This is a genomic window from Oceaniglobus ichthyenteri (assembly GCF_003057885.1).
In the GTDB taxonomy this organism is placed as follows: Bacteria; Pseudomonadota; Alphaproteobacteria; order Rhodobacterales; family Rhodobacteraceae; genus Oceaniglobus; species Oceaniglobus ichthyenteri.
In genome coordinates this window covers 1-55807 of the sequence record NZ_QAGK01000009.1, presented here as the reverse complement: position 1 = coordinate 55807, position 55807 = coordinate 1, and the positions used below count along the sequence as shown (strand labels likewise).

62 protein-coding genes, 2 tRNA genes and 1 CRISPR repeat array (1 of these 65 cut by a window edge) are annotated in these 55807 nt (G+C 58.4%); of the genes, 26 read left to right on the top strand and 38 right to left on the bottom strand.

Features of this window, described 5'->3' with window-relative positions:
- The 4 genes in view from nuoN to C8265_RS13785 are tightly spaced (at most 11 nt apart) and all read left to right on the top strand, a layout consistent with a single transcriptional unit that may run on beyond the window.
- On the top strand, nt 1–1158 hold the 3' portion of the coding sequence (gene nuoN / locus C8265_RS13800; protein WP_108484606.1) for an NADH-quinone oxidoreductase subunit NuoN. Its footprint begins 279 nt before the window's first position; the window shows 1158 of its 1437 coding nt (coding positions 280–1437); its start codon lies off the left edge, out of view; the stop codon is at nt 1156–1158.
- Nucleotides 1148–1897 (top strand): biotin--[acetyl-CoA-carboxylase] ligase, encoded by a 750-nt coding sequence (locus tag C8265_RS13795; RefSeq protein WP_108484605.1) that lies wholly within the window; start codon nt 1148–1150, stop codon nt 1895–1897. The genes nuoN and C8265_RS13795 overlap by 11 nt, the downstream gene beginning before the upstream one ends.
- Nucleotides 1898–1908: 11 nt before the next feature.
- Nucleotides 1909–2688: a type III pantothenate kinase gene (locus tag C8265_RS13790; protein WP_108484604.1), complete on the top strand. Its 780-nt coding sequence runs from the start codon at nt 1909–1911 to the stop codon at nt 2686–2688.
- Nucleotides 2685–4352, top strand: a complete 1668-nt coding sequence (locus tag C8265_RS13785) for a ribonuclease J (RefSeq protein ID WP_108484603.1) — start codon at nt 2685–2687, stop codon at nt 4350–4352. The genes C8265_RS13790 and C8265_RS13785 overlap by 4 nt, the downstream gene beginning before the upstream one ends.
- Before the next feature lie 71 nt (nt 4353–4423).
- Here the strand turns inward: C8265_RS13785 and C8265_RS13780 are convergent, their stop codons facing one another.
- The 3 genes from C8265_RS13780 to C8265_RS13770 all read right to left on the bottom strand — a co-directional run bounded on the left by C8265_RS13780 (nt 4424) and on the right by C8265_RS13770 (nt 8838).
- A complete protein-coding gene (locus C8265_RS13780) occupies nt 4424–5902 on the bottom strand; it encodes a DEAD/DEAH box helicase (protein ID WP_108484602.1) in 1479 nt (492 codons plus the stop codon).
- A 184-nt stretch (nt 5903–6086) separates the two neighbouring features.
- Nucleotides 6087–7694, bottom strand: a complete 1608-nt coding sequence (locus C8265_RS13775; protein WP_108484601.1) for a peptide chain release factor 3 — start codon at nt 7692–7694, stop codon at nt 6087–6089.
- Between the two features lie 136 nt (nt 7695–7830).
- A complete protein-coding gene (locus tag C8265_RS13770; RefSeq protein ID WP_108484691.1) occupies nt 7831–8838 on the bottom strand; it encodes a Hint domain-containing protein in 1008 nt (335 codons plus the stop codon).
- 259 nt (nt 8839–9097) lie between these two features.
- On the opposite strand from C8265_RS13770, the gene C8265_RS13765 reads away from it, so the two are divergent.
- The 6 genes from C8265_RS13765 (at nt 9098) to C8265_RS13740 (ending at nt 13749) form a co-directional block, all read left to right on the top strand.
- On the top strand, nt 9098–9877 hold the full coding sequence (locus C8265_RS13765; protein WP_108484600.1) for an SDR family oxidoreductase: 780 nt from the start codon (nt 9098–9100) through the stop codon (nt 9875–9877).
- Between the two features lie 95 nt (nt 9878–9972).
- On the top strand, nt 9973–11049 hold the full coding sequence (locus C8265_RS13760; RefSeq protein WP_108484690.1) for an ABC transporter ATP-binding protein: 1077 nt from the start codon (nt 9973–9975) through the stop codon (nt 11047–11049).
- Between the two features lie 259 nt (nt 11050–11308).
- Nucleotides 11309–11521, top strand: a complete 213-nt coding sequence (locus C8265_RS13755) for a twin-arginine translocase TatA/TatE family subunit (RefSeq protein ID WP_108484599.1) — start codon at nt 11309–11311, stop codon at nt 11519–11521.
- 34 nt (nt 11522–11555) lie between these two features.
- Entirely contained in the window at nt 11556–11999 is a 444-nt protein-coding gene (tatB, locus tag C8265_RS13750) for a Sec-independent protein translocase protein TatB (RefSeq protein WP_108484598.1), read from the top strand.
- Nucleotides 11996–12916 (top strand): twin-arginine translocase subunit TatC, encoded by a 921-nt coding sequence (tatC, locus tag C8265_RS13745; RefSeq protein WP_108484597.1) that lies wholly within the window; start codon nt 11996–11998, stop codon nt 12914–12916. The genes tatB and tatC overlap by 4 nt, the downstream gene beginning before the upstream one ends.
- Complete coding sequence (locus tag C8265_RS13740; protein ID WP_108484596.1) at nt 12913–13749, top strand: ATP-binding protein; 837 nt, start codon at nt 12913–12915, stop codon at nt 13747–13749. Before tatC ends, C8265_RS13740 begins: the two co-directional genes overlap by 4 nt.
- Nucleotides 13750–13795: 46 nt before the next feature.
- Here C8265_RS13740 and C8265_RS13735 read toward each other — a convergent pair whose 3' ends face one another.
- From C8265_RS13735 to C8265_RS13700, 9 genes are all read right to left on the bottom strand, one after another.
- Nucleotides 13796–14221, bottom strand: a complete 426-nt coding sequence (locus tag C8265_RS13735) for a cupin domain-containing protein (protein ID WP_108484595.1) — start codon at nt 14219–14221, stop codon at nt 13796–13798.
- Nucleotides 14218–14742 (bottom strand): glutathione peroxidase, encoded by a 525-nt coding sequence (locus C8265_RS13730; RefSeq protein WP_240611087.1) that lies wholly within the window; start codon nt 14740–14742, stop codon nt 14218–14220. The genes C8265_RS13735 and C8265_RS13730 overlap by 4 nt, the downstream gene beginning before the upstream one ends.
- Before the next feature lie 67 nt (nt 14743–14809).
- Nucleotides 14810–14971, bottom strand: a complete 162-nt coding sequence (locus C8265_RS19530; protein ID WP_164512336.1) for a hypothetical protein — start codon at nt 14969–14971, stop codon at nt 14810–14812.
- Nucleotides 14971–15114: an entericidin gene (locus tag C8265_RS13725; protein ID WP_108484689.1), complete on the bottom strand. Its 144-nt coding sequence runs from the start codon at nt 15112–15114 to the stop codon at nt 14971–14973. Before C8265_RS13725 ends, C8265_RS19530 begins: the two co-directional genes overlap by 1 nt.
- 113 nt (nt 15115–15227) lie before the next feature.
- Nucleotides 15228–16502 carry a phosphopyruvate hydratase gene (eno, locus tag C8265_RS13720; protein ID WP_108484593.1) on the bottom strand — a complete coding sequence of 425 codons (1275 nt, stop codon included), beginning with the start codon at nt 16500–16502 and terminating at the stop codon, nt 15228–15230.
- A gap of 72 nt (nt 16503–16574) precedes the next feature.
- The gene (locus C8265_RS13715) at nt 16575–17429 is read right to left on the bottom strand and encodes a DMT family transporter (protein ID WP_164512335.1); all 855 of its coding nucleotides are present in this window, start codon (nt 17427–17429) and stop codon (nt 16575–16577) included.
- Between the two features lie 62 nt (nt 17430–17491).
- Nucleotides 17492–18349, bottom strand: coding sequence for a PhzF family phenazine biosynthesis protein (locus C8265_RS13710; RefSeq protein WP_108484591.1), 858 nt, complete (start codon nt 18347–18349; stop codon nt 17492–17494).
- A gap of 45 nt (nt 18350–18394) precedes the next feature.
- On the bottom strand, nt 18395–19087 hold the full coding sequence (locus C8265_RS13705; RefSeq protein WP_108484590.1) for a DUF533 domain-containing protein: 693 nt from the start codon (nt 19085–19087) through the stop codon (nt 18395–18397).
- Nucleotides 19088–19229: 142 nt separating this feature from the next.
- A tRNA-Gly gene (locus C8265_RS13700) sits at nt 19230–19303 on the bottom strand.
- Nucleotides 19304–19451: 148 nt separating this feature from the next.
- Between C8265_RS13700 and C8265_RS13695 the strand changes: the two genes are divergently transcribed.
- A complete protein-coding gene (locus tag C8265_RS13695; protein WP_108484589.1) occupies nt 19452–20147 on the top strand; it encodes an SDR family oxidoreductase in 696 nt (231 codons plus the stop codon).
- Here the strand turns inward: C8265_RS13695 and C8265_RS13690 are convergent.
- From C8265_RS13690 to C8265_RS13675, 4 genes are all read right to left on the bottom strand, one after another.
- The gene (locus C8265_RS13690) at nt 20144–20887 is read right to left on the bottom strand and encodes an SDR family NAD(P)-dependent oxidoreductase (protein WP_108484688.1); all 744 of its coding nucleotides are present in this window, start codon (nt 20885–20887) and stop codon (nt 20144–20146) included. The genes C8265_RS13695 and C8265_RS13690 overlap by 4 nt on opposite strands.
- 115 nt (nt 20888–21002) lie before the next feature.
- On the bottom strand, nt 21003–22148 hold the full coding sequence (locus C8265_RS13685; protein WP_108484687.1) for a lytic murein transglycosylase: 1146 nt from the start codon (nt 22146–22148) through the stop codon (nt 21003–21005).
- A 181-nt stretch (nt 22149–22329) separates the two neighbouring features.
- Complete coding sequence (locus C8265_RS13680) at nt 22330–22815, bottom strand: copper chaperone PCu(A)C (RefSeq protein WP_108484588.1); 486 nt, start codon at nt 22813–22815, stop codon at nt 22330–22332.
- A 39-nt stretch (nt 22816–22854) separates the two neighbouring features.
- Nucleotides 22855–23217 carry a hypothetical protein gene (locus C8265_RS13675; protein ID WP_126623177.1) on the bottom strand — a complete coding sequence of 121 codons (363 nt, stop codon included), beginning with the start codon at nt 23215–23217 and terminating at the stop codon, nt 22855–22857.
- Between the two features lie 107 nt (nt 23218–23324).
- On the opposite strand from C8265_RS13675, the gene trmB reads away from it, so the two are divergent.
- From trmB to trpB, 10 genes are all read left to right on the top strand, one after another.
- Complete coding sequence (trmB, locus tag C8265_RS13670; RefSeq protein ID WP_108484586.1) at nt 23325–24044, top strand: tRNA (guanosine(46)-N7)-methyltransferase TrmB; 720 nt, start codon at nt 23325–23327, stop codon at nt 24042–24044.
- Nucleotides 24045–24280: 236 nt separating this feature from the next.
- Entirely contained in the window at nt 24281–25633 is a 1353-nt protein-coding gene (aroA, locus tag C8265_RS13665) for a 3-phosphoshikimate 1-carboxyvinyltransferase (RefSeq protein ID WP_108484686.1), read from the top strand.
- Nucleotides 25630–26013, top strand: a complete 384-nt coding sequence (locus C8265_RS13660) for a GFA family protein (protein WP_108484585.1) — start codon at nt 25630–25632, stop codon at nt 26011–26013. The genes aroA and C8265_RS13660 overlap by 4 nt, the downstream gene beginning before the upstream one ends.
- A 72-nt stretch (nt 26014–26085) precedes the next feature.
- Nucleotides 26086–26727 (top strand): (d)CMP kinase, encoded by a 642-nt coding sequence (locus C8265_RS13655; protein WP_108484584.1) that lies wholly within the window; start codon nt 26086–26088, stop codon nt 26725–26727.
- 206 nt (nt 26728–26933) lie between these two features.
- Nucleotides 26934–28610: a 30S ribosomal protein S1 gene (gene rpsA / locus C8265_RS13650; RefSeq protein ID WP_108484583.1), complete on the top strand. Its 1677-nt coding sequence runs from the start codon at nt 26934–26936 to the stop codon at nt 28608–28610.
- A gap of 332 nt (nt 28611–28942) precedes the next feature.
- Nucleotides 28943–29224 carry an integration host factor subunit beta gene (gene ihfB, locus C8265_RS13645; RefSeq protein ID WP_108484582.1) on the top strand — a complete coding sequence of 94 codons (282 nt, stop codon included), beginning with the start codon at nt 28943–28945 and terminating at the stop codon, nt 29222–29224.
- A 5-nt stretch (nt 29225–29229) separates the two neighbouring features.
- The gene (locus tag C8265_RS13640) at nt 29230–29589 is read left to right on the top strand and encodes a LapA family protein (RefSeq protein ID WP_108484581.1); all 360 of its coding nucleotides are present in this window, start codon (nt 29230–29232) and stop codon (nt 29587–29589) included.
- A 3-nt stretch (nt 29590–29592) separates the two neighbouring features.
- Nucleotides 29593–30225 (top strand): phosphoribosylanthranilate isomerase, encoded by a 633-nt coding sequence (locus C8265_RS13635; RefSeq protein ID WP_108484580.1) that lies wholly within the window; start codon nt 29593–29595, stop codon nt 30223–30225.
- Complete coding sequence (locus tag C8265_RS13630; protein WP_108484579.1) at nt 30222–30671, top strand: GNAT family N-acetyltransferase; 450 nt, start codon at nt 30222–30224, stop codon at nt 30669–30671. The genes C8265_RS13635 and C8265_RS13630 overlap by 4 nt, the downstream gene beginning before the upstream one ends.
- A gap of 15 nt (nt 30672–30686) precedes the next feature.
- On the top strand, nt 30687–31916 hold the full coding sequence (gene trpB / locus C8265_RS13625; RefSeq protein WP_108484578.1) for a tryptophan synthase subunit beta: 1230 nt from the start codon (nt 30687–30689) through the stop codon (nt 31914–31916).
- 5 nt (nt 31917–31921) lie between these two features.
- Here the strand turns inward: trpB and C8265_RS13620 are convergent, their stop codons facing one another.
- From C8265_RS13620 to C8265_RS13600, 5 genes are read right to left on the bottom strand one after another with little or no spacing between them, the layout of a single operon-like run.
- Complete coding sequence (locus tag C8265_RS13620) at nt 31922–32245, bottom strand: hypothetical protein (protein ID WP_108484577.1); 324 nt, start codon at nt 32243–32245, stop codon at nt 31922–31924.
- A 43-nt stretch (nt 32246–32288) separates the two neighbouring features.
- Nucleotides 32289–32672 (bottom strand): DUF2237 family protein, encoded by a 384-nt coding sequence (locus C8265_RS13615; RefSeq protein WP_108484576.1) that lies wholly within the window; start codon nt 32670–32672, stop codon nt 32289–32291.
- Nucleotides 32673–32686: 14 nt separating this feature from the next.
- Entirely contained in the window at nt 32687–33358 is a 672-nt protein-coding gene (gene pth / locus C8265_RS13610; protein ID WP_108484575.1) for an aminoacyl-tRNA hydrolase, read from the bottom strand.
- Nucleotides 33359–33392: 34 nt separating this feature from the next.
- Nucleotides 33393–34040 (bottom strand): phosphoglycolate phosphatase, encoded by a 648-nt coding sequence (gene gph / locus C8265_RS13605; RefSeq protein WP_240611086.1) that lies wholly within the window; start codon nt 34038–34040, stop codon nt 33393–33395.
- A complete protein-coding gene (locus tag C8265_RS13600; protein WP_108484573.1) occupies nt 34031–34594 on the bottom strand; it encodes a thioredoxin family protein in 564 nt (187 codons plus the stop codon). The genes gph and C8265_RS13600 overlap by 10 nt, the downstream gene beginning before the upstream one ends.
- A gap of 236 nt (nt 34595–34830) precedes the next feature.
- On the opposite strand from C8265_RS13600, the gene C8265_RS13595 reads away from it, so the two are divergent.
- Complete coding sequence (locus C8265_RS13595) at nt 34831–35835, top strand: Hint domain-containing protein (protein ID WP_164512334.1); 1005 nt, start codon at nt 34831–34833, stop codon at nt 35833–35835.
- Here C8265_RS13595 and C8265_RS13590 read toward each other — a convergent pair.
- From C8265_RS13590 to C8265_RS13560, 7 genes are all read right to left on the bottom strand, one after another.
- On the bottom strand, nt 35832–36761 hold the full coding sequence (locus tag C8265_RS13590; RefSeq protein WP_108484571.1) for an AEC family transporter: 930 nt from the start codon (nt 36759–36761) through the stop codon (nt 35832–35834). The two genes, C8265_RS13595 and C8265_RS13590, sit on opposite strands and share 4 nt — an antisense overlap.
- Nucleotides 36762–36824: 63 nt before the next feature.
- Nucleotides 36825–37619 (bottom strand): MBL fold metallo-hydrolase, encoded by a 795-nt coding sequence (locus tag C8265_RS13585; protein ID WP_108484570.1) that lies wholly within the window; start codon nt 37617–37619, stop codon nt 36825–36827.
- On the bottom strand, nt 37616–38416 hold the full coding sequence (locus C8265_RS13580; protein WP_108484569.1) for a TatD family hydrolase: 801 nt from the start codon (nt 38414–38416) through the stop codon (nt 37616–37618). The genes C8265_RS13585 and C8265_RS13580 overlap by 4 nt, the downstream gene beginning before the upstream one ends.
- 7 nt (nt 38417–38423) lie before the next feature.
- The gene (locus C8265_RS13575; RefSeq protein WP_108484568.1) at nt 38424–39545 is read right to left on the bottom strand and encodes a DNA polymerase III subunit delta'; all 1122 of its coding nucleotides are present in this window, start codon (nt 39543–39545) and stop codon (nt 38424–38426) included.
- Complete coding sequence (tmk, locus tag C8265_RS13570; RefSeq protein WP_240611096.1) at nt 39538–40101, bottom strand: dTMP kinase; 564 nt, start codon at nt 40099–40101, stop codon at nt 39538–39540. The genes C8265_RS13575 and tmk overlap by 8 nt, the downstream gene beginning before the upstream one ends.
- 62 nt (nt 40102–40163) lie before the next feature.
- The gene (locus tag C8265_RS13565) at nt 40164–41324 is read right to left on the bottom strand and encodes a D-alanyl-D-alanine carboxypeptidase family protein (RefSeq protein WP_108484567.1); all 1161 of its coding nucleotides are present in this window, start codon (nt 41322–41324) and stop codon (nt 40164–40166) included.
- A 31-nt stretch (nt 41325–41355) separates the two neighbouring features.
- The gene (locus C8265_RS13560; RefSeq protein WP_108484566.1) at nt 41356–42207 is read right to left on the bottom strand and encodes an SPOR domain-containing protein; all 852 of its coding nucleotides are present in this window, start codon (nt 42205–42207) and stop codon (nt 41356–41358) included.
- A 215-nt stretch (nt 42208–42422) separates the two neighbouring features.
- On the opposite strand from C8265_RS13560, the gene C8265_RS13555 reads away from it, so the two are divergent.
- Nucleotides 42423–42512 (top strand) — tRNA-Ser (locus C8265_RS13555).
- A gap of 739 nt (nt 42513–43251) precedes the next feature.
- Here the strand turns inward: C8265_RS13555 and C8265_RS13550 are convergent.
- From C8265_RS13550 to C8265_RS13535, 4 genes are read right to left on the bottom strand one after another with little or no spacing between them, the layout of a single operon-like run.
- Complete coding sequence (locus C8265_RS13550) at nt 43252–44745, bottom strand: YfjI family protein (protein ID WP_108484565.1); 1494 nt, start codon at nt 44743–44745, stop codon at nt 43252–43254.
- Complete coding sequence (locus C8265_RS13545) at nt 44742–45620, bottom strand: DUF7146 domain-containing protein (RefSeq protein WP_108484564.1); 879 nt, start codon at nt 45618–45620, stop codon at nt 44742–44744. Before C8265_RS13545 ends, C8265_RS13550 begins: the two co-directional genes overlap by 4 nt.
- Nucleotides 45617–46021 (bottom strand): winged helix domain-containing protein, encoded by a 405-nt coding sequence (locus C8265_RS19315; protein ID WP_126623176.1) that lies wholly within the window; start codon nt 46019–46021, stop codon nt 45617–45619. Before C8265_RS19315 ends, C8265_RS13545 begins: the two co-directional genes overlap by 4 nt.
- 3 nt (nt 46022–46024) lie before the next feature.
- Nucleotides 46025–46222, bottom strand: coding sequence for a helix-turn-helix transcriptional regulator (locus C8265_RS13535; protein WP_108484562.1), 198 nt, complete (start codon nt 46220–46222; stop codon nt 46025–46027).
- A gap of 469 nt (nt 46223–46691) precedes the next feature.
- On the opposite strand from C8265_RS13535, the gene cas9 reads away from it, so the two are divergent.
- From cas9 to cas2, 3 genes are all read left to right on the top strand, one after another.
- Nucleotides 46692–49922, top strand: a complete 3231-nt coding sequence (gene cas9, locus C8265_RS13530) for a type II CRISPR RNA-guided endonuclease Cas9 (protein WP_108484561.1) — start codon at nt 46692–46694, stop codon at nt 49920–49922.
- Nucleotides 49923–49991: 69 nt separating this feature from the next.
- On the top strand, nt 49992–50903 hold the full coding sequence (gene cas1, locus C8265_RS13525) for a type II CRISPR-associated endonuclease Cas1 (protein WP_108484560.1): 912 nt from the start codon (nt 49992–49994) through the stop codon (nt 50901–50903).
- The gene (gene cas2 / locus C8265_RS13520) at nt 50900–51244 is read left to right on the top strand and encodes a CRISPR-associated endonuclease Cas2 (protein ID WP_240611085.1); all 345 of its coding nucleotides are present in this window, start codon (nt 50900–50902) and stop codon (nt 51242–51244) included. The genes cas1 and cas2 overlap by 4 nt, the downstream gene beginning before the upstream one ends.
- 73 nt (nt 51245–51317) lie before the next feature.
- Nucleotides 51318–52210: a CRISPR direct-repeat array (repeat unit 36 nt; unit sequence ATTGTAGCTGTTCAAAATCCGCGGTCCAGCCGCAAC).
- Nucleotides 52211–52476: 266 nt separating this feature from the next.
- Here the strand turns inward: cas2 and C8265_RS13515 are convergent.
- The 6 genes from C8265_RS13515 to C8265_RS13500 all read right to left on the bottom strand — a co-directional run bounded on the left by C8265_RS13515 (nt 52477) and on the right by C8265_RS13500 (nt 55217).
- Complete coding sequence (locus C8265_RS13515; protein WP_108484558.1) at nt 52477–52668, bottom strand: hypothetical protein; 192 nt, start codon at nt 52666–52668, stop codon at nt 52477–52479.
- Between the two features lie 332 nt (nt 52669–53000).
- Nucleotides 53001–53192 (bottom strand): hypothetical protein, encoded by a 192-nt coding sequence (locus tag C8265_RS13510; RefSeq protein ID WP_108484557.1) that lies wholly within the window; start codon nt 53190–53192, stop codon nt 53001–53003.
- Nucleotides 53193–53195: 3 nt separating this feature from the next.
- On the bottom strand, nt 53196–53369 hold the full coding sequence (locus C8265_RS19525; protein WP_164512333.1) for a hypothetical protein: 174 nt from the start codon (nt 53367–53369) through the stop codon (nt 53196–53198).
- Nucleotides 53366–53497: a hypothetical protein gene (locus tag C8265_RS19995; RefSeq protein ID WP_164512332.1), complete on the bottom strand. Its 132-nt coding sequence runs from the start codon at nt 53495–53497 to the stop codon at nt 53366–53368. The genes C8265_RS19525 and C8265_RS19995 overlap by 4 nt, the downstream gene beginning before the upstream one ends.
- Nucleotides 53498–53640: 143 nt before the next feature.
- A complete protein-coding gene (locus C8265_RS19990; protein ID WP_108484556.1) occupies nt 53641–53925 on the bottom strand; it encodes a DUF3987 domain-containing protein in 285 nt (94 codons plus the stop codon).
- 20 nt (nt 53926–53945) lie between these two features.
- Nucleotides 53946–55217: a tyrosine-type recombinase/integrase gene (locus C8265_RS13500; protein WP_240611084.1), complete on the bottom strand. Its 1272-nt coding sequence runs from the start codon at nt 55215–55217 to the stop codon at nt 53946–53948.
- Nucleotides 55218–55807 lie beyond the last annotated feature (590 nt).

Below are 55807 nucleotides of genomic sequence, written 5' to 3'. Positions count from 1 at the left end.
TACATGACCCGCCGCAATCTGTTGCGGTTCGAATACCCGATCCTGATTGTTCTGTCGGCGATTGGCATGATGACCATGGTCAGCGCGGCCGATCTGATCACGCTTTATATGGGCTTGGAGCTACAATCGCTGGCGCTCTATGTTGTGGCATCACTGCGCAGGGACAGCGTGAAATCGACCGAGGCCGGGCTGAAATATTTTGTGCTGGGCGCTCTGTCTTCGGGCCTGTTGCTTTATGGGTGTTCGTTGACCTACGGGTTTGCCGGTACCACGCAATTTGCCGGGATCATTACGGCGGTTGGCGAAGGATATGCGCCCCTTGGCCTGTTGTTCGGGCTGGTGTTCATTATCTCGGGCCTTGCTTTCAAAGTTTCGGCCGCACCGTTCCACATGTGGACACCCGACGTTTACGAAGGCTCGCCCACACCGGTCACCGCGTTCTTTGGTGCGGCGCCAAAGGTTGCTGCAATCGCGCTTTTGGGTCGGGTTTTGCATGATGCATTTGGTGGCGTGGTCGGTGATTGGCAGCAGGTCATCGTTTTGCTGGCTGTGGCCTCGATGTTTCTGGGGGCAATTGCCGCGATCGGCCAAAACAATATCAAACGCCTGATGGCCTATTCCTCGATTTCGCATATGGGATATGCGTTGATCGGTCTGGCGGCAGGCACGGCCTTTGGCATTCAGGCGATGCTGATTTACATGGCGATCTATGTCACCATGAACATCGGCACATTCGCGTTTATCCTGTCGATGGAAAAAGACGGTCAGGCAGTGACGAATATTTCGGCGCTGAACATGTATGCCAAACGCGAACCTGCCCGTGCCTTGGCGCTCTTGGTGCTGATGTTCAGTCTTGCAGGTGTGCCGCCGATGTTGGGCTTTTTCGGCAAACTCGGCGTGTGGCAGGCCGGAATCGACGCTGACTTGTATTGGTTGGTTGGGTTGTCTGCCGTGGCCTCGGCGATTGGCGCGTACTATTACCTGCGCATCGTGTTCCTGATGTATTTCGGCAAGGATGACGAGGGCCTCGATACCGGTGGATCGCCGATCTTGTGGGGCTTTTTGATGGTCTCTGCGGCAGCAATGGTGATCGGCGTGGTCAACCTGTTTGGGATTGAAAACGCCGCGGCCCTGGCGGCGGCAACCCTTGTCAACTGATCCGGGCCGTTGGCCCGGGGGCTATGCCCGGATCACATTGGACGAAGTCGACAGCACCAATGCCGAGGCGGCGCGTCAGGCGCCGCATCTGGCGTTGCCCACCTGGATTATTGCCGAACGCCAGACCGCGGGCAAAGGGCGGCGCGGACGTGCTTGGGCGATGCCCAAGGGCAATTTTGCCGCCACGTTGATCATGCGCCCGGGGCCCAGCCCGGCGCGCGCGGCGCTGCGATCATTTCTGGCGGCGAATGCCCTGTTTGAAACCCTTGCCCTGTATGTTGATCGCACGCGGCTGGCCAACAAATGGCCCAATGATGTGTTGTTGGACAATGGCAAAGTCGCCGGCATATTGCTTGAGAGTATTGGCAAAGGGGGGCAGGTGGATTCGCTGTCCATCGGGATCGGCGTCAATCTGGCCAGCGCGCCGTTGGTGCGGGATGCCGCATTTCCCCCGGTCAGCTTGGCCGAACAGGGCGGCGCGGCAGTTACGCCTGCTGTGTTCTTGCAAAATCTCGCCGGATTTTATGCCACGGAAGAGGCGATTCTGGAACGGCTGGGGTTCGGCCAGATCCGCGATCGCTGGATGCGCAATGCCGCGCGGCTGGGTGAACGTATAACCGCGCGCACACCAACCGAAGAAATTTCAGGAACATTTGACACGGTGGACGACAGCGGCCAATTGGTGTTGATCACCGCAAAGGGCCCGCGCGCCATTTCAGCGGCCGATGTGTTTTTTTAAGGAGGCCGGATATGTTATTGGCCATTGATTGCGGCAACACCAATACGGTGTTCTCCATCTGGGACGGCGCGAAATTCCTGGCGACATGGCGCACCTCAACCGAATGGCAGCGCACGGCAGATCAATATTATGTCTGGCTGTCCAGCCTGATGTCGTTTCAAAAGATTGACGTCGAGATTACCGAGGTGATCGTTTCATCCACCGTGCCGCGGGTGGTGTTCAACCTGCGGGTGTTGTCGGATCGTTATTTCAACTGCCGCCCGATTGTAGTGGGCAAACCAGAATGCCTGTTGCCCATCGATGTGCGCGTTGACGCGGGAACTGCAGTGGGCCCTGACCGTTTGGTAAACACGGTGGCGGGGCACGATCTGTATGGTGGCGATTTGATAGTGGTTGATTTCGGTACTGCAACGACATTCGACGTCGTGGCCCATGATGGTGCCTATGTCGGCGGGGTGATTGCGCCCGGCGTCAACCTATCGCTTGAGGCATTGCACAGGGCCGCCGCGGCGCTGCCGAATGTGGATATATCGAAACCCCAATGCGTTGTTGGCACCAATACGGTGGCATGTATGCAGTCGGGGGTATTTTGGGGCTATGTCGGATTGGTGCGCGAAATCTGCGCCCGGATCAAAACCGAGCGCGCGCGCCCGATGAAAATCATATCAACCGGCGGGCTGGCGCCGTTGTTCCAGCAAAGCGAGGCGTTGTTTGACGCCTATGAAAACCAACTGACAATGCACGGTTTGACCGTGATTCATCGCTATAATAAGGAAAACCAAAGCGTATGAGCAAACAACAATTAATCTACCTTCCCCTCGGCGGTGCCGGGGAGATTGGCATGAACTGCTATGTTTACGGCTATGGCCCGGCTGGCAAAGAGCGGTATATCATCGTTGATATCGGCGTGACGTTTCCTGATATGGATGGCTCACCGGGTGTTGATCTGATTTTCGCCGATATCGACTGGATCGCGCAGCGGCGTGACCGGCTGGATGCCATATTCATTACCCACGCCCACGAAGATCACGTCGGCGCGATTGGCCTTCTTTGGTCGCGTCTGCGGGTGCCGGTGTATTGCCGGGCCTTCACCGCCAGCCACGCCAAGCGCAAGATGGAAGAACAAGGCCAGGATCCCGAACAGGTGAAAATCGTATCCGCCTGGCCCGAAATGACCACGGCTGGCCCATTCAAGGTTGGGTTCTTGCCAATTTCACATTCGATCCCGGAAAGCAGTGCTTTGGTCATCGACAGTGCCGAAGGCCGGGTTATTCACACGGGCGATTTCAAACTCGACAAGACCCCACTTGTCGGTGAACCATATGACCCCGAATTGTGGGCCGAGGTGGCCAAAGATGGTGTCAAAGCTCTGGTTTGTGATTCGACCAACGTGTTTTCCGGCCATCCGGGCCGCTCTGAGGCGTCATTGGGCGACAACATTACCAAACTGATTGCGGCGCAATCGGGCATGGTTGTGGCCACCACCTTTGCGTCAAACGTGGCGCGGGTACGTACGTTGGCCGTGGCCGGGGAAAAGGCGGGGCGGTCGGTCTGCCTGTTGGGCCGCGCGATGCAGCGGATGATCAAGGCATCGGTCGAAACCGGCGTGCTTTCGGATTTTCCCAACACCATTCCTGTCGAAGAGGCGCGCGATCTTCCACGCGACAGTCTGTTGTTGATCGTGACCGGATCACAGGGCGAACGCCGCGCGGCATCGGCGCAATTGGCCCGGGGCAAATATCTAGGCATGTCGATGAAAGAGGGCGACACATTTCTGATGTCGTCCAAGATCATTCCAGGGAATGAGCGTGGCGTGTACCGCATCATCAACGCCTATTCGGAAATGGGTGTGGATGTGGTGGATGACAACGACGGCATGTATCATGTGTCGGGCCATGCCAACCGGCCTGACCTGTTGGAAATGCAAAATCTGGTGAAACCCCAGATGGTGATCCCGATGCATGGCGAACACCGCCATCTGCGCGAACACTGCAAAATGACCAATGAACAGGGGCGCATTTCGGTTTTGGCCCCCAATGGCACCTGTGTGTCGTTGTCGGGCAACGAACCGAAAGTCGTGGAATATGTTGAAACCGGCCGGACCTATCTGGACGGAACGGTGCAAATCGGGGCGTTGGATGGGGTTGTGCGCGATCGTATCCGTATGGCTTTGAACGGTCATGCCATTGTGACTTTGATCATGGATGAAAACGATGAACCCTTGGGTGATCCTTGGGTTGAAACCATGGGGCTGCCGGAAACCGGTCGTTCTGGCGCGTCGGTGATTGATGTGCTCGAGGCGGATCTGGCTCAGTTGATCGGTCGCACCGCTGACAAGGTACTGGTGGATGATGCGAAACTTGACGATGCCTTGCGCCGCGCCGTGCGCAACACCTGTAACACCGAATTGGGCCGCAAGCCTGAGGTGACAGTGGTGGTCAGCCGCCTGAGCTGAGCCAGTGCCAAGACAATAAAAAAGGCCCCGGGCGTTTCCGCCTCGGGGCCTTTTTCATTAACTGTCAGGATTTAACCTGTGCGCCGCTCGTCAAAGCTTTTGGCGATGAAACTGGGCAGGTGATCGCCCATGCCGACAACGGGCTGACCGTGATCGTGGCGGTCGTTGCGGCCCCGCCCACCGCGTCCGCGCGGCTGTTCCTTTTCCGTCTCGGCGGCTGGCTTTCGCTCTGGCGCGGGCTCTGGTTTTGGCTGTGGTGCGGGCGTTGCGGCTTCGGCTGCCGCCTCTGGGGTGGCCTCGACGGGCGTTTCCGCCTTGGGCTTTCTGGTGCGGCTGCGGCTGCGCTTTTCTGGCTTTGGCGCATCGTCCGAGTGTTCCTCGGGCGCGGCGGCGGGTGTTTCGCCCAGCGGGTTTTCCAACCGCGGAACGGGTTTGCCGATCAGACGTTCGATATCATCGAGGTTTTTTTCGTCTGACGGGACGCAAATCATCATCGCCTTGCCATCACGCCCGGCGCGACCGGTGCGGCCAATGCGGTGAATGTAATCTTCGGCATGGGATGGCACATCAAAGTTGAACACATGGCTCACGGCCGGCACATCAAGCCCGCGCGCGGCCACATCCGACGCCACAAGAAACCGCAATCCGCCCTCGCGGAAGGATTCAAGCGTCTTCGTGCGCTGCGACTGGTCCAGATCACCATGGATCGGGGCCGCGTTATAGCCATTTTTCGTCAGCGATTTGGCAACGATATCAACATCTGTCTTGCGGTTGCAAAAAATGATGGCGTTTGAGCATTTCTCGCCCTCGCCATCAATCAATGCGCGCAGGATCTTGCGCTTTTCACTGGCCTGGCGGTCCTTGCGCGAGGCGCGGAACATCACCACGCCCTGTTCAATGGTTTCCGATGCCGTGGCCTGACGCGCCACTTCCACCTTTTCAGGATTGGACAGGAATGTGTTGGTGATCCGCTCAATCTCGGGGGCCATCGTGGCGCTGAAAAACAACGTCTGGCGGGTGAAAGGTGTCAGGCTGAAAATGCGTTCGATATCTGGAATGAACCCCATGTCGAGCATCCTGTCGGCCTCATCCACCACCATGATCTGCACACCGGTCAACAACAGTTTGCCCCGTTCGAAATGGTCCAGCAAACGCCCCGGAGTTGCGATCAAAACGTCGACACCCCGATCAATCAGCAGATCCTGTTCCTTGAACGAAACGCCGCCGATCAGCAGTGCCTTGGTCAGTTTGGTGTATTTCGAATAGGTGTCGAAATTTTCGGCCACCTGCGCCGCCAATTCGCGTGTCGGTGCCAACACCAGGCTGCGGGGCATCCGTGCCCGGGCGCGGCCACGGCCCAACAGATGGATCATCGGCAGGGTAAAGCCGGCCGTTTTGCCTGTGCCGGTCTGGGCGATTCCCAAAACATCGCGCCCTTGCAAGGCGGCGGGGATCGCCCCCGATTGGATCGGGGTGGGGGTATCGTATCCCGCCTCGGCGATGGCTTTCGTGATTTTCGGGTCGAGATTCAAGTCAGAGAATTTTGTCATGCGGTTCCGCGTGTTAACGGACCGATCCTTGGCCCGTACGTCAATGATGCGCGGGCCCGGATGGCCAAGCCTGCCGTTGGGCAGGGCGCGCGTGGGTCTGTCGCTAGTATATCAGAGGCGCAGCGTCAATGTGGCACGCTGTTTTGTGGTCAATCAGGCGGGTTTTCGGCATAGTGTTTCGCAATTATACCATCATTTCCTTGGTTGCCGTCAGGGTCACCTTGGGATGATCCCGCTCGACACGGTCAATGTCCCACTGAAGGCGGGTCAAAAACACGATATCGCCGTCGCTGTCATGGGCGATGTGGCTTTTATTGCCATCGACCAGCTTTTCGACCGCGTCGCGGGGGCCATTCACCCAGCGGGCCGATTGAAAATGGCTCGGCTCGAATCGAACAGGCAGGCCGTATTCCAACTCGATTCGGCTGGCGAGCACTTCGAACTGCAACTGACCGACAACGCCAACGATAAATCCCGCGCCAATCATCGGTTTGAAAACCTTTGCCGCGCCTTCCTCGGCGAATTGCGACAGGGCCTTGTCCAAGTGTTTCGATTTCAACGGATCGCCCGCGCGGCAGTTTTGCAAAAGTTCCGGCGCAAAGGATGGGATGCCGACGGCCTGCAATGCCTCGCCTTCGGTCAGTGTATCACCGATGCGCAACTGCCCGTGGTTGGGAATGCCGATGATATCGCCGGCCCAGGCTTCCTCGGCCAATTCGCGGTCCGACGCGAGGAACAGCACGGGGTTGGTGACTGACATGGTTTTCTTGCTGCGCACATGGGTCAGTTTCATACCGCGCAAGAAATGCCCCGACGCCAGGCGCACAAACGCCACCCGGTCGCGGTGCTTTGGGTCCATGTTCGCCTGCACCTTGAAGACGAAACCGGTTACTTTCGGTTCACCGGGCGAAATCTGGCGGGGGTGCGCGCGCTGTGGCTGTGGCACGGGGCCGAATTCGGCAATCCCGTCCATCAATTCCCTGACGCCAAAACTGTTGATGGCGCTGCCAAACCAAATCGGGGTCAGAGTGCCATCAAGAAACGCCTGACGATCAAAGACAGGCAGCAATTCTCGGGCCATCTCCACATCTTCGCGCAACTTTTCCAAAAGACCGGCTGGGATATGCTCGGCCAGTTTTGGATCATCCAATCCGTTGATCTTGATCGATTCGGCGACTTTGTTACGGTCGGCGCGATCCATCAATTCCAAACGATCATGAAGAATGTCGTAACATCCCAGAAAATCACGCCCGACACCAATGGGCCAGGATGCAGGGGTAACATCAATCGCCAGATTTTCCTGAATCTCGTCGATGATTTCGAATGTGTCGCGGCTTTCCCTGTCCATCTTGTTACAGAACGTGAGGATCGGAAGATCGCGCAGGCGGCACACTTCGAACAATTTTTTGGTTTGGGATTCAATGCCTTTGGCACCATCAATCACCATCACCGCGGCATCGACGGCAGTGAGCGTGCGATAGGTATCTTCGGAAAAATCGCTGTGGCCGGGGGTATCGACAAGGTTGAACCGATAGGTGCCAAAATCAAACGACATCGCCGAGGCAGATACCGAAATACCGCGATCCTTTTCCATTTGCATGAAATCCGAGCGGGTGCGCCGCGCCTCGCCTTTGGCGCGCACTTGGCCGGCCATCTGAATGGCACCGCCGTACAACAGAAATTTTTCTGTCAGCGTGGTTTTGCCGGCATCCGGGTGGGAAATGATAGCAAAGGTCCGGCGCCGGGCAATCTCCGGCGGCAGGGTGGGGGCGTTTGAGGTATGATCCAACATGGCCGCGATATAGCGGGGTGGCGGGGCGCGCGCAATGCGGTGCTGTGATCTGGCAGAGACGCTGACGCGTCACGCCATGCCCCCCACTTTTGTTGTCACAAAAGCGGGGCCCGTGGGTCTGTGGCGCAAATGTTGGTTATCGCGATGATGCGGCGCGCAAAAGGGTGGCCGTGTCGGTGCCCTGTTTGGCGCGGCCCAGTTCCACGCCCAAGGGCGCACCGCCCCCGGCAACAGTATCCTGTACATCGCGGGGCAGGGCGGCGCGCACCCGGGTGTTGACCATCAGGCTTTCGGCGGCGATCCCTTCGGCATAGATGATTTCATGGCGGTCGAACAGGATTTGGAAATAATCCACAAACCCACCATCGGTGCGCAAAACCGTTTCGTCATTGACCAGATGTTTCGCCTTTACCAACACTTCGGCGCGCCCTGCCTTCATGTGGTCGTGGCGTTGATAGATGAACAGGCGGTGATTGGGGCTGACCAGCAGATCGTTATCGTTGTTCAGCGTTCCGGCGGTGATGCGAATCGGCGCAAGCGCCCCTGTGGCGCGCACAGTTTGCTGGCCGATCCACCGCACCTTTTGCGGGCCGTGATCGCGGGTGAGAACCGCATCGCCAACGCCAATCCGTTCAATCGCGATTTGCCGACCAGAGGCGAGGGTAATGCGGGTGCCCCGGGTGAACGACACACAGGCGATTTCGGCAAAGCGCGCCAGGGCGCTGGCCTTGTCGAGGGCAACAAGGGAATAACCGATTTTTGGTTTCAGCCGGGCAAGGGGGAACAGATAGATTTCAGCGACGCTGGCATTGTCAGAATTCAATTCGACCAGAATCAGCGCTTCGACTGTGGAGCCATCGGGCGTCATGAATGTGGCGCAACTATCAAGATGCAGCGCGGCCCCGACCCAGCCGCATTCGGTATCGGCGGCGATGGCCATGCGCCCCGGCGTTGGCGTGGGGGTCAGCGCAAGGCGTGGGCGTTTTGATTGCGGTGCCAGCATGTAAACATCGCCCAGGTTCAATTCGTCCGCATGGGACAGCGGATCGCCCAGGTTGGCCCCGTCAATTGCGCAAAACGCAGATGAACGGTAAACCGCAACACTTTGTGCCGGTTCGGTCGTGATGGTCACTTCATTGGTCATCCGCAGCCCACTATGTTGTTTGCGGCTGTTGCGCACGGCGGATCATTTGCACGACCCACTTTGGCAACACCCCACCGCCATAGCAGAACAAAGGTTAAGAACCGGCCAAACTTTGGTCAACCAAAAGCGGTTATTGTTTTGGATTTGAATATAATGGTGTGGTTTTCGCCTGATTGCGTGGGTCTTGTTTGTCGTGCAACTGGCCTTTTGTCTGCGCCGTGGGAATGGTAGCTGGGGTTGAACCACGGGGAGAGGCGATATGGATCTTGGGATTTCTGGCAAACGGGCTTTGGTGACGGCATCATCCAAAGGATTGGGGTTGGGCTGCGCGCGGGCCTTGGCCGAGGCGGGCGTTGATCTGGTGATGAATGCACGCGGGGCCGAGGCATTGGAGGCGGCAGCGGCGGCGATTCGCAGCGAATTTGGCGTGAAGGTCGACACGGTGGTGTGCGATGTCACCACGGCTGATGGGCAGGCCGCGGTTCTGGATGCGGCGGGTGATATCGACATTCTGGTCACCAACGCAGGCGGCCCGCCCCCCGGTGTCTGGTCAGATTGGGACCGCGAAGATTTCATCAAGGCGCTGGATGCCAACATGTTGACGCCGATTGCGTTGATGAAATCCAGCGTGCCGGGCATGATCGACCGGGGCTGGGGTAGGGTGGTCAACATCACCTCGATGTCAGTCAAAGCACCCAATCCGGTGCTCGGCCTGTCCAATTCGGCGCGTGCCGGGCTGACCGGGTATGTCGCGGGCACCGCGCGTCAGGTCGCGCCCCATGGGGTTGTGATCAACAATCTTTTGCCGGGCATCCACGCCACGGATCGCGCCGTGTCTTTGGACCAGGGCGTGAGCAAAGCGCAGAACATTTCGATGGAAGAGGCCAGCGCACAGCGCGCCGCCGGTATTCCCGCGCGCCGCTATGGCACTGCCGAAGAGTTCGGTCAGACCTGTGCGTTCATGTGTTCGCAGCACGCGGGATACATGATCGGGCAGAATATCCTTCTTGATGGCGGCGCGGTACTTGCGACGTTCTAAGGGGCGGGTGGGGTTGAAACGGGCCGGGGGCGCTGTTACTTCCGGGATGCAAGCCCGACCGTTACGCTCGGGTATTTAATGAGGCGCCTTTGTCCCTGACACCCCCCCGATTGCGCATTGAAAACATCATCCGCGACTTTGGCGGTCGTCGGGTGGTGGATGATGTCACGCTGGATGTGATGCCGGGGCAGGTGACCTGCCTTTTGGGGCCGTCTGGCTGCGGCAAATCGACCACCCTTCGGATCATTGCCGGGGTCGATATGCAGGATTCCGGGCGCATCTGGGTTGATGGCACATTGGTCTGCGACACGGTTTTTCGGGTGCCGCCCGAACGCCGCTCGATCGGATTGATGTTTCAGGATTTCGCGCTGTTTCCACATCTTTCCGTGGCCGATAACGTGGCTTTTGGCCTGCGCGGCCCCAAGGCCGAAAAACGCCGCCGGGTCACTGAATTGCTCGAACGTGTGTCGCTTGAGCGGTATCTGGATGTATTCCCGCACGAACTGTCGGGCGGCGAACAACAGCGCGTGGCACTGGCCCGCGCCATTGCGCCCCGGCCCAAAATCATGCTGATGGACGAGCCGTTTTCAGGCCTTGATAACCGGCTGCGCGATGGCATTCGCGATGACACGCTGGGCATTCTGAAAGAGGAAGGCACGGCCGTTCTTCTGGTCACCCACGAGCCGGAAGAAGCGATGCGCATGGCCGATGACATTGCCCTGATGCGCGGCGGAAAGATCGTGCAACAGGGCGCGCCGTACAACGTTTACAACACCCCCGCCGATCAGGCCGCAGCGGCATTTTTCAGCGATATCAATGTGATAAAAGGCACTGTTCATGGGGCGCTGACACAAACGGCGTTTGGCAAATTCCTTGCGCCCGGTGTGCCTGACAATACCGAAGTCGATATCGTGATCCGCCCGCAACATGTGCGGATTGATTTTGATCGCGGCGGGCGCGGCCCCCTGCCCACGCCCAGTGATGGCACACCCGCCCGCGCGGTGGTGCAACGCTCACGGTTTATCGGCAAGGAAAGTCTGGTCGAATTTCAACTGGATTTTGACGGATCAATGATCAGTGCCACCGTGCCGTCGGTGTTCCTTCCCAAACCGGGCACGCCGCTGTGGTTGATGATTCGGCGTGACAAATGCTTTGTGTTTCCGCGCCGCTGAAGGCTTGCACATTATCGGCAGGCTTTGCTCGGCCATTTGGCACGGGTCGGATATTGCGGCAGCGCGCGGTGATTCGTACCAATTCTGGCCCCTCACACATGTTGAACCGGTCAGTTCAAAACATCGTGTCACAAAACTTTGCTTTTAACGCCATGAACCCGATCAATTTTTCGCCTTGCCGCTTTCCCTTGCCGCGGCGCTGTCTTAACAAGGGGCGATATACCAGCGCCCTGCCGGGTGCTTCAAAGGGAGAGACCCCATGTTGAACAATATTGGCCTGCCGGGCCTGTTACTGATTGCGGTTGTCGTTCTGGTCCTGTTTGGACGCGGCAAGATTTCATCGTTGATGGGCGAAGTCGGTAAGGGGATCACCGCCTTCAAACGCGGCGTCAGCGATTCCAGCAAAGAAATAGAAGATGCCGAAACCGTGGAAAACACCACGGCAGAGGAAAAGGAAAAAGACAAAGTCTAATGGTTCATACCTGAACCAGGTCAAAGGACACACCATGTTCGATATCGGCATGACCGAGCTTTTGGTGATCGGCGTTGTCGCGCTGATCGTGGTGGGCCCAAAAGACCTTCCCGGGATGTTTCGTACCCTGGGTCGGTTTACCGGGCGCATGAAAAGCATGGCACGCGAATTTCAACGCGCTATGGACAACGCCGCCGACGAAGCGGGGGTGAAAGACGTGGCCAAGGATCTGAAAAGCGCGACGTCATCCAAAAACCTTGGTCTTGATGCGCTGAACAACGCGGCTGACAAATTCGATAATTGGCAGCCGGGCAAAGCACCAAAAACCGGGGATGCCGCGCGTGCCGCCGAAACCGCGAAATCGGTCACGGACCGCGCGGATGAAGCGGCAAAACTGGGTGCGGAAACAGCCGCAAAACCCGATCCGGCCCCGGCGGCAACGCCAGAACCGGACACTTCACCAAAGGGTGACTCATGAGCAGCAAGCCCGATGATACATCGAACGACATGGAAGACACGTCAGCCCCGTTGATCGAACATCTGGCCGAATTGCGCACCCGCCTGATCCGTGCGGTGGGGGCGTTTATCGTCGGGATTGTTCTGGCATTCATCGTTGCCGAACCGATCTTGCAGTTTCTGGTGAAACCGATCGAGACCACCTTGCGCAGTCTGGGTGATCCGTCGCCAACGTTGCAATATACCTCGCCCCAGGAATATCTGTTCACGCTGTTCCGAATCTCGATGGTGTTTGGCTTTGCTCTGGCCTTTCCGGTGATTGGCTATCAACTGTGGCGTTTTGTGGCGCCCGGTCTGTACCGCACGGAAAAGAACGCATTCCTGCCGTTTCTTGTCGCCTCGCCTGTGATGTTTCTGCTGGGCGCGTCGTTCGCCCAGTTTGTCGTCACCCCCCTGGCGATGCAATTTTTCCTTGGCTTTGCCGATATTTCTTCGGTTTTTGCCGGGTTGATGCAACGGGTGGTGGGCGGCGTGCCGATGGATGGTGTGGTCGTGCCGCAAACCTCAAATGGCGTAACGATCACGTTTTTCGGCAAGGTTAACGAAAGCCTTGATATCACATTGAAATTCATCATCGCGTTTGGGCTTTGCTTTCAACTTCCGGTGCTGTTGACGCTGATGGGCAAGGCCGGGCTTGTGTCGGCGCAGGGTCTTGGGGATGTGCGCAAATACGCGGTTGTCGCCATTTTGCTGCTGGCCGCACTGGTTACACCGCCCGATGTTGTGACACAGCTGATTTTGTTTGTGGTGGTTTATGGCCTCTACGAAGTGTCGATCCAACTGGTCAAGCGGGTTGAGAAAAAGCGCGATCAAGCCCTGCGCGAAGAGGGGTTGCTGGACGATGAAGAAGAGCTGGAAGATTTCGAGGATTTGAAGTGAGTGATCCGTTAGACCGTATCGCCGCCGCGTTGGAGCGGATGTCGCCGCCGCCATTACGCGCGCCGGATTTCAATTCCGCCGATGCCTTTGTGTGGCAGGTGGCGCCTGATCGTTTGGTGCCCGTGGCGCGGGTGAACCGGGTTGATCTGTCGCTGTTGGTCGGGGTGAACCGGTCGCGCGACACGCTGCTGGAAAACACGGTGCAGTTCGCGCGCGGCCTGCCGGCCAACAATGCATTGTTGTGGGGCGCACGGGGCATGGGAAAATCCAGCCTGGTCAAGGCGATTCATGCCAAAGTGGCCGCGCAGCACCCCCTGAAGATCGTCGAGGTACAGCGCGAAGACCTGCCCAGCATTTCGCGCCTGCTGAACCTGCTGCGCGACACTGATCACCGGTTTATCCTGTTTTGCGATGATCTGTCATTTTCCCATGACGATCAGCATTACAAATCGCTCAAGGCGGTGCTGGATGGCGGAATCGAAGGGCGGCCCGACAATGTGGTATTTTATGCCACGTCGAACCGGCGCCATCTGATGCCCCGCGATATGATCGAAAATGAACGTTCGTCAGCGATCAGCCCATCTGAAGCGGTCGAAGAAAAGGTATCGCTGTCTGATCGGTTCGGGCTTTGGCTGGGCTTTCACCCCTGTACGCAGGATGAATATCTGGCGATGATCCAAGGGTACTGTAATGCCCATGATGTAGAAATCGCGCCCGAAACCCTGCGCGCCGAAGCGATTGAGTGGCAGGCAACACGCGGTGGCCGTTCGGGCCGGGTGGCGTGGCAGTATTTTACCGATCTGGCCGGACGCAAGGGCGTTTCAATCTCTTGATCGGTCTGGCTTTCCCAAAACAAATCGTGGCTTTACTGGCGCGACTCTAACGCGGAATATCGAAATCAGGCGGCGCCAGGGTGAACCCATCAAAGGTGAAGCCCGGCGAGACGGTACAACCCACCAAGGCCCAGCCGTTGATCGCACGGGCGGCCTGCCAATGGTACTTTGGCACGATGATCTGGGGGTGTTGCCCCGCGTTAAAATCAGGCCCCAGCATCAGGTCACTGACCGGCCCGGTTTCGGTTTCACTAATGCTTAACTCTACGGGCGCGCCGGTATAGAAATGCCAGATTTCAGTGGCGTCAACCTTGTGCCAATGGCTTGCCTCGCCCTGTTTCAACAGGAAATAAATACAGGTGCCCGTGGCGCGCGGCGTTTCGTCACTGGCCCACGTCTGGCGATACCAGCCGCCTTCGGGATGGGGCTGCAATTGCAATCGTGCGATGATGTCGTCGGCGGTTTCGTTCATGGAAGGGCCTGTTCGATCTGTTGTATCATCTTGGGGCCAAGCGGCCCTTGGGGTGATCCAAAGGTGGCCAAAACCGCCCCGTCCGGTCCGATCAGCACCTTGTTGAAATTCCATCGTGGCACAAACCCGACCTGCTCCGCCAGCCAGGCATAAAACGGGTGTGCATCTGATCCGCGCACGTGTGTGATATCGGTCATTGGCAGGGTCAGGTTGTAATTGACCTCACAAAATTCCTTTACCTCTGCGGCGCTGTCCAGTTCCTGTGCGAAATCGTCAGAGGGCACCGCAAGGACAACCAGACCACGGTCGCGGTAGGTTTCCCACAATGTCTGCAGGGCGCTATATTGCCGGGTAAACGCGCATTGTGATGCCGTGTTCACCACCAACACCGCCTGTCCGCGGTAATCAGCCAGCGACAGTGTGCCGCCGTCGATATTGACGAAGGGCGCGTCGCGCGATGGGCTGGCGGCCAAACCGGGGGCGGCAACCAGCGTCAGGGTAATGGCAAGGATTTTCAACACGATATTGGCTTTCTTCGGGTCGGGACTATACCACATTCCTAAAGAAAGAGTTTCAAATCGCCGTGCGTCAAGGGGCGGTCGGGCGATAGCTGTCTTGGGTTACGGCCAGAATGGTGGTTCCCACCACTGTGCCCGCCGCCTTTATCGGCAATTTCACCGCTGCGCAGCCTGAAAGGCCAACCGCAAGGATCAGCACCGTCAACAGCTGCGCAAGGGTTGATTTTGGCATTATTCGTTGTCTTTGTCGCTGCCGACAACTTTTTTGGCAACATATTTGGTGCCGCCGTACACGTCTTTGGCCGCACCAACAGCCGTGTTGCAGGCTGACAGGCCCAAAACAGATATCATGAGGATCACAACAGTGTTTTTCATCATGGCGACCTTTCCGTCATTCATGCCGACACTTGGTCGGATTGAATGGCATATAGGGCGCGTTATGGGCGTGGCAAAGGGGAGGCCGATGGTTGGCCCCCCCTGTGATAGATTTAGCGCAGGATCGATTTGCCGGCGTACACAGCCGTTTCGCCCAGAATTTCCTCGATGCGAATCAATTGGTTATACTTGGCCAACCGGTCAGACCGGGCAAGTGATCCGGTTTTGATCTGACCGCAATTGGTGGCCACGGCCAGATCGGCGATGGTTGCGTCTTCGGTTTCGCCGCTGCGGTGGCTCATCACATTGGTGAACCGGGCGCGATGGGCCATTTCCACCGCGCGCAGGGTTTCGGACAATGTGCCTATCTGATTGACCTTCACCAACATCGAATTGGCGCAGCCCCGCGAAATGCCTTCGGCCAGACGCTCGGGGTTGGTGACGAACAGATCGTCGCCGACCAGTTGCACCTTGTCGCCCAATTCATCGGTCAGCATTTTCCAGCCGTCCCAATCATCTTCGGACATGCCGTCTTCGATGCTGAAAATCGGATAGTCGGCACAGAGTTTCGCCAGATAGGCGACGTTTTCTTCCGACGAAAGCGAGGCATTTTCGCCCTTCATCTCATATTTACCATTGCGGTAATATTCTGTGGCGGCGCAATCCATTGCCAACATCATATCGTCACCGGGGGTATATCCGGCCTTTTCGATTGATTTCAGAATGAAATCCAACGCGTCGCGTGTGCTGCTGATGTTGGGGGCAAAACCGCCCTCATCGCCGATACCGGTGGAAAGGCCGGCGGTTGTCAGCTCTTTTTTCAGGGTGTGAAATACCTCGGCCCCCATGCGCACCGCATCGCGGATGTTGGTGGCGCTGACCGGCATGATCATGAATTCCTGAATATCGATCGGATTGTCGGCATGTTCGCCGCCATTGATGATATTCATCATCGGCACCGGCAGGGTGCGCGCGCTGGTGCCGCCGACATAGCGGAACAAGGGTTGCGCGCTGTAATCCGCCGCCGCCTTGGCCGCGGCCAGTGACACGCCCAAAATGGCGTTTGCGCCAAGACGGGCCTTGTTGGGGGTGCCATCCATTTCGATCATGGTGGCATCGATTGCCTCTTGCTCCATGACATCAAAACCAACCAGACCTTCGGCCAATTCGCCGTTCACGGCCGCCACGGCCTCAAGCACGCCCTTGCCCATATAGCGCGACGTGTCGCCATCGCGTTTTTCAACGGCTTCGTGCGCCCCGGTCGAGGCCCCGGATGGCACGGCAGCGCGCCCCATTGTGCCGTCTTCCAGAATGACATCCACCTCAACGGTGGGGTTGCCCCGACTGTCCAGAATTTCGCGACCGATAATGTCGATGATCGTGCTCATGAAGAGGCTCCGTTATAATTTGTTTTTTCAAGGTATAGCAGCGCGCGGCGCAAGTGCAACGCAGCCCTGCGTTCAGGTATGTTTCAGACGGCGTTCACGATACAGGGTATAAAGGCCGGCCGCCGCAACCAGCAATGCGCCAAACACAATCGCCGGGGTCAGGGCATCGCCAAACACAACCGCACCCAACGCAAAGGCAAAGATCAGCCGCGAATATCGAAACGGGGCAATCACCGCCATGCTGCCCAACCTCAGCGATAGTGTCAGCGCGAAATAGGCCATCGAGGCAAAACAGACCATGGCAAACAGAATCGCCATAACCGGCGCGGCAGGCACAACCGCACCGCCGGAAAACATCAGCAGGATAAACCCCGTGGGAATGAGGGATACAAAACCATAGGTCGCCAGAACCAGATTGGGCACATGGTTGGGCACAAACCGCGTGACAAGATCGCGCGAAGATAAGCCGACCACCGCCAGCAGGCTGACCAGGGCACCCCAATTCATCCCTTCGGCCCCCGGTTGCAACATGATCAAAACGCCGCAAAACCCAACCAGAACCGCGCCCCAGCGCCGCCATCCCACCGGCTCGCGCAGGACCACGGCAGCGCCCAGCGTCACGGCCAGCGGTGCGGCCTGCATCACCGCCGACACTTCGGATAATGTGGTCAGCGACAGGGCAACGACAAAGCCAATGGTGCCCACCACTTCGGCAAGCATCCGAAACAGGATAGACCAATGCCAGAAATCCGGCCCGATCAGACGGTGCCCCTTGCGCATCGACAGAATGGAAAAGACGACCGTGCCGCCAAAACCCAACGTGGCGATGATCTGCCCCGTGGGCAGATAACCGGTGGCGATTTTGACAAACATGTCCGAAAAGGCAAACCCGGCCATTGAACCGACCATCAGAAGGATTGCGCGCATCGGGGTTTCTTGAATGTCGATCATCCCCGATGACTAGGCCAAGGGCAGGGGGGATGCCAGAGTCAAAGTGTCAGGCGGCCCACCATCATTTTGCGTGCCCGTCCTGAAATATGGATCGCGCGGGTCAACCCGCCTTCCAACTCGACCTCGGCCTGTATATGGCTGGGGCGGCCCATGTCCTGACCTTGGGTGATCAACAGGGTCAGCGGCGCCGATTCAAGTTGTGACAGGAACGCGGCCAGGGCGGCGGCGGCGCTGCCGGTGGCGGGGTCTTCGGGGATGTTGTCAAGCGGGGCAAACATCCGCGCCGAAACCGCCGCGCCGTCGCGCACATAGGCATAGATCGCAAAATCAAGCTGTGATGGATACTGCGCCGCACCGGCGCGAAAGGCGTCGCTCACGGGCTGTACGCTGTTTAGAGCGGCAAGATCGCTTAGTTCGGCCAATACAAACGGCAGGCCCACACCGGCCAGTACCGGCATATGCCGGTCGGTGCGGATTGCGCCGGGTGCCACGCCCAGACAGGCGGCAACATCGGCCAGATCCGGGTGCGCGTCGATGGTAAGGGGCTGTGTGGCGGTGAACCGCGCCAATCCCTTTGTGATCGAACAGGCAATTGGCCCCACGCCCAGTTCCAGAACCATATCAGCCGCCCGGCCCAGATCGTGCAACGCAAGGGCGGTGCCGATGATCGGATGCCCGGCAAACGGAATCTCCATCGTTGGGGTGAAAATCCGCACCTTTGCGGTATGGGTCGGATCAACGGGGGGATACACAAATGTGGTTTCGGAAAAGTTGAATTCACGCGCAATTTTTTGCAACTGCGCCTCGGGCACGGCTGGCCCATCGGTCACGACCGCCAAGGGATTGCCGCCAAAGGGCGTGTCGGTGAACACGTCATAAACCAGAAAATCGACCATTGCCCACCGCTCCTTTGCCGGTCCCTTAACAGGTGTGTCGCGCGATCAAAGCGTATAAAGCGGCGTTTTGCCTTGGGCGATATGCACGGCATTCACCTCGGCCTTGTCAAGGTTCAGATGCTCGGCCAAGGCGTTCAGAAACTGCGCCTCGTCGCGGTTATCGGGGGTGATGGCCAGCACCGCAGCGGTATAGATTTCCAACCCCATTCCATTTGGCACATCGCGCGCCAACGCCTGTGCATCGACAGGTGCGTTCAGGGCGGTTTCAACAAACGCCTGATCCTCGGGGTCGCTGTCGCCCAAGACCTCCCACAGGGTGCGGCGCTCTTTTTCGTCGATTTCGCCATCGGCCTTGGCGGCCATGATCATCGCGCGAATAACCAGGCCCGCTTCGGTTTCTTCGGGCACTTGCGGGGTGGCGGTGGTATCGAGCAATCCGCGCAGTTTATCGGCCCCCTCCGGGTTGGTCGAACCGGCCCCGGCCAAACCGCCCAGCAGACCGCCAATGCCGCCCGCACCCGATGATCCGCCCGACAGGCCCAGCTGGCCCAACACGTTGCTTAACCCGCCGCCACTGCCCGCCTGATTCAACAGGCCACCGATGCCCTGACCCGACTGTTTCTGTTCGGCCAGTTTGCGTTTGACCCCGTCCATGCCACCGGCCTGCGTGTACATCTGCGCGCCTTTTGCCGCCACAAATGCGATGGCAAGTTTGGTCATCATGTTCTTCAGGCCCATGGCGTGATCCTTTTGGTTGTTTGTACCAAGATAAACCGGATCGCGCCGTTTGCTAGGGCATGGCGTGGTGCAGGGCTGAATTTTTCACGCATTTCGGGGCGACAGGGCGCTGGCGATCTTGCGGTAACGATGTGAGGAAATCTGGAGCGGGTGAAGGGAATCGAACCCTCGTCACTTGCTTGGGAAGCAAAAGCTCTACCATTGAGCTACACCCGCCTTGGCGCGTTGATAGACAACTCTGCCCGGGCCTTCAAGGTGATACCGACGGGGAAGAGGGTAGCGATATTTTAACCAGATGCAGGTTTAACTGGGCCTCATATGATGCACAAAGGGGGCGACAGGCTGCAGGCACCAAGAGGAACGTATGAAAACAGTTGTGATCACCGGCGCGACACGGGGTTTGGGTTTGGAATTTGCCCGACAATACCGCGCTGATGGCTGGCATGTGATCGGCACGGCGCGCGATCCGGATGCCGCCGATGCGTTGCGCGCCACAGGTGCGGATATCCTGCCGTTGGATGTGGGCGATCCGGCCAGCATTTCGGCGTTGGGGGCGGCAATGGCAGGGCGCGCGATTGATCTGTTGATCAACAATGCCGGTGTCATGGGCGATCCGGCTGGCACGGCCTTGTCGGCGGACCCTGTGGAATGGGCAAATGTCTTTGCGATCAATACCCTGGGGCCTGCATTGGTCACCCGCGCGCTTTTGCCCAATCTGAAACTGGCCGACACGCCCATTGGTGTGACGCTGGGCAGTCAGGCCGGTATTCTGGCTAAAATCAGTGGCCCGGTGCGCGCGCCCTATTGCGCGAGCAAGGCTGCCGCGCATGCCGTGACCATTTCACTAGGCCATGAATTGGCGGGGCAGGGCGTATTGTATTTCGCCCTGCGCCCGGGGTGGGTGCGCACCGATATGACAGATGGTGCGGGGCATCTTGACCCGGCCGAAAGTGTCGCACAGATGCGCAGCGCGATCGCCCTGGCCGTGCCCGATTGGGCCGGGTTGTTCATTGATCGCACCGGGCGCATTTACCCGTTCGTTGATACATTCAAGGATTAATAGGTCGCGCGCCCGCCTGACAAATCAAACGCCGCACCGGTGGTAAAGCTGTTTTCGGCGCTGCACAGCCACGCCACCATCGCCGCTGCCTCGCTCAGTTCCAGAAAACGACCACGGGGGATTTTTGACAGCATGTAATCGATATGTTCCTGTGCCATCTGGTCGAAAATCCGGGTGCGCGCGGCGGCGGGGGTTACGCAATTGACCGCGATATCGTGGGCCGCCAATTCCTTGCCCAGGGATTTGGTCAGGCCGATCACCCCGGCCTTTGAGGCGGAATAGGCGCTGGCATTCGGGTTGCCTTCCTTGCCGGCAATTGATGCGATATTGACGATGCGCCCGTAATTTTGCGCCATCATCTGTGACACCACCACCTTGTTCACCATGAAGGTGCCGTTCAGGTTGATATCAACGATGCGGGCAAATTCGGCCACGTCATATTCGGCCACAGGCGCGTTTGATCCCGCGATCCCGGCCGAGTTGACCAGAATATCAATCCGATCGAACGTTGTGATTGTTGTGTCATAGGCTGCCTGTACGCTGGCCCAATCGCTGACGTCACAGGATACGGCGATGGCGCCATTCCCCAGTTGCGCGGCGGTTTCTTCGGCCAGGGTCTTATCCATGTCCCACAGCGCGACACGGGCACCGCCCTTTGCCAAAACTTCGGCCACGGCACCGCCGATGCCTTGGGCGCCGCCGGTGACGACGGCAGTGCGGTTGGAAAAATCATTGGCCATGGTGCTCTCCTGAATGTCTGATCCGGCAATGAACCGGATTTTGATTGGCAAAGTCCAGAGGGCATCGCCGGGAAATAACCTGCGGCGTCAGAAAATCCCGACGCGGCACCTACGGTCAGCCGAGCCTGCGCAACAACTCCAGCGACGGATCGCCGGTGACGGGTAAACCGTTGCGGGCCTGATACGCCTGAATTGCGGCGCGGCTGTTTGGCCCGATCACGCCATCGCTGCCTTGGGTGTCAAAACCGGCGGCGGTCAGACGCCGCTGCAACGCGATACGATCATCCTTGCGCAGCCCGTACTGATCGGGCGGAAACGGACCGGTGATCGGCGGGCCACCCACGATCCGGTCTGACAGATGGCCAACGCCAATCGCGTAACTGTCGGAATTGTTATAGCGTTTGATCGCATCGAAATTGCGCCCGACAATAAAGGTCGGCCCGCCTGCTTCGGGCTGTAACCGGCGGCCGCCGGGCACATTGGCGCCGGGTGATCCGACCACGCCGCCCCAGGGTTGGCCCCGCTGCCAGCCGGATTTCGCCAGATAGGCGGCGGTGCTGGCCAGACTGTCGGTCGGATCGTCCGACCAGATATCGCGCCGCCCGTCACCGGTGAAATCCACCGCGAACAATTCATAGGATGTGGGGATGAACTGCGTGTGGCCCATGGCGCCCGCCCAACTGCCCACCAGATTTTCAGGGGTCGTGTCCCCGTTTTGCAGGATTTTCAGCGCCGCGATCAATTGTTTTTCAAAAAACGCACCGCGCCGCCCCTCATAGGCAAGAGTAGATGTGGACGACACAATCGGGATATTGCCGCGCCGTTCCCCGAAAAAGCTTTCAAGGCCCCAGATCGCGGCCACGACATTGCCCTCAACCCCATATTTCGCCTCAATCCGGGCCAGGGTTGCACGCTGTGCGGCATAATTGGCGCGGCCTTTGGCAACCCGTTCGTCCGAGGCGGCGATGGAAAGATAATCTTCAAGGCTGCGCTTGAATTCTGTCTGGTTGCGGTCGCGTTCAATCACGCCGGGGATAAATCCGGCACCGCGAAACGCGCGGTCGATGACGCCGGGCGATATGCCTTGACCGGCGGCGCGCCCTTTGAACCCGGCGACCCAGGCATCCCAACCCGCATTGGGCGCGGTGGGAAGCGTGGTGTCGGGGCGGGCGGGGGTGCTGGCAAATCTTGCCGCCCCGCTGCAGCCCGAAAGAAGCACGGCAAGCGTGCCAAGGGTGAATGTTCGTCTGGTTGCCTGCATGATGCCCACCTGCGTTTTCGCTGTTTTGCAAAACCATAGCGGATGCGCGGTGGCGGCGCAAAGGGGCGTCGGCGGGGTTTCGCAAGGTGCGGGAAATATTTCAGCTGAGTCTGAATGCATCGGGGGGCCATCTGGCCCCCCGGTGTGATCTTTCATCTGGCCCCGATGTGACGGGGGCGTTTTACTTTTCCATCTTGTGGCCGGAATGATCCATGCCCTTCGTATCGGTCGGGCGTGGTTCGACGTCAAAAACCACATCGATTTCACCAGCATTCTCAAACACCAGGGTAAGTGGGATTTCCTCGCCAACTTCGAACGGATCACCGCCCAGACCCATGAACATCACATGGTATCCGCCGGGCTGAAACGTCACGGTTTCACCGGCGGGCAGCGCGATGAATTCTTGTTTCATCATCCGTGCCACACCATCGGTCATTTCCGTGGTGTGAATTTCAATGCGGGGGAAATCACCGCGCACTTCCAGCAGCTTGTCAGCGGTATCGCCCGCGTTGGTGACGGTCATGAATCCCCCGGCAGTCTGGGCCACGGCAGTGGTTTCAAACGCCATCGGATGGGAAATGGTCAGATCGCCAAGGGTGTAATCATGGGCATATGCAGGAGCGGTAAGGCAGAGGGTGGCCAAAACGGCGGAAAACATCGGTTTCATAGGTGTGTCTTTCTGACTGTGTGTTGATTTGGATCGGGTTCAGATCACACAGACAGGGGGCGCGCGCGGCGTATGGGCGCGCCGGGGCGCGGCGGGCAGGGCCGATTGGGCGTGGGTTGGCGCACAGAATTGCCGCGCCACGACATTTGGCAGCGCAAAGGTGTCAGGGCTGCTGGGCGTCAAGGCCGAATCGATCAGGCGACATGCCTCGCATATAGGCAACAGATGGTGGTGATCGCCGCCCTCATGGTCGTTGCAGATATCGCCAAGGGTGCCACCTGCGATCAGGAATGTGATCTTTGACAGGTCATCGGTGCTGGGCGGGGCGCGATGGGCCAAGGCCGACGTTGCCAGCGCCAGGGCCAAAAGCCCCGCCAGCCACATCCGCCCGATCGTTTTCATCGCCATTCCCGTCATATCGTGAACCTACGCCGCCCCAAAACCACGCGCAAGCGATACCGCGTCGCAGATGTTGCAATACCCGCGCGCGCGCCCTATCACGCCGCCCCATGACAGATCGCAAACACCCCAGCGGCGCACCGTGGCGCAATTTTTATGGCCGGTTCAAGGGCAAGACCCTGCGCCCCAATCAACACCTGTATCTGGCCGAAGATCTGGCGCCCCTGTCGCCCGGCCCGGTGGGGTGGGATGTAAACCCCGACCGCACGCCGTTGGATATGGATACCCTGACCGAGGGGCGCCCCCTGTGGTTGGAAATCGGCTTTGGTGGGGGTGAACATCTGGTGCATCAGGCCACGGCCAACCCCGATGTGACGTTTCTGGGATGTGAGCCGTTTGAGAATGGCGTCGCCATGTGTCTGGGAAAACTGCGCGCGGCGGCGGTTGAGAATGTAAAAATCCATCCTGGCGATGTGCGGGATGTGTTTGATGTATTGCCCGAGGCCAGCGTGGCGCGCGCCTTTTTGCTGTACCCCGATCCGTGGCCGAAAAAACGCCACCATCGCCGCCGGTTCGTGACGCCCGACCATTTGCAACCTCTGGCACGGGTGCTGCAGCCGGGTGCGATTTTTCGCGTTGCCACCGATATTCCCGACTATGTGCGCCAAACCTTGCAAGAGGTGCCGCGCGCCGGGTTTGAATGGCTGGCCGAGGGGCCAGACGATTGGCGCGCCCCGTGGGATGACTGGATTTCCACCCGTTACGAGCAAAAGGCGCTGCGCGAAGGGCGGGTGCCGCATTACCTGACATTTCGGCGTCTTTCAGCCTAAAATCGGGCTTGGAAAATCGCAACTTTGTAGATCGGGGTCAGCAGGTTATCGATGAATCATACTTCACATGATTCACCCGCATCCCGGATCTCCCCAATGCGCCATTTGCCCTTCATCCTGTTTGTGTTCCTGTTGCTGCCTTTGGCGGCGCTGATCTGACACCCATGTCGTTTAAGCCTTGCACCCCTGACAAGCGGGGGTAGTATCCGCGCGATTTCGTGATGGAGAGGGACGGCATGTCAGGCCACGGCGCAGCACAACCCATGACTTCGGCCCCTTGCGGGCCATTGACCGGCACCGCGGATGTGCCGGGGGACAAGTCGATTTCGCACCGCTCGTTCATTCTGGGCGCGCTTTGCGTTGGTGAAACCCGCATTACCGGCCTGTTGGAAGGCCAGGATGTGTTGGACACCGGCCGCGCGATGCAGGCGTTTGGCGCCCAAGTGATACAGCACGGCGCGGGCGATTGGTCTGTGCACGGTGTCGGTGTTGGCGGCTTTGGCGAGCCTGAAAACATCATTGATTGCGGCAATTCGGGCACCGGCGTGCGGTTGATCATGGGGGCCATGGCCACCACGCCGATCACTGCCACCTTTACCGGCGATGCGTCACTGAACGGCCGGCCCATGGGGCGGGTGACCGACCCGATGGCGTTGTTCGGCGCGCAGGCGTTTGGGCGGGCAGGCGGGCGTTTGCCGATGACGATTGTTGGCGCGCGCGATGCGGTGGGCGTGGAATATACCGTGCCGATGCCATCGGCGCAGGTGAAATCGGCGGTATTGCTGGCCGCCCTGAATGCGCGCGGCGAAACCCGCGTGATCGAACGTGAGGCGACGCGCGATCACACCGAACGGATGCTGGCCGGCTTTGGTGCCGATATCGCGGTCGAGGACACCGGCAAAGACCGGGTAATCACATTGCAAGGCCAGCCCGATTTGCAACCCCAAACCATCGCCGTGCCGCGCGACCCCAGTTCGGCGGCGTTTCCCGTGTGTGCCGCGCTGATTGTTGAAGGGTCGGATGTATTGGTGCCGGGCATCGGGTTGAACCCCACCCGCGCCGGTCTGTTCACCACCCTGCGCGAAATGGGCGCCGATCTGACCTATGAGAACGAGCGTGTCGAGGGCGGCGAACCTGTTGCCGATCTGCGCGCGCGGTTTTCGCCCGATATGAAAGGCATCGCCGTACCACCGGCCCGTGCGGCCAGCATGATTGATGAATACCCGATCCTGTCAATCGTCGCCGCCTTTGCCGAAGGGGTGACCGATATGCAGGGCGTGAAAGAACTGCGGGTAAAGGAATCAGACCGGATTGATGCCATGGCCAAGGGCCTGCGCGCCGCCGGCGTTACCGTGGATGAGGGCGAAGATTGGTGGAAAATCACCGGCATGGGCCCCAAGGGCGTTCCGGGCGGTGCCACGGCCGAGGCACGGTTGGATCACCGCATTGCCATGTCGTTTCTGATTTTGGGCATGGGGGCACAGCAGGCCATGGCGGTTGACGATGCGGGCCCGATTGCCACATCGTTTCCGATTTTTCAGGGGTTGATGGGCGCGCTGGGCGCAGATTTGCGCCCCCTCGACGGATGAGCACAGGAAGCTGTCTGTGTGGTGCGGTCAGCTATCTTGTCAGGGGGCCGTTGTTTCCGGTGGTGGCGTGCCATTGCACCCAATGCCGCAAATCCAGCGGTCATTTCGCGGCCCTTACGTCGGCCGCGCGCGAATTGGTTTTGATCAGCGGCGAGGTAACGTGGTATCCATCCTCCGAGATCGCCAACCGTGGATTTTGCGCCACCTGCGGCAGCAGCCTGTTTTGGGATGGGCCGGGGCCGGATCTTTCGATTCATGCCGGGACGTTAGATGACAGCGAGGATGCCGAATTGATCGGGCATATTTTTTGCGCCGAAAAGGGCGCGTATTATGAGATTACCGACGATCTTCCGTGTCTGGAATACAACGAGGCAGAGTAGGCGGGCAAACGTTCTGGGCTTGTCACGGGCGGTGTGGGGTTTTACCACGGCAGGTCTAACATCGGAGAGAACATGGCATTCACAGTGGCAATCGACGGGCCGGCCGCCAGCGGAAAAGGCACGGTATCGCGCCAGGTTGCGGCGCATTTTGGCTTTGCGCATCTGGACACCGGCCTGTTGTATCGCGCCGTAGGGCGGCAAATGCTGGCCGGGGCCGACCCTATTGAGGCAGCGCGCACCCTTTCGCCGCGCGATCTGGAGCGCGACGATCTGCGCGACAGTGATGCCGCCCAGGCCGCCAGCCGTGTTGCCGTGATTCCCGAAGTGCGCGCCGCTTTGCTGACGTTTCAACGGGCCTTTGCGCGGCGTGCGGGTGGCGCGGTGCTGGATGGCCGCGATATCGGCACGGTGATCTGCCCCGACGCCGAGGCGAAACTGTTCATCACCGCCAGCGATGACATTCGCGCCCAAAGACGTTTTGCCGAACTGAGCGAAAGTGGCGCGATCACATCGTTTGACGCGGTGCTGGCCGATTTGCGCCAACGCGACACCCGCGATCAGGCCCGCGCCACCGCGCCGCTGAAACCGGCCGATGACGCGATCCTGATCGACACCTCACAAATGAGCATTGACGAAGCCGTGGCCCAGGCCGTGAAAATCATCACCCAACGGGGTGGCAAAAGGGCCGACGGCGGCGCGCCCGATCGCCAATGACCATCCGATTGGGCGCGTGCCCTTGTCAATGCGGGCAGGTTGGACTATACGCGCAACCGTCGAAGGGGCGGTAACAGCCCCGGGCGGAGGATATGCAGGGTCGGATCACACCGGCCCTTTGTTTTTCGTTTTGACCAAGCAACCCCAAAGACCGTCGGAGACAACCGTTCGGCCAGTATAATGACCACAAAGGACCTGTACGCCACATGAGCGCATCCACCACCATGGAGGAATTCGAAGCCCTCCTGAACGAAAGCTTCGAAATTGACACACCCGACGAAGGGTCTGTCGTCAAAGGCAAGGTTATCGCGATCGAAGCGGGCCAGGCCATCATCGACGTCGGCTATAAAATGGAAGGCCGCGTTGATCTGAAAGAATTTGCAGAACCCGGCGAAGCCCCCAATGTACACGTGGGCGACGAAGTCGAAGTGTTCTTGCGCCAGGTTGAAAACGCCAAGGGCGAAGCGGTCATTTCCCGCGAAATGGCGCGGCGCGAAGAAGCCTGGGATCGTCTTGAAAAAGCCTATGCCGACGAAGAGCGTGTCGAAGGCGCGATCTTTGGCCGGGTCAAAGGTGGTTTCACTGTCGATCTGGGCGGCGCGGTTGCGTTCCTGCCCGGTTCGCAGGTTGATGTGCGCCCGGTGCGCGATGCCGGCCCGTTGATGGGTCTGAAACAGCCGTTCCAGATTTTGAAAATGGACCGTCGCCGTGGCAACATCGTTGTATCGCGCCGTGCGATTCTGGAAGAATCCCGTGCCGAACAGCGCGCCGAAGTCATCGGCAATCTGACCGAAGGTCAGGCCGTGGACGGTGTGGTGAAAAACATCACCGAATATGGTGCGTTTGTGGATCTGGGCGGCGTCGACGGTCTGTTGCACGTCACCGACATGGCCTGGCGCCGTGTGAACCATCCTTCGGAAATCTTGGCCATCGGCGAAACCGTCAAGGTTCAGGTGATCAAGATCAACAAGGAAACCCACCGTATTTCCTTGGGCATGAAGCAGTTGCAAGCCGATCCTTGGGATTCGGTCGAGGCGAAATTCCCGCTGGAATCGACCCACACGGGCCGCGTGACCAACATCACCGATTACGGTGCATTTGTTGAGCTTGAGCCAGGCGTTGAAGGTCTGGTTCACGTTTCGGAAATGTCTTGGACCAAGAAGAACGTGCATCCCGGCAAGATCGTTTCGACCAGCCAAGAAGTCGAAGTGATGGTGTTGGAAATCGATTCGGCCAAGCGCCGGGTGTCGCTGGGTCTGAAACAGACCATGCGCAACCCATGGGAAGTGTTCGCCGAGAACAACCCCGAGGGCACACAAGTCGAAGGCGATGTGAAAAACATCACCGAATTCGGTTTGTTCATCGGTCTGGACAACGACATCGACGGCATGGTGCACCTGTCCGACATCAGCTGGGATCAGCGCGGCGAAGAAGCCATTCAGAACTTCCAAAAAGGTGATCTGGTTCAGGCCATCGTCACCGAAGTGGATGTCGAGAAAGAGCGGATTTCACTGTCGATCAAGGCGTTGGACGATTCGTTCACCGGTGCGACCGAAGGCGTCAAGCGCGGCTCGATCATCACTGTCACCGTGACCTCCATCGAAGATGGCGGCGTCGAAGTGGAATATGAAGGCGCGAAATCCTTCATCCGCCGCAGCGACCTGTCGCGTGACCGTGCCGAACAGCGCCCCGAGCGTTTTGGCGTGGGCGACAAGATCGATGTGCGCGTTACCAACGTTGATCAGAAAACCCGCCGTTTGGGTCTGTCGATCAAGGCACGCGAGATCGCCGAAGAAAAAGAAGCCGTTGAGCAGTATGGCTCGTCCGACTCCGGTGCGTCCTTGGGCGATATCCTGGGTGCGGCGCTCAAGGGCGACGACTAAACACTGGCGGCCCTATCCGGCCTGCATACACAGCCCCCCGCAGCATCCGCCGCGGGGGGTTTTTCATTCTAATTCGGGTGCGATCCAGAATTCCGGTTTACGTGAACGCCGAATCGGGCTGTAATCAGGTTGCAAAGATCGCACAAAGTGATGAAAAATTGGGCGAAATTCGGCTGGAAATGAAATTTGGTCTGGGAATTGGATGATTTCGTAATGTGTTTTGGTCGCCAAGGGGGGTACGATGTGTTTCCTGTGGCGCGAATTTCTTCTATGGTTTCAATACAAGTGCGGCCTGAACCGGGCATTTCGTCACAGCACAGGGGGACGTGTGCATGATTCGATCAGAACTGATCCAGAAAATCGCGGATGAGAACCCTCATCTGTACCAGCGCGACGTTGAGCGTATTGTGAACACCATTTTCGAAGAAATCATATCGGCCATGGCAAAAGGCGACCGTGTCGAACTGCGCGGTTTCGGGGCCTTTTCAGTCAAGAAGCGGGATGCCAGAGTGGGGCGAAACCCCCGCACCGGAGAATCGGTGCATGTCGAGGAAAAGCACGTGCCATTTTTCAAAACCGGCAAGCTGCTTCGCGACAGGCTGAACGAGGAATAATATCAATGCGCTATATACGTTATGCGTTTCTGCTCATCTTGGCGGTGTGCCTGGTGGTTGTGGCCCTGGCCAATCGAAAGGCCGTGACATTGCAACTGCTGCCTGTCGAAATGTCAGGTTTCATGGGCTGGTCATGGGCCGTTACCTTGCCTCTTTTCATCGTGATTTTTGCGGCGATAATCGGCGGCGTGCTGATCGGATTTGTCTGGGAATGGCTGCGCGAACACAAACACCGCGCCGAGGCCGTGCGCCAGCGTCGCGAGAAAGAGAAACTGCAGCGTGAAATGTCGCAGATGTCCGGCCCCAGCCCGCGCAAGGGCGATGATGTGCTGGCGCTTCTGGATTCGCCCAGCCCGTCGCGGTAACCCATGGGCAACACACGGGTAAAGATCTGCGGGCTGACCCGGCCCGCCGACATTTTGGCGGCACGCGATGCGGCCTATGTGGGGTTTGTGTTTTTCGCCAAATCCCCGCGCCACCTGTCCGTTGCACAGGCGGCCGCCTTGGCCATTGATGTACCGGTGGGGCAATGCAAGGTGGCGCTGACGGTCAATGCCGATGATGCCGCGCTTGATGCGCTGCTGCAGGCTGTTCCCATTGATATGTTGCAACTGCACGGGCGCGAAAGCCCCGAACGCGTGGCCGAGATACGCGCGCGCTATGGCCTGCCGGTGATGAAGGCAGTGGGCATTGCCGATGCTGATGATCTCAAGCCTTTGGCCGAATATGGCCGTGTGGCCGACCAACTTCTGGTTGATGCCAAGCCGCTGAAAGATGCCGATTTGCCGGGGGGCAATGGCCTGACCTTTGATTGGCGGTTGCTGGCAGGGCGCCGATGGCCGGTGCCATGGATGTTGGCCGGTGGATTGACCCCGGAAAATGTGGCCGAGGCGGTGCGCCTGACGGGCGCGCGGCAGGTTGATGTGTCGTCGGGGGTTGAGGCAAAGCCGGGGCTGAAGGACGCGGGCAGGATTGGCGAATTTATCGCAGCGGCGGGATGAACGTGATTTGGCAGCGCGCCACCCGGACCGACATTCCGGCGATCGTGGCTCTGTTGCGCGACGATGCCTTGGGCGCGGGGCGCGAAACCGATGATCTGGCCCGCTACATCGCGGCCTTCGAGGCGATGCAGGCCGAAGGCGACAACACTTTGATCGTGGGGAAATGCGACGGCGCGGTGATCGCCACGTATCAGATCACGTTCATCAGCGGCCTGTCCCTGCGCGCAACGCGCCGCGCCCAGATTGAATCTGTGCGTGTCTCCAGCACGATGCGCGGGCGTGGGGTGGGGGCGGCCCTGATGGCTGATGCTGAATCCCGGGCGCGGGCGGCTGGCTGTGGTCTGATCCAACTGACCACCAATGCGACCAGAACCCGCGCCCACGCCTTTTACACGCAGCTTGGCTTTACGCCCTCGCACATAGGCTTTAAACGCGAACTGAGGTAGCAGGAGGGCGTGGCGATGAACGATCTTTTCAACAGCTTTATGACGGGCCCCGACGAAAACGGGCGTTTTGGCGATTTTGGCGGGCGGTTCGTGTCTGAAACCCTGATGCCGCTGATCCTTGAACTTGAGGCGCAGTACGAGCATGCCAAAACTGACGATAGCTTTTGGGCCGAAATGGACGATCTGTGGGAACATTACGTTGGCCGCCCCAGCCCGATGTATTTTGCACAACGCCTGACCGAACATCTGGGTGGCGCTAAAATTTACCTCAAGCGGGATGAGTTGAACCATACCGGCGCGCATAAAATCAATAACGTGTTGGGGCAAATCCTGTTGGCGCGCCGCATGGGAAAAACCCGGATCATTGCCGAAACCGGTGCCGGGCAACATGGTGTGGCCACAGCCACGGTTTGCGCAAAATTTGGTTTGAAATGCGTGGTTTACATGGGCGCGCATGACGTTGAGCGGCAATCGCCCAATGTGTTTCGGATGCGGCTTTTGGGGGCCGAGGTGATACCGGTGACCAGCGGGCGTGGCACGCTGAAGGACGCAATGAACGACGCCTTGCGCGATTGGGTGACGAATGTGCGCGATACCTTTTATTGCATCGGCACGGTGGCCGGTCCGCACCCGTACCCGGCAATGGTGCGCGATTTTCAAAGCATCATCGGCAAAGAGGCCAAAGAACAATTGATGTGCCAGGAGGGCCGTTTGCCCGACACGATCATCGCCGCGATCGGCGGTGGGTCAAACGCCATGGGCCTGTTTTACCCCTTCCTTGATGACAAGGACGTGGCGATCATTGGTGTTGAGGCGGGCGGCAAGGGGGTGAATGCCAAGATGGAACATTGCGCCTCGCTGACCGGTGGGCGGCCCGGGGTTTTGCATGGCAACCGCACCTATCTGTTGCAGGATGACGATGGGCAGATATTGGAAGGGTTTTCCATTTCCGCCGGTCTGGATTACCCCGGCATTGGCCCCGAACATGCCTGGTTGCATGATATCGGCCGGGCGCAATATGTCTCGATCACCGATGTCGAGGCGCTGGAAGCGTTCAAGCTGTCTTGCGCGATGGAAGGGATTATTCCGGCACTCGAACCATCGCACGCCTTGGCCCATGTGATGAAAATCGCGCCCGATCTGCCTAAGGATCACATCATTTGCATGAATATGTGCGGGCGCGGTGACAAGGATATCTTTACCGTCGCGCGCGCCTTGGGTTGGGAAATGAATACCGGCGCCTAAGCGATTTATTCTATTAGGAAAAACAGGGTGGTGACCATGCGTTCGCCATCCTGTGTCGGGCCATAGATTTGATCAAGGATGGTTTTCAATCCGGCGTGAGTACGCGCATCGCCGTCGTGCTCCAGATCCAGAAACGCCTGAGGAATGTCGCGCAGATCGGAATAGAACATTCCCACCAATGGGGCCTGAATTTCACCCTCACGTCCGGCAATTTGCAACCGATCGCCAATGCGGGCCAGTTTCGTCCAGCGGTCACCGTGACGCACCGTGATATTCAGGCCGGAATGGAAGGTTGGATTCACAAAGTCAATTTTGTGCAAGTCTGGCATGGCATTTGGCCCTTGTTGAGATGACTACGTTCGAAATGTTCAATTAATCAGGTCGGCCTGCGATATCGTAACCGGCCAGAATATCCAGCGATACGATGTCCAGCGCGCGAATATGGGTCGCCGTCAGATTGACCTTTGGCGCGCAACCTTCATCATGGGCCTGAAGAAACCGCCCCGCGCACAGGCACCATTGATCGCCGGGCCTGAGACCGGGAAAGCCGTATTCGGGCCGTGGGGTGGACAGATCGTTGCCCACGTATTTTGAAAACGCCAGAAACTCAGCCGTGAGAATTGCGCAGACCGTATGGCTGCCCTGATCTGCGGCATTTGTGTTGCAGCATCCATCGCGAAAGTACCCGGTCAGCGGATCAGCGGAGCATTGTTCAAGATCGCCGCCCAAGACATTGATTGAAGGCTCTTTTTCCATTTTTCACTCCGGGGTTACTGGCGGAAACGATCGGCCAGTTTTTGCAAGGGGCTGCGCGTGTCCTCATCTGGGGCGGTTTCGGTTTTTATCGGTTTGGGCATTGGTTTGGAAGGCCGCGGCGGTGCTGTGCGCAGGGCCACCGCATTGGTGAATTTGGCGCCATCGCCAAGGGCCAGGGACGCGGCGCCATCGGATACACCGCGCAGCATATCATCAAGCCAATTCTTGTCAGCCTTGGCAAAATCCTTCAGAACATAGCCGGGCACGGCGTCTTTGTGCCCCGGATGGCCCACGCCCATCCGCACCCTTTGGTATTCCGCCCCGATATGTAAATGGATTGAACGCAGCCCATTATGCCCCGCGTGACCGCCGCCCTTTTTCAGGCGCAATTTACCCGGGGCCAGATCGATTTCATCATGAAAAACGGTAATATCGCCGGGTGTCAGTTTGTAAAAACGCATCGCTTCGCCAACGGATTGGCCCGACAGGTTCATGAAGGTTTCGGGTTTCAAGAGCACCACTTTGGCGCCGTCCAACACGCCTTCGCTGACCCGGCCCTGAAATTTGCTGCGCCACGGGGCGAAACCGTGATCATCGGCAATACGATCAACAGCCATGAACCCGATGTTATGGCGATTACCAGCGTATTTCGCACCGGGATTGCCCAATCCAACGAACAATTGCATCACAACGCGCCCCTTTCACACCAGCCCGGTGCCGTCACGCGAAACACCGTGCGGCGATGTCTGGCAATGCATCGAAATGGTCAAACACATAGGTGTGGGGCAGTTCGTCAACCGGCGTTTTGCGATAGCCGCGGGTAAACAGCGCAAAGGGCAGGGCGGCGGCCTGTGCGGTTGCGGCGTCCACCTCGCTATCGCCCACATAGAGGGCCGGACCACCGCCAAGCGCCCGGTGACAGGCCAGAAGCGGCGCAGGGTCGGGTTTGCGCACCGGCAGGGTATCGCCACCAAACACCGCGCCAAACCGATCCTGCATGTCAAAGTGGCGCAAAACCGATTTTGTCGGCGCTTCGGGTTTGTTGGTGCAAATACCCAAAATGTGGCCCGCGTCGGCCAGCGCATCAAGGCAATCGGTCACGCCGGGATACAGCGTGGTCAGGTGCACGGCATCCTCGTACAGATCCAGCAATTGCGCCAACATCGTGTCTTTCAACGCCGGATCAAGACCGCGCGCGGCGATCATCCGTTCTATCAATATCGGCGCGCCGCTGCCGATAAAACTGCGTGCTTCGGGCAGATCCATTTCGGCCACACCCTGGTCGCGCAACACGATATTGCCGGCGGCACAGATGTCAGGCGCACTGTCGATCAGGGTGCCATCAAGGTCAAAAATGATCACGCCCACCCGGTGTCCTTCCATTTGATCGAACAGCCCATCGAGGGCGTTTGATCGCGCGGGCCGTTTCCGGTTTCGGCGATCTGTTTCATCGCCTCAAACAGATCGCGCCGGGCATCGGCAGGGCCGGGTTGCGCACGCGAAACGTCCAGACGCCCGCGATATTGCAGCCCGAGTTCGGCATTGAACCCAAAGAAATCAGGCGTGCAAACCGCACCATAAGCCCGCGCGACCGATTGATCGACGTCGTGCAGATAGGGAAACGGAAACGCCTCGCGTTTGGCCATGGCTTGCATGTTTTCATAGCTGTCGTCGGGGTGACTGATCGGATCGTTTGAACAAATCGCCGCGACGCCCACGCCCATGGTTTTCAACTCGGCGCTGTCGCGTTTGATCCGGTCAAGAACCGCCAACACATAGGGGCAGTGGTTGCAGATAAACATGATCAGCGTGCCGTTCGGCCCTGCAACATCGGCCAACGACAGAACCTGACCGTCGGTCGCAAGCAGGGAAAAATCCGGCGCAGGCCAGTCAAAATCGCAAACAGGGGGGGCAGCAGCCATAGTATTGTCTCCTGGAAAGGGCAGTGATCGGAGTGATTTCAATGATATTCGTCAGAATACCGGGATTTGCGCCAAGATATAGGGCAATGGCACAAAGTGCGAGTGTGCGCCGGGAAATTTATTGAAAACCGCTTTTGGTGGGTTGTCATTCAGGGTTTGGTCACACCTTTGCCCTAAAAGCGAGGCAAGAGGTATTTTCCAGACGGTGATCGATGGGACAGACATATCAAATATACATGATCGGCGCCTCAGAGGTGTCAGTCACCGGCGGTGTCACTTTGGATGGGATCACCCAAGGCGATGGTTCGCACCTTGTGGGGCAAGAGATCACATTTGACAGCAGGGCGTGGAACCCCGTTTCGATTTCCGACAATGGGTGGGATCGAAAATTCTCCGATAATGATTGTTCGCAAAGGTTGGACGGTGCCCAATCTGTTGATGGCAGGGTGTATTCCGATGGAACCAAAGTTGAGGCAGAATATTCAATCGTCTTGACAGACGGGGCCGATACGTGGACGGCCGTAGCGTTCAATGTGAACAATTCCGATCCTGCCTATGGCACGATTGAAGGTCTGGCCATTGTCGGTGCACCGGGTACGTTTCCGCCGCCCGGCGTTGCGTTGACGGTTGTATCTGCCGAGGATTATCCCAGCTTTCATGAAAGCAAATTTGTCACGCCGATCTGTTTTGCGACCGGCACGCGCATCGGGGTACGGGGTGGGACACGGGCGGTTGAAGATCTGCGCACCGGTGATCTGGTGCGTGTGCGCGGCGGGATGGCGGAACGCGTGTTGTGGTGTGGGGCGCGGATGTTTCGCGCCACCGCCGAAACGGCGCCGATCCGTTTTGCGCCCGGCGTGTTGGATAATAATGCACCCTTGGTGGTATCCCCTCAGCATCGGATATTGGTCACCACACCGATGGCGGATTTGCTGTTTTGTTCGCCCGGCGTCCTGATTCCGGCCAAGGCGTTTGTAAATGGGACCACTGTCACCCAACCTTTGGGCGGTTTGATCCGCTATCATCACCTGTTGTTTGCGCATCACCAGATCGTATTTTCCAATGGTGTCCCCAGCGAAAGCTTCCTGCCGGGGCGCGCGTCTTTGGCCACGCTCACCGCGCAGGCGCGGGCCGAGGTGATGGCGCTGTTTCCGGCGCTGCGTGACAATCCTGATGCCTATGGGCCAGCCGCCGCGCCAACCCTGCGCCCCTATGAGGCGCAGGCGATACTGGCCGCCTAGGGCAGGATCATCAACCAGATCCAGACCGTGAAAATACTAAGCCCGGTGCCGATCAGCACACTTGACGCGGCAACCCGGCGCGCGGTGCTGTACATATCGGCAAAAAGATATGCGTTGACCCCCGGTGCCATCGCCGCCGTTATGACCGCTGCGCGCAGGGCATCGGTGGACAGGCCAAACCAGTTTCCCAAACCAAAGGCGATGGCCGGATGCAGGATCAGCGAACAACCACAAACCCAAAAGATGGCGCGCATGTCGCCTTCGGGGCGATAGCGCACCAATGCGCCCCCCAGCCCGAACAATGCCGCAGGCAGGGCGGCACGCACCATCATGTCAACCGCACTTTGCACCAACCCCGGAATGGACAATCCGCTGAGGTTTACCAGAAAACCCAAGGATATGCCGATCACCAAAGCGTTTGAAAACATCGCTTTGGCCACTTTTCGCGCCGTGGCGAAAGGTGCGCCGCCGGGGTTTCGGATGATCTCCATGAAGGTAACGCCGATGCCATAACAGATTGGCGCATGAATCGCGATGATCGCATAGTTATAACTCAGCCCTTCGGTGCCAAAGGCCCGTTCGGCAATCGGCAGGCCCAACAGCACCGAGTTTGAAAACAGCCCGCAAAACCCGAACGCAACGCAATCGGCCCAATCACGTTTGAACAAATACCGCGCGCCCAGAAACGCAGCGCCAAAGCCCGAAAACGCCCCAAGGTAAAATGCGGACAATAAAGCCGGGTCAAACCGCTGTCCCAGATCCAGGCCTGCGATGGCATTGAACAACAGGCACGGAATGGCGAAACGCTGGGTGAATTTCATCAACCCGTCAACGCCGGTTTCGCTGAAATATCCGCGCCATACCGCGACGTACCCAAACCCCATCACGATAAAAACAGGCAGAATAATGGTTAAAAGCGCTTGCATATCGGGGCCTGTGTATGGGGTCAGGCCGCAGGGCCGTGTGAATTTACGATGAAACGGCGCGCATCAGGGCAGGGTCAGCACCATACCGTCATAGGCCGGTGTCACGTGGTCGGGCGTTTCGTTGGCCACGGTTTCATAATCCAGATCGATATGCATATTGGTCAGCACAGCGCGTTTTGGTGCCACCTTTTCGATCCAGTCCAACGTGCGGGCCAGATGGGCATGGGTGGGATGGGGTTTACGGCGCAGGGCGTCGACAATCCAGATATCAAGGTTTTGCAGATGTTCCCACGCGCTTGGCGGAATTTCGGCCACATCGGGCAAATAGGCCAGACCGGCAATGCGAAAGCCCAAAGCATCAATGCCACCGTGGTTTACCAGAAACGGCGTCAGCATGATCGGCCCGCCGGCGCCGTCAACCGTGACCGCATCTTCAATCGTGTTCATTTCAAGGATCGGTGGATAGCTGGACCATTCCGGTTGGATGAATGCATATCCAAACCGCGCCATCAGATCCTTCTGGGTTGGGATATCGGCCCAGATTTGCAACCGCTGCCCCATGTTGAAAACGATCATCCGCAGATCATCCAACCCATGCACATGATCGGCATGGGCGTGGGTATAGACCACGGCATCCAACGTCCCGATCCCGGCATCAAGAAGTTGCGCGCGCAGGTCTGGCGATGTGTCGATCAACACACGGGTCGTGCCATCCGGCCCGTCCCGTTCCACCAATAGCGAACAGCGTCGGCGGTTGTTTTTCGGATTGTCCGGGTCGCAATCGCCCCAATGTCCGCCAAGGCGCGGCACCCCGCCCGACGATCCGCACCCAAGGATGGTAAAACGATAACCGCTCATGCCTGCCACGCGGCGGCCTTGGTGAACAGGCGGTTGAAATTCGCCTCGGTTGCGGCGGCAAATTCATCATAGGGCAGGGCGAACAGATCGGCCGCCTTTTGCGCCGTATGGGCGGTGAATGCCGGTTCGTTGCGTTTGCCCCGGTGCGGTGGCGGGGCCAGATAGGGGCTGTCGGTTTCCACCAAAATTCGATCCAGCGGTGCAGCGGCGAAAATATCGCGCAGTTCCTGGGATTTTGGGAATGCGGTGATGCCCGACATTGACAGATAAAACCCCAGATCAAGCGCGGCGCGGGCCAAATCGGCACTGCTGGAAAAACAATGCATGACACAGGAATAGGCGCCGTTTGCGTGTTCTTCGGTCAGAATGCGCGCCATGTCTTCATCGGCGGCTCGGGCGTGAATGATCAGCGGCAGGCCGGTGTCGCGCGCGGCAGCAATGTGGATGCGCAGGCTGGTTTGCTGTTTTTCCGCCGACTCGGACGTATAGTGATAATCAAGCCCGGTTTCACCGATGCCCACGCATTTGGGATGCTGCGCCAGTGCGATCAGTTCATCGGGGGTGACCATGGGTTCGTTTGCCACGCTCATCGGGTGGGTGCCCATGGCGTAAAACACGGGCGCATGTGCCTCGGCGATGGCGCGCACCTGCGGTTCTTGGCGCAGCTTGGTACAGATGGTCACCATGCGCGTCACCCCGGCATCGGCGGCGCGGGCGACGATATCGTCCAACTGCCCGTCGAAATCGGGAAAATCCAAATGGCAATGGCTGTCGGTGATCTGGGGTATTGTGGTCATGAAACCTTCAGGCTCGCAAGATTTGAGCCGCCGTCTGATTGATGCTCAGACCCATATCAAGGATCAGCGCGGAAGGGTCAAGGTTCACCGCCCGGCCATGGGCGGCGCGGGCCGACAGGGTTTGTTGCAAATCGGCCCATTGGCGCGCGGCCCATGGGCCCGGTGACAGACGGTGCAACATCGCTGTCTCGCCCCGTGTGATAGCAACGGTGGGCGGCAGGCCGGCACCGGTGCGCGCCAGCCGCGACATCAGGGTGTTGAGCAGGCGCAGCGTGACATCCAGCCGCTCCACAGCCCCGCGCCCCACCATCGTACCGGCAAGGGCCAGAAGACGCGCGCGATCCATATTTGGCGCGCCATCGGTCAGGTCTGTCAGGGTTTGATACAGTTTCAGCCCGTCAAGATGCGTCAGGCGCAACGCCTCGCCAACCGACCCATCGGCCAATTCGGCCAGGGCATCGGGAGTTTGCAAGGTTTCACCGGTCAACGACAATGCCGCTGCCAGATCACCGGGCGCAAGGGTGGCGCAGCGCAACGTGCGGCAGCGTGAGCGGATCGTGGGCAACAGCCGCGAGGGCGTATGGCTGATCAAAAGTAGGGTGCAATTTGCGGGCGGCTCTTCGAGCAGTTTCAGAATCGCATTCGAGGTGTTGATGTTCATCTCATCGGCACTGTCGATGATCACCACGCGGTGCCCGCCACCGGGCGCCGACAAGCCAAAGAAATCTTTCAGTTTGCGCGCTTCATCCACCGTGATCACGGTTTTCAGGGCCTTCTTTTTATCGTCCCACGCCCGGCGCAATAAAAACAGCCCCGGTTCGGCCAAGGCAATGGTGCGCCGTGTAACGGGATGATCGGCGGGGGTGTCCAGCGTGGTGGGCGGTTCGGTCGCGAACATGGCATCGCCCTTGGGCGGTTGCGACAAAAGAAACCGCGCAATCCGCCAGGCCAGCGTGGCCTTGCCCACGCCACGTGGCCCGGTGATCAGCCAGGCGTGGTGCAGTTTATCGCGATTAAAGGCATCAAGAAACGCCGCCTCGGCCTCGGCCTGGCCAATCAGGGTCAGGGTTTCGCGCGGGTGGGGCACGCCGACGATCCGGTCGGGTTCGGGCAGGGGATCATCAGCCATTGGCAAGACGGGGCGCAAGGGCAGCGCGGATGTTGGTGGCCACGGTTTCGGGGGCGGCATCACCGGAAATGGTAATGAACCGGGTTGGAAATTCATCGGCCAAGGCCAGGAAACCGGCGCGCATTCGGCGTTGCAGATCGGTGCCGAACCCTTCGAAACGTTCCTCGCTGGTTTGGCGCGACAGGGCGCGGCGCAGGCCGGTTTCGGGGTCCATATCAATCAGAAATGTCAGATCAGGCTCAGACCCGATCATCAGGCCGTGCAACTGATCGACCAGCGCACGCAGATCGCCGCGCGACAGGCCCTGATACATCCGCGTGCTATCGGCAAAACGGTCTGAAATGACGATTTTGCCGGTTTCAAGCGCGGGCCAGATCGTACGCTCCAGATGATCGCGCCGCGCCGCCGTGAACAACAGAATTTCTGTATGGGCTGACCAGCGGTCGGTCGCACCCTCCAATACCAAGGACCGAATTTGTTCGGCGCCGGGGCTGCCACCCGGTTCGCGGGTCAGCACCACATCGTGACCTTCGGCGCGCAAGGTATCGGCCAGCATGCGCGCTTGGGTCGATTTACCCGACCCATCGATCCCTTCAAACGTAACGAACAGGCCCTTGGTCACTCTGCGCCTGCTGCCTCGGCTTCGGCGGTGAAATCGCGAAACAGCTTTTCCGCAGCCAGACGCAGGCGCGGCATGAACCCGGCCTCGCCAATGTTGCGATCGGCCAACAGCGACACTTTGGCGTCTGGCAATCCGTCAAGTTTGATCACCATTTCGCCCAAGGGTTGGCCTGCGGTGATCGGCGCCTTGAATGGGCCGGTATACATCGCATCACCAATCAGGTTTTCAAGCTGCAAAGCCGGCACCAGAATTTCAATGTCTTCGGCGGCCACCAGACCCACTTCAGGCTCCATGCCCATCCAGACACTGGCTTTGGTGATATGTTGGCCCTTTTTCACAACGGTGCGTTCGACAAACTGGCGGAACGCCCAGTTTACCACGCGCTCGGCCTCTTCGGCACGGGCGGTTTCGCTCTGCATTCCGGTGATTACAAACACGATCCGGCGATCACCCTGGGCGGCCGACCCGACCAAGCCATATCCGGCCTCTTGGGTGTGGCCCGTTTTCAAACCATCAGCGCCATTGCCCAATTTCAACAGCGGATTGCGATTGAACCGGTTTTGCGGCGCACGCCCATCAAAAGGAAATTCGGTCTGGGCGAAATAGCCGTAATATTCGGGAAACTCGGTAATCAACCGGGTTGCCAGAATGCCCAGATCTTCCATGCTCATCCGGTGGCCTTCGGCGGGCCACCCGCTTGCGTTGACGAAGTTTGAATTGTCCATGCCCAACGCTTTGGCGCGCTGATTCATCTTTGCGGCAAAGGCTTCCTCGGTGCCGGCCAATCCTTCGGCCACCACCACACAGGCGTCGTTGCCCGAATTAACCACGATGCCCTGGATCAATTCCTCGACGGTGGGTCGGTCACGTTCGTTCAGAAACATGGTTGAACCGCCCATGTTCTTGGCCCGGGTCGATACGCCAAACGGTGTATCCATCTGCACGCGGCCCTGGCGCAACGCTTCGAACAGCATGTTCAGGGTCATCAGTTTTGACATTGATGCCGGGGGCAGGGGCGTTGTTGCGTCTTTGGTCAGCAGCACCGTTTCGGTGGTTACATCATACACATACGCGGCGGTGGCCCGGGTCTCGAACGAGGCCCAGGCAGGCAGCGCCAGCATCAGTGCGAACAGAGCAGCAAAGCAGCGGGTAAACATGGCAATTCTCCTGGCGTCGGGGCGTAAGGATTCAGTTCGAAGTGAAATAGGCGTCATTGAATCCCAACGCTTTGACTTTTTTCAAAAGCGCGGCGCGTTCGGTGTTTGTGGCCGCCGGGCCAACAACGACCCGATAGAATGTTTTGCCTTTGGTCGATTCCTTGCGCACCGTGGGGATCATTCCGGCGCTGCGCAGGGCAGTCGCGGTATTGTCGGCGTTGGCCTGCACACTGAATATCCCGATCTGGATCAACGGGTTCTTTATGTTTGACGTGCGGGCCGGGGGCGGGGCGGCGGGTTCGGGTGCGGCTGGCGCATTCACGGCGGCGGCGGTGATTCCCGCATCCGGTGCCTCGGGCGACGGCGCGTCCAATGACAATGCCTCGATCTCTTCTGGCTTTTCGATGGCGGCTTCGGTCGGGGCGGGGGGCGTTTCTGCCACCTCTTCCCGGCGCAGCGCGGTCACGTTAACCTTGACCGGTTGCCCCGCCACCATGCCCAATGCCTCGGCGGCATCAGACGATACCTGAAAGCGCGGGCCCGGATTATCGCGTTCGCGCCGAAACAGCGCGCCAATGACGAATTTCTTGTTAACGTCATTGCGGATGATCACCCGCTCGGGGTCGGTCACATCCGGGTGGGCCACCCAAACCCCGCCAAGTGACGGGCGGCCATCCCACAATCCGGCCTCGGATTTCTGAAACACTTCGGGCGATTCCACGTCACGCTCGACCAGACGGGTCGATGTGGGCGCAATCGTTTGTGCGCCCTCATCCCCGGTTTCCGGCCGATCGCCACCCGGAAACTCAAATCCCTCTTCGCATGCCGACAATGCCGCCAGCATTCCCGCCAGAACGGTCAGTTTCACCACGTTTGGCGTCATAGGTTGCCCCCATCCATGCACAGGCGTTGCCGTGCGGTTTGCCGGTCTCCGGCGTTGCTGCTCGTGACTCAATAGCGCTGTCAGCGCTCCAGTTGGCAAACAGTGTACCGTGCGCGACGAAACAAGGAAAGAGACGCATCGCGCCGGAATATAAAACTGTCGTGTACAAGAGCCCCCTTTCCGAATCGGAATTTGGGCGATAAGTCACCCAAACCGGAGAAGTGGCAGAGTGGTCGATTGCAACGGTCTTGAAAACCGTCGTGCGTGAAAGCGTACCGTGGGTTCGAATCCCACCTTCTCCGCCATTTTTCGCCGGTAAGTGTTTGTTTTTGCTGGATAAGCAAAAAGAACGTCCCCCACTATATCCCCCACCTAGATCAGGGCCACCTCTGAATGCGCAGGACATGGTAACCAAGTTCATTCGCCTTGCCGCTTCGCGATTGGATGATGACAAATGATAAGGTCAGGGCGTTTATTCGCATAAATCCCTCATCGCGCTCCCGCTTGTTGGTGAGCCAGTCGCGTCGCGCATTTCCTCGAATATTCCTTGTTCCGACCCTTCATTCCGGTCAGCGGCGGCGGCTGGTTAAAAAACCGCCGATCGACTACTGGAAATCCGACCGTCTAATATATCATCAACTATTATCGCTGCTACGAGCGCACCCGCCGCCTGTGTGAAACCTTTCCCCTGACATTAACACAAACAGTTACAGCTGCCGATCGTAAGTTCTTGGCTCAGCGCGACCGCGATCTAACTCTCGGTCGCGTCTTGAGCGGGAAGGGGCAGACCCCTGCAAATCCTATCTGTCAGGAGGGCCATCCAATTACCCAATCCGCAAACAGCACAGGCAGGCGGATGTGTCGCCAGTCTTATCAACTCATACTTCTGGACTGCACCCGTTGCGACAACTGCGACTTCCGCGACATAAAGGCGTGCGTTTTTTGCTTCCGGGTCATGACCGTTGCGACACTTGCGACTACTGCGACAAGAGGGCGGGTCAGCGGTGCGCCGCCCTCTTCGATTTTGTCTGACGTTTTTGGATATTAAATTTGGCGCGCACCTTGCACGATCTGCCAAGCCTCCTTGCGCGCAGCCCCGCGTATTACCGTTCCTGGGGCGAGCGCTACCAACCAACCATGCCGTTCCAACAGTGCCAGCGCCGCCCTTGCCTTTGGGCTTTCGCGCAGTGGGTTCGGCCCAAGCCGCACCACGTCGCGCAAAGTAATGTCTGGATGCGGCCAGTTTTCCAAGAGCCATTTTCGCAATGTTTCGGCCCGGTCGATTTCTGCTGATACCGTTGCCGCGCTTGCAAGACGTGAAGCTTCAGACAAATAAAACCGCGCAAGTGTGATTGCGTCAGCCATCGTGGTGGCCTCAACTTCGCGCGCTTCTAAATCCGTCCAGAGCGTCAGTACGCCAGCCATACGCGCCGCCTGTTCAGCAATTTTTGAGGCTGCACCAGTGATATGTGAGAGCGTGCCACCGGGTAGTTGCATCCTTTCGATCTCATCTGAGAACTCCACCAACTGCGCTCGCGCGTCGGACGTCAGCGTCAATCTTGCTGGTTTAAGCGTGCGGCCATCGTCCAAAGTCGGCATCGCGTTGGACAAGATGGCTTTTAGCCGCTGCGCGAACGCATCCAGCGACGCATCATCCCTGCGCATATTTGCAAAAAGCCTCTGCCCGATACTCGATTCGGGTTCGCAGATGAGGGATCGGGGGAGGAAGCCAAGGCCGCTCGTAAGGGGGTCTGACAGGAACCCATAGATAGCGACAGGCTGTGCCATCAGATGCATAGCCAACCGTCGCTCACGCAACGTATAGACACCATCGCCCGCCCGTGTGCGTTGGATTTCCGAGCCATCCCAAAGACGGTTCAAGCCGCCAAGGGTTTTCATGCGATTGTCCGCGTTCATCGCATGGCCCCCGAGAAACTGCGCAGCTTCATCGGAGAAGAGGCCGAGGCTGGGTTGCCCCTGCTGGAAGGCGCGAAACAAGCCTTCCAGCGTTGGTTCGCTTGCCGTGCGGTCTGGCAATTTAGGCGCTTCCGGCGGATCGCCTAGTGCGGCCAGATCAGCTTCGGCTGCGGTCCGTTTATCACGATTGGCGCTTACAGCATCGCGCAGAGCGCTCTTTTTTCTTGCGTCATACAGTTCGGAATCCTTCGCCCATGACTTGGACGCGACGTCATAGTTTTCGCTTTGCTCGCGCTCATATTCACGCAAGCCCTGCAGAAGCGGTTTGTCGCTACTAGACTTGCGCTCGCCCGACCGTGCGATGGTCAGGAAATAGAGCGACACAGGGACAAAACCCCCGAGTGTCTCCACATCGGCAAAGCCTTGAACCGCCAGCGACGCTGCCGCCAGCGCCGAGGCCGCTGGGATGGCGATGGGGGCTTGCGTAGAGCCCTGCACAGCCTCCACGGCTGCGCGTAGCGGTCCGAGTGCTTCTACGGGATAGACTTCACCCGCTGGGATTTCCCGCACTAACGGTTGCGGTCCTTCGGTATCGAACGGGATAGATTTGAGAATTTTCATGCTACATCCCCCTTCATGGTCAGAAGGTCATTCCAGTCGCGCCCATCCGGCACAGGCAAAAGCGATACCTCCCAGCCGAGTCCGTGTGCGCGTTCAGCCAACGCGTGCGCAGCCGCGCGGCCCGGGGCATCGCCGTCAGGCGCGATGGTCAGCCGGTGTGGATCGGGGGGTAGGTGTAGTCCTCGGATGCCAGAGGTTGAGAGCGCCGCCCATATGGACGCAGGAGCGGGCAACAGGCCGGACGCAAGGCTAAGGGCAGTTTCTATGCCTTCAGCCACCACCAGCGGTCCTTTTGTTTCAATGAGCCGCACAGCCCCGCCTTTCACAGGCCCCAGCATCGCCTTGGCGGGCTTAACATCCGCCTTGCGACCGGTCGGTGAAAGGTATGTTCGATGCGCCGCAAAGCCTTCGGCTACACCAACAAAAGATAACATCGCAGGAAGATGTATTCCTACCGGATGCCAACAGGCGGGTAGAAAACGCAAGGTCTTGGGAAGGGGGCAGGTAATGCCCCGGCCCCTCAGATATGCCTCTGCCAGCGTGCCTTCTACTGGTCGCGCATCCTGCCAAAGACGCTGCGCCTGCGCGGAACGCTTCGCATCTTGTTTGCGCTGTTCAGCTCTGTGCTGGGCAATAGTCGCCGGGTCTGGCGGCGCACAGCTTCCAGGAATGACGCCTGCTGCAACCAGAATATCACGATATGCGCAGCCGGATTTCTTGCAGTCCAGCAAGAGCCGCCCGTTTTCGCCGTTGGCCAACGTCAGGGCATTCTGCCCTTTGCGGCCTTCGCTTTGGCAGGCAGGGCAAGGTGCGACCCCATAGTTGCCGTACCATTTGCCGCGAAGGTCACGCGCGAGGTGCTTTGCATCCGTCATTGGCGCACCCCCACCACTTCAGCGGTCACATTGTAGCGCAGCACATAGCGCGCATCATGCCTCGGGGAAGCCCCCCGATGTGGTTCGCAGATGATTTCAATTTCCACGCCGATCTTGCGCAGCTTGGAGATATACGCGCGCCCGCATGGTGCCGGGTTTTCGATCGGTGTGAAACCCTTGACGCTCGCGCGGCGCAACTGCTCCAAAGATTGAGGTGTGCGACCGCATAGTGTGATAATGAAGGGCTCGGCGCAGCTGGCCGTGATGCGGTAACGTGTGCCGTTCGGCTGGTTCCTGTACTTTCCCCGTGATATGTTTCGGGCATTCGTCGCATCCGCAAACGAAACGTCCCGCGCCGTGTCAGCCTGCTCGCTGCACGGCGCAATTTTTTTGCATACCATGGTTTATGCGGTGTCCTGCGTGCGGTTGTTCACCCACGCGGCCACGTCGGCTTCTTTCCAGCCAACAGCGCGCTTGCCAAGCTTGATTGGCCTGGGGAAATTGCCTTCGGCAATCATCGCGTAAGTCGTGCTGCGCGACAGCCCGGTGATATGCAGCACCGACGGCAGGCGCAGTATTATCGTTGGTTTAACTTTTGTCATCCCTATTTGCTCCTTCGTTTGTGCGAGGGCAAGGGAGACGAAGTGCGGATGTGCACGGCTCCATCGCCCCCACAGGGACTTTGAATGCCGTCGACACATCTTGCGCGACTGGGGCCAGTTGGCCTTGGGAAAGATGGTTATCGAATCAACTCGGACCTTGCAAGAGTATTTCGCATATTTTGTGCTATGATTGGACCCGTCACGGTTTGATGCAGCCCCAAAGCTCAAAGAGGATGAAGAATTTTATCGCTGTTCTCGCACCGGGTTTGTTTGACACAAAATGGAAACGCAGGCCGTAGCCTGCGTTTCTATGTGGTGCAATCGAATGCTTGTTAACAGCTCGACGCGGATTTTGAACAAAGCAATAGGTAAATGCCTGCAAGTTATTGTCAAGTATTTAATCGATTGAAAAAGAAATGCCATCAAGGTTTAGTATGGACATCTGACAGGATATAATGGGGATGTGCTAATGCGCTTAGGTCTCGATATTGGCACGAACTCAATCGGCTGGTGGCTTTACCAAACAGACGATGGGATGATCACCGGCGTAGTAGATGGTGGGGTGCGCATCTTCTCGGACGGACGCGATCCGCAATCTAAAGAATCGTTGGCGGCGGATCGCCGTGCGGCCCGTGCGCAGCGCCGTCGGCGTGATCGGTATCTACGCCGCAAGGCCGCCCTGATGAAAAGAATGGCCGAGGCGGGGTTGATGCCGCTCGACCCAGCCAAAGCCAAGGCGCTTGAGGTCCTAGACCCCTATGACCTGCGCGCGCGTGGCTTGGACGAGGCCCTGCCACTGGTGCAATTCGGGCGCGCGCTGTTCCACCTCAACCAGCGACGCGGGTTCAAATCTAACCGCAAGACGGATCGCGGCGATAACGAAAGCGGTAAGATCAAGGATGCGACCGCGCGGCTAGACTGGGCGATGCGCGACGGCAAGGCGCGCACTTACGGCGAATTCCTGTATATGCGTCAGCAGGAGGCTGATGACCCGAAACACGTTCCAACTGTGCGCACCCGTCTGTCCGTTGCGCTGCGCGACAATGCGGAAAAGGAAGAAGCGGGCTACGATTTCTACCCCGACCGGCGCCATCTGTCCGAGGAATTCGACGCGCTCTGGGAGACGCAGGCCACGTATCATTCCGCGCTGACGGATGATTTGCGCAACCAGATCAAGACGATCATCTTTCACCAGCGCCCACTCAAAACGCCCGAGGTGGGTCTGTGTCTGTTCACTGACGAACGCCGCATCCCGTCAGCGCATCCGCTGAATCAACGGCGTATTCTAATGGAAACCGTTAACGCTCTGCGGGTCGTGGCGCGTGGTGAAGCCGCGCGAGACGTGACGCTGCAAGAGCGCGATCAGATCGTTCATGCGTTAGACAACAAAGGGCATACTAAAACCCTGTCGGGCATGACAATGAAGCTCAAGGCACTGGGGAAGGTGATCAAACTGCGTAAAGACCAGAGCTTTACACTCGAAACCGCCAACCGCGATGCCATTGCCTGCGATCCTGTGCGGGCGAGCCTGTCGCATCCCGACCGGATGGGAAGGATCTGGACGACGTTGGACGCTGATGCACAGTGGGGGGTGATACAACGGATCCGTGACGTTCAAAGCGATAGTGAACACGACAGACTCGTCGACTGGTTGATGGACAAACACGTCCTTGATCGTGCCCAAGCCCAAGCCACCGCAAATGCCCCCCTGCCCGAAGGTTACGGGCGGCTTGGGCTGACAGCGACACGTCGCATTCTGGCTGCACTGGAGTCTGATGTAATCCCCTACAGTGCCGCTGTGGCCGCTTGCGGTTGGTCACATTCCGGCGGACCAACAGGCGAGGTGCTGGATACGTTACCCTACTATGGCCAAATCCTCGACCGCCACGTAATCCCCGGCACCTATGATGAAAGCCATGACGACGTGAAACGATACGGGCGGATCACCAACCCCACCGTCCATATCGGGCTGAACCAGATCAGGCGGCTAGTGAACCGGATTATCTTGGTGCATGGCAAGCCCGCCGAGATCGTTGTGGAGCTAGCCCGTGATTTGAAAAACTCCGAGGAGCAGAAGCGGGAAATTCAGAAAGCTATCAAAAAGAATACTGACGCGGCAATAATGAGGGGCAAAAAGCTGGTCAATGATTTGGGTCAGAAGGATACTGGTGCGAATCGATTGCGTTTGCGATTGTGGGAAGATCTTGGTCCTACGATCGGCCCTCGAAGCTGTCCTTACACGGGCAAACCAATTTCCGCATCTATGATCTTCAGCGACCAGTGCGATGTGGATCACATTCTGCCATTTTCTCGCACTCTGGATGACAGCTTTTCCAACAAGACCCTGTGTCTAAAAGAAGCTAATCGCCTGAAGGGTAACAAGACACCTTGGGAGGTTTGGGGAGACACGCCGCAGTGGGGTGAGATTGCCGTCAACCTCAAGAACTTGCCGGATAACAAAGCATGGCGCTTTTCCCCCGATGCGATGGAGCGGTTCGAGGGCGAGACTGATTTTGCCGCTCGCGCGCTCAAGGACACGCAATATCTGTCCCGCATCGCGCGGGCCTATCTGGATGCCCTTTATGACGGCGCAGACGGCAAATCCCACGTCTGGGTTGTGCCCGGACGGCTGACGGAAATGCTGCGCCGTCACTGGGGTCTAAACGGCATCGAAGCGCTGACGGACAGCGATACCCAAACCGTTAAGCCCAAAAACCGTATGGACCACCGCCACCATGCCATTGATGCCGCTGTGGTCGCCGCCACGGACCGCAGCCTGATCCAGCGGATCAGCAAGATCGCTAAGCACGATGAGAAGACCGGCGCCGAGCAGGTCGTGCGCAGTGTCCCACCACCCTGGGACAGGTTTCGAGATGATATAGCCGCACAGCTTTCAAAAATCATCGTCAGCCACCGCGCTGACCACGGGCGGATCGATCCGCAGGCGCGTGCGCAAGGCAGGGACACGACCTCTGGCCAGTTACATAATGATACAGCTTACGGAGTGATTGATGAGGGACATGTGGTTAGCCGCACACCGCTTACATCCTTGAAGCCCGGCGACATTGAGGTGACGACCAAGGGCAAGAACATCCGTGACCCGTTCCTGCAAAAGCACCTCGCGCGTGTGACGCGAGGACTGGACGGCAGAGCTTTCGAGGCAGCCCTAGTTGCATTCGCTCGGGCGGCTAAACTTCCAGATGATACAGAAAATCCTTATTTCGGGTTGCGGCGCGTGCGATTGTCCGAAAGTCTTACGAAAAGAGCAAGGATTGAGGTCGCCGACCGAAATGGCAAGCCGTTCAAAGCTTATAAGGGAGACAGCAACCATTGCTATGAAGTCTGGCGGCTACCCGGTGGCAAGATTAAGTCGCAGATGGTCACTACATTCGAAGCTCACCAGGCCGCAGTTGAAAAGAAACCCCATCCAGCCGCGAAGCGCCTGTTACGGTTTTTCAAGCGTGATATGATCGCGTTGGAACGGGATGGTGCTCTATTTATTGGGTATGTGCAAAAAATGAAAGCTGGCGGATTATTTATTGCACCGCATACCGAGGCAAATGCAGATGCAAGAGACCGTGATAGTAAAGACACGTTTCGTTTTCTGAATATCGGCGGAGGGTCCTTGATTAAGGCCAAAGCCCGTCGGATTCATGTCGACGAAATGGGCCGGATGCGCGACCCGGGTCCGCCTCGTTAGGTGAATTACGTAAACTTGTATAAAATCCGTTGTGTTAACGATTCGCGTGGGGGCGTGAAGGGATGACACATGGACCAGATTATCGACATTGCCACGAACGGGCGGCACCTGTCCCGCGATCATGGATTCTTAAAGGTTTCCGAAGATAATGCCGAAGTCGGGCGCACACCGCTTGATCAAATTGCAGGCGTGATTGTTCATGCTCATGGCACGACATGGTCGACCTCGCTGCTGACGGAATTGGCAGATCGTGGTGTGCCGGTTGTGCTGTGTGCATCCAATCATGCGCCAAAGTCGGTGCTAATGCCGATCGACGGCCACCATGCTCAGGGTGCGCGTATGCGGGCGCAATGGCAGGCCAAAACCCCGCTGATAAAACAGGCCTGGAAACAGGTTGTTACGGCCAAGGTGACGATGCAGGCGGCTGCCCTCGATGCACTCGGAGAGGCTGACGCGCCCCTCCGAATGATGGCGCGCAAGGTAACGTCCGGTGATACTACCAACATCGAAGCACAAGCCGCGCGATATTATTGGCCCCGCATGATGGGGCCGGATTTCAGGCGCGATACCGGGGCAGGGGATGAAAATGCCCTGCTCAATTACGGCTACACCGTATTGCGCGCCGCCACAGCGCGGGCCGTGGTGGCCGCCGGTTTGCATCCGACCATCGGCCTGTTCCACTCCAATCGGTCCAACGCATTTGCACTTGCCGATGATCTAATGGAGCCGTTCCGCCCACTGGTGGACTGTGCGGTGCGGAAGATTGTGGCAAAACGTGGCGCACAGATTGATACCGACACGAAACAGGCGTTGGCGCGGCTGATTGCTACAGACCTGCCGTTGGGAGAGGGCGTAACGCCCGTGTCGGTAGCGGTGATGAAATTAGCCACCTCTCTGGGCCAAAGCTTCGAATCGGGTAAGTTGGCGCTGGCTTTACCGGCCCCGCTGGACCGTCTGACCCTTGCGGTGCTGGGAGCATGAGCTATGAAATCAGAGTTTTATCGGGGTATCGACTGATGTGGATTCTTGTGATGTTTGATCTGCCAACCGATAGCAAGCTGCAGCGCAAGGCGGCAGGCGATTTTCGGAATTTTCTGCTGGATGAGGGGTTCGAGATGAGCCAGTTTTCCGTCTACGCTCGATTCGTAAATGGCAAGGAAGCGTTTCAAACCCGCGTTAACCGGATTTCGCGTCATTTGCCAGATTCGGGCGATGTGCAGATACTGAATTTTACTGATCGGCAGTATCGTGATATTGTTCATTTCTCGGATCAGAGTCGCAGGCGCGCTCGCGAGAATCCGCAACAACTGGTGATGTTTTGATCCGATTCGGCGAACTTTTATCCAACGACCACCGTACATATCTTTATGTTTTCAAAGGCATGCACGGCGATGTATTGTAGCTGTTCAAAATCCGCGGTCCAGCCGCAACTCCAATAGAGCTGCCCTCCCCAAAGAAACCATTGTAGCTGTTCAAAATCCGCGGTCCAGCCGCAACCGATCCGGCGGGCAGTGCGGAAAACGTTAATTGTAGCTGTTCAAAATCCGCGGTCCAGCCGCAACACATATGCACCATGTATCGGCCCTGCCCATATTGTAGCTGTTCAAAATCCGCGGTCCAGCCGCAACATACGCGAAATGGTTTCGCAGTTGTCCCGGATTGTAGCTGTTCAAAATCCGCGGTCCAGCCGCAACGACATTCTTTGTGTTAAAGTCCGGAATTGTCATTGTAGCTGTTCAAAATCCGCGGTCCAGCCGCAACTGTCCCATGATGGTTGTGCTGTCGTGATGCATTGTAGCTGTTCAAAATCCGCGGTCCAGCCGCAACAGAAACCCGCGCGTGTCGTTTGGTGCGGGGATTGTAGCTGTTCAAAATCCGCGGTCCAGCCGCAACCATTGCGCTTGCCGGTTTCGATTTCGCTGAATTGTAGCTGTTCAAAATCCGCGGTCCAGCCGCAACACCCGTTGGGTGTGCTGGCGCGGGCGGGCATTGTAGCTGTTCAAAATCCGCGGTCCAGCCGCAACTGCGGCGGCGGCTCATGACACAACGCCCAGATTGTAGCTGTTCAAAATCCGCGGTCCAGCCGCAACCCTTCTCTCTGGCATCGGCCCGCGATCTGGATTGTAGCTGTTCAAAATCCGCGGTCCAGCCGCAACGATGGCTGATGTCGGGGTCCGTTCCGTTGAATTGTAGCTGTTCAAAATCCGCGGTCCAGCCGCAACTGCTACGGTCGGCAGATTATCACCGTGTCGATTGTAGCTGTTCAAAATCCGCGGTCCAGCCGCAACTCAGCCGGTCATCGCTGTATTCCAGGCCTGCCGAAATAGATGCTGAAACGCTGACGCTGATGAAGGAGATCGGCCGGGTGTTCACCAAGCACCCGTTCTTTGGTAGTCTTCAGATTACAGCCTACTTGCCCAGAAACGGCTTCCACGCGGCCGACCACCGTGTGCGTCGTCTGATAGGCTTGATGGGATTCAATACCCGCAAAGCCGAGTGACGCGGCAGGTCTTGCCGGCCGGTTCACGGGCAAACTGGCAACTCTGCACTGAGATCATGTTGCGGAAAACTTCGACGACGTTCGGGTTTGGGTTGTGGATGGTTCGCCGCCAACCATAAGGCGCTCGTATCCGTCCAACAGGCCGTGGTCGGCCTTGATAGCGTCGGTTTCGGCCTCCGGTGCCGCGCCTGCTTCGTCCATGCCAACGGCGGCGCGTACCAACGCTTCGTGCTTGCGGCTAAACACAAAGCCGCCCTTTTTCTCTGATCAACTGATCTTGAATTTGCCAACATCCGGCACCTGATCCTTTGGAACGCCGCGTAAAATTGCACTGTTCGTTCGGACATACTCAATGACAGGCGCTGTCCCTGCTTCTGGTGCCTGTGGCGTGGCTGCCTGCTCTGCGCTGGTCGAACCCTGATCTACATGCCGTATTTTCAGCGCGACGATTGAAACAAGTTTATCAAGATCAACCCAATCGCCAGCACCAAGGGTATCCTTGTTGTAGCCACGCTGCTTTGCGGTGTGGCGCGCCCTTGGGAGTGTGCACCACCACCCATCCTGAAAGCCGGGGTGGCTTACTTGGGCGGGGTTTTGGGCTGGCTCTGCTGCAACAGCTTCTTGCCCGCCGCTATCATCGTCGGCTCGTTGTTCTTCTGTCCTGACCGGATCATCGCTTCTGCCGCCAACCTGTTGCGAAGGCTGTTGTTGCGAGCTGGCAAAGGGGTCGCCTGATTGGCTTTCGGCTTTTCGCTATCATAGAATTTCATCGGCTATTTCCCTTGCGGTTTTGAGTGGCGGGCGTCAACGCCATCAAGAATGCCCTGATCGGCCCTTTGATCCATAGCAGCATTGACGAAGTCTGTCGGAAAATCTTCCATCGCCTTGCGCGATACCGGGCGCGTGCCTTCCTCGTTATGGAAGGCGTCAATGATGGCCTCGGTCATTTCGCTGTTTGGGTCCCCGCCGCCTCTAGGTGCGTCTGCTCAATGTGGGCGCGGTATGCGTCAGCGGTGCCGCACTGATAGGCAAGGCGCAACCCCATGACGCGCCCATTGCCGCTTTTCCCTATCATCCTCACCCTTCCGGCTCATGTTGCTTGCGTCACCCACAAGGCCGCCGCCAATCGCGCTAATGATGAAGTGGTTTAAGCAGGCGGCCATCAGGTCAACGTACATTCCGGTCGCCTGCTGAACGCCAAACCGCGCTGCTGCGCTTTCAGCAACTTCCGGTGCGCCTTCTTCCCCCGCCGATATTCCCGCCAAACCACCAAGTCGCGCGACAGCTCCCCTGGCCCCCGAGAAACTGCGCAGCTTCATCGGAGAAGAGGCCGAGGCTGGGTTGCCCCTGCCGGAAGGCTCGAAACAAGCCTTCCAGCGTTGGTTCGCTTGCCGTGCGGTCTGGCGATATAGGCGCTTCCGGCGCATCGCCTAGCGCCGTCAGATCAGCTTTGGCTGGCTCCGAGAATCGTTGAAAGACAAGCGGATACGCGCCTGGTTTCATCTCACCACTATCTCAGATGACTATTCGCCGCGCAGAAAAGCACTCCAAGCCGCCATCATGACCCGGCGCCGCTCCAGCATGTCACTGCGCTGATAGGCGCGCTCCACATCCGAGCCGATGAAATGCGCAAGCGCGATTTCAGCCATGTCGCGGGGGTAGCCTTGTTCCGCTGCCCACTGCCGGAAGGTTGAGCGCAGCCCGTGCGGCACCGCCGGGCGCTTGCTGCGCGGGTCGAGGTAACCCGCGCGACCCGCCTTCACTTCGCTCTCCTGCATCCGGCGCATGACGGCGGAAATTGACATGTCTGACAGCATTCCGCCTCGCGGTGCAAAAAATACCAAAGGCGAATCGTCCATCCGGGGCAGGTTTTCCAGAATAGCCACTGCGTCGGGCGTCAGCGCCACGCGGTGTTCCCGGCCTCCTTTCATCCGCGAAGCCGGAACGGTCCATGTCGCAGATGTCGCAGGTGTCGCAACCGGGGTAGTTCTGATTGCGCTTTTTATCCCGAAGTCGATTTCATCCCAAGTCATTCCCCGCACTTCACCTGAACGCGCAGCGGTGAGCGTCAAGAACTGCAATGCCTTCGCAGCCATCCCGTCCCGGCTACTAAGCGCAGCCCACCAGCCTACAGCGTCGCCCAGCGCCAACGCGGGTTGATTGCCGCCCGTCGCGACCTTGGAAGGCTTGGGCAGAATTTCCGACAGGTTACCCTTCCAGCGTGCGGGGTTGTCACCTTTGCGGTGCCCTGCCACTGTCGCCCATGAAAGCACGTTTTCGATGCGCCCGCGCAGACGTTTTGCGGTTTCAGTTTTGGTTTGCCAGATAGGTTCCAGCACGCGCAGAATATCCTGCACTGTGATTTCCGAAACCAGCTTGGAACCCAGCACCGGGCTTGCGTAAGTGTTCAAAGTCGAGCGCCATTGCTTGCGGTGCTTTTCATTGCGAAATTCATCCAGTTTTGCGGCCAGATAGGTGTCAACGGCTGCGTCAAAAGTCAGCCCCGCTGCCGCCTTACGCCGTTCCGCCAAGGGGTCGCCGCCCAGCATCGCCTTGCCCCGATTGTCGAGTGCCAGCTTTCGCGCCAATGCGAGCGATACAGCCGGGGGGCTACCCAGGCCGATTTCGCTTCGCTTGCCGCGAATAGTGATGCGCTGAACCCACTGCTTGCCCCCGTTCGGACGTACGCGAAGAAATAACCCGTGGCCGTCAAAATGCTTTCCCGGCTCTGTCACCGTTTCCACGAAACGCGCAGTCAGCGCCTTCTGCGGCCTCCTTATTCCATCATGTGTCAAGTTTTATCCCCCATAATATCCCCCACCTAGTAGTGGATTAGATAGGAATATGCTGGATTCGACCGGACGTTGGAAGTCCTTATTGTCTTTAATTTCAAGGCTTAAACGGAAGTTTTTAGACAACGCCGGATCTACCTATAGCGGACACCTTCTCCGCCATTATCCCCATTGCGAACCAGTAACGCCGCCCAGACGGGCACGGATTTTTCCGTGTTATCAAAGGGGTTTGCCTGAACGGGCCGAACCTCACAGACGCGCCGCTAGGCTGAAGTTGGGCTCAGAATGGCCCTCAGTCTCAGTTTGGGCGAACCTCGCCCGTTCCGGTTCGGTCCCTTTTTTCTATTGCATTTCAATGCCCTGCCGCCGAACTCCGCCAAAACCTAAAAGCGCGTTCCGAAAGACATCAATGGAAACATAGACGGAACACGCAGTAGGCGCGTTACTCGGGAGGCCAGCGTAAAGCGGCGGATTTCTGGGGTTGGTTCGCATCCCATTCACTCACCGAAACACTTGATGACAAACCATTTTGGCACCGCTAGCGTTCAAGAACCACAGATTGGTGCAGGTCGATGCGGAGGCTGAGCCAAATC

Coding starts and splice junctions, on each gene's coding strand:
- C8265_RS13790 (WP_108484604.1), top strand. CDS start 1,909: ATGTTATTGGCCATTGATTGCGGCAACACCAATACGGTGTTCTCCATC.
- C8265_RS13785 (WP_108484603.1), top strand. CDS start 2,685: ATGAGCAAACAACAATTAATCTACCTTCCCCTCGGCGGTGCCGGGGAG.
- C8265_RS13780 (WP_108484602.1), bottom strand. CDS start 5,902: ATGACAAAATTCTCTGACTTGAATCTCGACCCGAAAATCACGAAAGCC.
- C8265_RS13775 (WP_108484601.1), bottom strand. CDS start 7,694: ATGTTGGATCATACCTCAAACGCCCCCACCCTGCCGCCGGAGATTGCC.
- C8265_RS13770 (WP_108484691.1), bottom strand. CDS start 8,838: ATGACCAATGAAGTGACCATCACGACCGAACCGGCACAAAGTGTTGCG.
- C8265_RS13765 (WP_108484600.1), top strand. CDS start 9,098: ATGGATCTTGGGATTTCTGGCAAACGGGCTTTGGTGACGGCATCATCC.
- C8265_RS13755 (WP_108484599.1), top strand. CDS start 11,309: ATGTTGAACAATATTGGCCTGCCGGGCCTGTTACTGATTGCGGTTGTC.
- tatB (WP_108484598.1), top strand. CDS start 11,556: ATGTTCGATATCGGCATGACCGAGCTTTTGGTGATCGGCGTTGTCGCG.
- tatC (WP_108484597.1), top strand. CDS start 11,996: ATGAGCAGCAAGCCCGATGATACATCGAACGACATGGAAGACACGTCA.
- C8265_RS13735 (WP_108484595.1), bottom strand. CDS start 14,221: ATGAACGAAACCGCCGACGACATCATCGCACGATTGCAATTGCAGCCC.
- C8265_RS19530 (WP_164512336.1), bottom strand. CDS start 14,971: ATGCCAAAATCAACCCTTGCGCAGCTGTTGACGGTGCTGATCCTTGCG.
- C8265_RS13725 (WP_108484689.1), bottom strand. CDS start 15,114: ATGAAAAACACTGTTGTGATCCTCATGATATCTGTTTTGGGCCTGTCA.
- eno (WP_108484593.1), bottom strand. CDS start 16,502: ATGAGCACGATCATCGACATTATCGGTCGCGAAATTCTGGACAGTCGG.
- C8265_RS13715 (WP_164512335.1), bottom strand. CDS start 17,429: ATGCGCGCAATCCTTCTGATGGTCGGTTCAATGGCCGGGTTTGCCTTT.
- C8265_RS13710 (WP_108484591.1), bottom strand. CDS start 18,349: ATGGTCGATTTTCTGGTTTATGACGTGTTCACCGACACGCCCTTTGGC.
- C8265_RS13705 (WP_108484590.1), bottom strand. CDS start 19,087: ATGGGCCTGAAGAACATGATGACCAAACTTGCCATCGCATTTGTGGCG.
- C8265_RS13695 (WP_108484589.1), top strand. CDS start 19,452: ATGAAAACAGTTGTGATCACCGGCGCGACACGGGGTTTGGGTTTGGAA.
- C8265_RS13690 (WP_108484688.1), bottom strand. CDS start 20,887: ATGGCCAATGATTTTTCCAACCGCACTGCCGTCGTCACCGGCGGCGCC.
- C8265_RS13685 (WP_108484687.1), bottom strand. CDS start 22,148: ATGCAGGCAACCAGACGAACATTCACCCTTGGCACGCTTGCCGTGCTT.
- C8265_RS13680 (WP_108484588.1), bottom strand. CDS start 22,815: ATGAAACCGATGTTTTCCGCCGTTTTGGCCACCCTCTGCCTTACCGCT.
- C8265_RS13675 (WP_126623177.1), bottom strand. CDS start 23,217: ATGAAAACGATCGGGCGGATGTGGCTGGCGGGGCTTTTGGCCCTGGCG.
- trmB (WP_108484586.1), top strand. CDS start 23,325: ATGACAGATCGCAAACACCCCAGCGGCGCACCGTGGCGCAATTTTTAT.
- aroA (WP_108484686.1), top strand. CDS start 24,281: ATGTCAGGCCACGGCGCAGCACAACCCATGACTTCGGCCCCTTGCGGG.
- C8265_RS13660 (WP_108484585.1), top strand. CDS start 25,630: ATGAGCACAGGAAGCTGTCTGTGTGGTGCGGTCAGCTATCTTGTCAGG.
- C8265_RS13655 (WP_108484584.1), top strand. CDS start 26,086: ATGGCATTCACAGTGGCAATCGACGGGCCGGCCGCCAGCGGAAAAGGC.
- rpsA (WP_108484583.1), top strand. CDS start 26,934: ATGAGCGCATCCACCACCATGGAGGAATTCGAAGCCCTCCTGAACGAA.
- ihfB (WP_108484582.1), top strand. CDS start 28,943: ATGATTCGATCAGAACTGATCCAGAAAATCGCGGATGAGAACCCTCAT.
- C8265_RS13640 (WP_108484581.1), top strand. CDS start 29,230: ATGCGCTATATACGTTATGCGTTTCTGCTCATCTTGGCGGTGTGCCTG.
- C8265_RS13635 (WP_108484580.1), top strand. CDS start 29,593: ATGGGCAACACACGGGTAAAGATCTGCGGGCTGACCCGGCCCGCCGAC.
- C8265_RS13630 (WP_108484579.1), top strand. CDS start 30,222: ATGAACGTGATTTGGCAGCGCGCCACCCGGACCGACATTCCGGCGATC.
- trpB (WP_108484578.1), top strand. CDS start 30,687: ATGAACGATCTTTTCAACAGCTTTATGACGGGCCCCGACGAAAACGGG.
- C8265_RS13620 (WP_108484577.1), bottom strand. CDS start 32,245: ATGCCAGACTTGCACAAAATTGACTTTGTGAATCCAACCTTCCATTCC.
- C8265_RS13615 (WP_108484576.1), bottom strand. CDS start 32,672: ATGGAAAAAGAGCCTTCAATCAATGTCTTGGGCGGCGATCTTGAACAA.
- pth (WP_108484575.1), bottom strand. CDS start 33,358: ATGCAATTGTTCGTTGGATTGGGCAATCCCGGTGCGAAATACGCTGGT.
- C8265_RS13600 (WP_108484573.1), bottom strand. CDS start 34,594: ATGGCTGCTGCCCCCCCTGTTTGCGATTTTGACTGGCCTGCGCCGGAT.
- C8265_RS13595 (WP_164512334.1), top strand. CDS start 34,831: ATGATCGGCGCCTCAGAGGTGTCAGTCACCGGCGGTGTCACTTTGGAT.
- C8265_RS13590 (WP_108484571.1), bottom strand. CDS start 36,761: ATGCAAGCGCTTTTAACCATTATTCTGCCTGTTTTTATCGTGATGGGG.
- C8265_RS13585 (WP_108484570.1), bottom strand. CDS start 37,619: ATGAGCGGTTATCGTTTTACCATCCTTGGGTGCGGATCGTCGGGCGGG.
- C8265_RS13580 (WP_108484569.1), bottom strand. CDS start 38,416: ATGACCACAATACCCCAGATCACCGACAGCCATTGCCATTTGGATTTT.
- C8265_RS13575 (WP_108484568.1), bottom strand. CDS start 39,545: ATGGCTGATGATCCCCTGCCCGAACCCGACCGGATCGTCGGCGTGCCC.
- tmk (WP_240611096.1), bottom strand. CDS start 40,101: ATGCTGGCCGATACCTTGCGCGCCGAAGGTCACGATGTGGTGCTGACC.
- C8265_RS13565 (WP_108484567.1), bottom strand. CDS start 41,324: ATGTTTACCCGCTGCTTTGCTGCTCTGTTCGCACTGATGCTGGCGCTG.
- C8265_RS13560 (WP_108484566.1), bottom strand. CDS start 42,207: ATGACGCCAAACGTGGTGAAACTGACCGTTCTGGCGGGAATGCTGGCG.
- C8265_RS13550 (WP_108484565.1), bottom strand. CDS start 44,745: ATGAAAATTCTCAAATCTATCCCGTTCGATACCGAAGGACCGCAACCG.
- C8265_RS13545 (WP_108484564.1), bottom strand. CDS start 45,620: ATGACGGATGCAAAGCACCTCGCGCGTGACCTTCGCGGCAAATGGTAC.
- C8265_RS19315 (WP_126623176.1), bottom strand. CDS start 46,021: ATGGTATGCAAAAAAATTGCGCCGTGCAGCGAGCAGGCTGACACGGCG.
- C8265_RS13535 (WP_108484562.1), bottom strand. CDS start 46,222: ATGACAAAAGTTAAACCAACGATAATACTGCGCCTGCCGTCGGTGCTG.
- cas9 (WP_108484561.1), top strand. CDS start 46,692: ATGCGCTTAGGTCTCGATATTGGCACGAACTCAATCGGCTGGTGGCTT.
- cas1 (WP_108484560.1), top strand. CDS start 49,992: ATGGACCAGATTATCGACATTGCCACGAACGGGCGGCACCTGTCCCGC.
- cas2 (WP_240611085.1), top strand. CDS start 50,900: ATGAGCTATGAAATCAGAGTTTTATCGGGGTATCGACTGATGTGGATT.
- C8265_RS13510 (WP_108484557.1), bottom strand. CDS start 53,192: ATGAAATTCTATGATAGCGAAAAGCCGAAAGCCAATCAGGCGACCCCT.
- C8265_RS19525 (WP_164512333.1), bottom strand. CDS start 53,369: ATGACCGAGGCCATCATTGACGCCTTCCATAACGAGGAAGGCACGCGC.
- C8265_RS19995 (WP_164512332.1), bottom strand. CDS start 53,497: ATGATAGGGAAAAGCGGCAATGGGCGCGTCATGGGGTTGCGCCTTGCC.
- C8265_RS19990 (WP_108484556.1), bottom strand. CDS start 53,925: ATGAAACCAGGCGCGTATCCGCTTGTCTTTCAACGATTCTCGGAGCCA.